This is a genomic window from Pseudomaricurvus alkylphenolicus, from assembly GCF_011683955.1.
GTDB lineage: Bacteria > Pseudomonadota > Gammaproteobacteria > Pseudomonadales > Cellvibrionaceae > Pseudomaricurvus > Pseudomaricurvus alkylphenolicus.
Genome location: NZ_JAAQPI010000004.1, coordinates 114,784 through 172,454 on the forward strand (window position 1 = coordinate 114,784; position 57,671 = coordinate 172,454).

At 54.5% G+C, this 57,671-nt stretch carries 44 protein-coding genes and 1 pseudogene (2 of these 45 only partly in view); 16 read left to right on the forward strand and 29 right to left on the reverse strand.

The annotated features are described in order from the left end of the window. The 3 genes in view from HBA55_RS12380 to HBA55_RS12390 are tightly spaced (at most 40 nt apart) and all read right to left on the reverse strand, a layout consistent with a single transcriptional unit that may run on beyond the window. Positions 1-302, reverse strand: partial view of a hydroxyquinol 1,2-dioxygenase gene (locus HBA55_RS12380; RefSeq protein ID WP_166991336.1) — the 5' end (the start) only. Its footprint begins 730 nt before the window's first position; only the first 302 of its 1,032 coding nucleotides appear in the window; the start codon lies at positions 300-302; its stop codon lies beyond the left edge, outside the window. A 40-nt stretch (positions 303-342) separates the two neighbouring features. Then, positions 343-843: a cupin domain-containing protein gene (locus HBA55_RS12385; RefSeq protein WP_166991339.1), complete on the reverse strand. Its 501-nt coding sequence runs from the start codon at positions 841-843 to the stop codon at positions 343-345. Positions 844-859: 16 nt separating this feature from the next. Next, positions 860-3,334, reverse strand: a complete 2,475-nt coding sequence (locus HBA55_RS12390) for a TonB-dependent receptor (protein ID WP_166991342.1) — start codon at positions 3,332-3,334, stop codon at positions 860-862. A 269-nt stretch (positions 3,335-3,603) separates the two neighbouring features. Between HBA55_RS12390 and HBA55_RS12395 the strand changes: the two genes are divergently transcribed. Beyond that, positions 3,604-6,330 carry a winged helix-turn-helix domain-containing protein gene (locus tag HBA55_RS12395; protein ID WP_166991346.1) on the forward strand — a complete coding sequence of 909 codons (2,727 nt, stop codon included), beginning with the start codon at positions 3,604-3,606 and terminating at the stop codon, positions 6,328-6,330. 17 nt (positions 6,331-6,347) lie between these two features. Here the strand turns inward: HBA55_RS12395 and HBA55_RS12400 are convergent, their stop codons facing one another. After that, positions 6,348-7,604 carry a styrene monooxygenase/indole monooxygenase family protein gene (locus HBA55_RS12400; RefSeq protein ID WP_240946052.1) on the reverse strand — a complete coding sequence of 419 codons (1,257 nt, stop codon included), beginning with the start codon at positions 7,602-7,604 and terminating at the stop codon, positions 6,348-6,350. A gap of 163 nt (positions 7,605-7,767) precedes the next feature. On the opposite strand from HBA55_RS12400, the gene HBA55_RS12405 reads away from it, so the two are divergent. Together HBA55_RS12405 and HBA55_RS12410 are read left to right on the forward strand one after the other, a co-directional pair. Beyond that, positions 7,768-9,345, forward strand: coding sequence for a phytoene desaturase family protein (locus HBA55_RS12405; protein WP_166991349.1), 1,578 nt, complete (start codon positions 7,768-7,770; stop codon positions 9,343-9,345). 256 nt (positions 9,346-9,601) lie between these two features. Beyond that, a complete protein-coding gene (locus HBA55_RS12410; protein WP_166991352.1) occupies positions 9,602-10,567 on the forward strand; it encodes an AraC family transcriptional regulator in 966 nt (321 codons plus the stop codon). A gap of 347 nt (positions 10,568-10,914) precedes the next feature. Here HBA55_RS12410 and HBA55_RS12415 read toward each other — a convergent pair whose 3' ends face one another. Both HBA55_RS12415 and HBA55_RS12420 read right to left on the reverse strand, forming a co-directional pair. Beyond that, positions 10,915-11,727: an SDR family oxidoreductase gene (locus tag HBA55_RS12415; protein WP_166991355.1), complete on the reverse strand. Its 813-nt coding sequence runs from the start codon at positions 11,725-11,727 to the stop codon at positions 10,915-10,917. Positions 11,728-11,752: 25 nt separating this feature from the next. After that, positions 11,753-12,715: a flavin reductase gene (locus tag HBA55_RS12420; protein WP_166991358.1), complete on the reverse strand. Its 963-nt coding sequence runs from the start codon at positions 12,713-12,715 to the stop codon at positions 11,753-11,755. Between the two features lie 335 nt (positions 12,716-13,050). Between HBA55_RS12420 and HBA55_RS12425 the strand changes: the two genes are divergently transcribed. Then, positions 13,051-15,396: a TonB-dependent receptor gene (locus HBA55_RS12425; protein WP_166991361.1), complete on the forward strand. Its 2,346-nt coding sequence runs from the start codon at positions 13,051-13,053 to the stop codon at positions 15,394-15,396. A 542-nt stretch (positions 15,397-15,938) separates the two neighbouring features. Here the strand turns inward: HBA55_RS12425 and HBA55_RS12430 are convergent. The 4 genes from HBA55_RS12430 to HBA55_RS12445 all read right to left on the reverse strand — a co-directional run bounded on the left by HBA55_RS12430 (position 15,939) and on the right by HBA55_RS12445 (position 21,129). After that, complete coding sequence (locus HBA55_RS12430) at positions 15,939-17,513, reverse strand: indolepyruvate oxidoreductase subunit beta family protein (RefSeq protein WP_206019771.1); 1,575 nt, start codon at positions 17,511-17,513, stop codon at positions 15,939-15,941. A 15-nt stretch (positions 17,514-17,528) separates the two neighbouring features. Further along, complete coding sequence (locus HBA55_RS12435) at positions 17,529-19,724, reverse strand: indolepyruvate ferredoxin oxidoreductase subunit alpha (RefSeq protein ID WP_166991364.1); 2,196 nt, start codon at positions 19,722-19,724, stop codon at positions 17,529-17,531. A gap of 166 nt (positions 19,725-19,890) precedes the next feature. Further along, positions 19,891-20,682, reverse strand: a complete 792-nt coding sequence (locus tag HBA55_RS12440) for a cyclase family protein (RefSeq protein ID WP_166991367.1) — start codon at positions 20,680-20,682, stop codon at positions 19,891-19,893. Positions 20,683-20,721: 39 nt separating this feature from the next. After that, positions 20,722-21,129 (reverse strand): acyl-CoA thioesterase, encoded by a 408-nt coding sequence (locus HBA55_RS12445; RefSeq protein WP_166991371.1) that lies wholly within the window; start codon positions 21,127-21,129, stop codon positions 20,722-20,724. A 200-nt stretch (positions 21,130-21,329) separates the two neighbouring features. Here HBA55_RS12445 and HBA55_RS12450 point away from each other — a divergent pair, with 200 nt between their 5' ends. Next, complete coding sequence (locus HBA55_RS12450) at positions 21,330-23,195, forward strand: sensor domain-containing phosphodiesterase (protein ID WP_166991374.1); 1,866 nt, start codon at positions 21,330-21,332, stop codon at positions 23,193-23,195. A gap of 180 nt (positions 23,196-23,375) precedes the next feature. Here the strand turns inward: HBA55_RS12450 and HBA55_RS12455 are convergent, their stop codons facing one another. From HBA55_RS12455 to HBA55_RS12470, 5 genes are all read right to left on the reverse strand, one after another. Next, positions 23,376-23,714, reverse strand: coding sequence for a hypothetical protein (locus HBA55_RS12455; RefSeq protein ID WP_166991377.1), 339 nt, complete (start codon positions 23,712-23,714; stop codon positions 23,376-23,378). Positions 23,715-23,828: 114 nt separating this feature from the next. Next, positions 23,829-24,836, reverse strand: a complete 1,008-nt coding sequence (locus HBA55_RS12460; RefSeq protein ID WP_166991380.1) for a CobW family GTP-binding protein — start codon at positions 24,834-24,836, stop codon at positions 23,829-23,831. Between the two features lie 80 nt (positions 24,837-24,916). Further along, positions 24,917-25,042 (reverse strand): hypothetical protein, encoded by a 126-nt coding sequence (locus HBA55_RS37815; RefSeq protein WP_277345584.1) that lies wholly within the window; start codon positions 25,040-25,042, stop codon positions 24,917-24,919. Between the two features lie 6 nt (positions 25,043-25,048). After that, positions 25,049-25,447, reverse strand: coding sequence for a MerC domain-containing protein (locus tag HBA55_RS12465; RefSeq protein WP_338109406.1), 399 nt, complete (start codon positions 25,445-25,447; stop codon positions 25,049-25,051). 2 nt (positions 25,448-25,449) lie between these two features. Continuing rightward, a complete protein-coding gene (locus tag HBA55_RS12470) occupies positions 25,450-27,948 on the reverse strand; it encodes a TonB-dependent receptor (protein WP_166991383.1) in 2,499 nt (832 codons plus the stop codon). Positions 27,949-28,181: 233 nt separating this feature from the next. Between HBA55_RS12470 and HBA55_RS12475 the strand changes: the two genes are divergently transcribed. Both HBA55_RS12475 and HBA55_RS12480 read left to right on the forward strand, forming a co-directional pair. Further along, positions 28,182-29,531 carry an MFS transporter gene (locus HBA55_RS12475; RefSeq protein WP_166991385.1) on the forward strand — a complete coding sequence of 450 codons (1,350 nt, stop codon included), beginning with the start codon at positions 28,182-28,184 and terminating at the stop codon, positions 29,529-29,531. Next, a complete protein-coding gene (locus tag HBA55_RS12480) occupies positions 29,524-32,346 on the forward strand; it encodes an AMP-binding protein (protein WP_166991388.1) in 2,823 nt (940 codons plus the stop codon). The genes HBA55_RS12475 and HBA55_RS12480 overlap by 8 nt, the downstream gene beginning before the upstream one ends. Positions 32,347-32,359: 13 nt before the next feature. On the opposite strand, the gene HBA55_RS12485 is transcribed toward HBA55_RS12480, so the two are convergent. Beyond that, positions 32,360-33,073: an esterase/lipase family protein gene (locus tag HBA55_RS12485; RefSeq protein ID WP_240946053.1), complete on the reverse strand. Its 714-nt coding sequence runs from the start codon at positions 33,071-33,073 to the stop codon at positions 32,360-32,362. A 195-nt stretch (positions 33,074-33,268) separates the two neighbouring features. On the opposite strand from HBA55_RS12485, the gene HBA55_RS12490 reads away from it, so the two are divergent. Together HBA55_RS12490 and HBA55_RS12495 are read left to right on the forward strand one after the other, a co-directional pair. Then, a complete protein-coding gene (locus HBA55_RS12490) occupies positions 33,269-34,048 on the forward strand; it encodes a GntR family transcriptional regulator (RefSeq protein ID WP_166991391.1) in 780 nt (259 codons plus the stop codon). A 16-nt stretch (positions 34,049-34,064) separates the two neighbouring features. Beyond that, positions 34,065-35,234, forward strand: coding sequence for a glutathione S-transferase family protein (locus HBA55_RS12495; RefSeq protein WP_166991394.1), 1,170 nt, complete (start codon positions 34,065-34,067; stop codon positions 35,232-35,234). A gap of 7 nt (positions 35,235-35,241) precedes the next feature. On the opposite strand, the gene HBA55_RS12500 is transcribed toward HBA55_RS12495, so the two are convergent. The 4 genes and pseudogenes from HBA55_RS12500 to HBA55_RS12515 form a co-directional block, all read right to left on the reverse strand. After that, positions 35,242-35,739 carry a metal-dependent hydrolase gene (locus HBA55_RS12500; protein WP_166991397.1) on the reverse strand — a complete coding sequence of 166 codons (498 nt, stop codon included), beginning with the start codon at positions 35,737-35,739 and terminating at the stop codon, positions 35,242-35,244. Between the two features lie 7 nt (positions 35,740-35,746). Beyond that, the gene (locus tag HBA55_RS12505) at positions 35,747-36,439 is read right to left on the reverse strand and encodes an aspartate/glutamate racemase family protein (RefSeq protein ID WP_166991400.1); all 693 of its coding nucleotides are present in this window, start codon (positions 36,437-36,439) and stop codon (positions 35,747-35,749) included. 135 nt (positions 36,440-36,574) lie between these two features. Then, positions 36,575-37,975 carry a tryptophanase gene (locus HBA55_RS12510; RefSeq protein WP_166991403.1) on the reverse strand — a complete coding sequence of 467 codons (1,401 nt, stop codon included), beginning with the start codon at positions 37,973-37,975 and terminating at the stop codon, positions 36,575-36,577. A gap of 908 nt (positions 37,976-38,883) precedes the next feature. Then, positions 38,884-41,025 (reverse strand): annotated as a pseudogene (locus HBA55_RS12515) (oxidoreductase); the annotation flags it as partial. Positions 41,026-41,283: 258 nt separating this feature from the next. Between HBA55_RS12515 and HBA55_RS12520 the strand changes: the two are divergent. Both HBA55_RS12520 and ggt read left to right on the forward strand, forming a co-directional pair. After that, positions 41,284-41,760: a MarR family winged helix-turn-helix transcriptional regulator gene (locus HBA55_RS12520; RefSeq protein WP_166991409.1), complete on the forward strand. Its 477-nt coding sequence runs from the start codon at positions 41,284-41,286 to the stop codon at positions 41,758-41,760. A 50-nt stretch (positions 41,761-41,810) separates the two neighbouring features. Further along, positions 41,811-43,379, forward strand: a complete 1,569-nt coding sequence (gene ggt, locus HBA55_RS12525) for a gamma-glutamyltransferase (RefSeq protein ID WP_206019773.1) — start codon at positions 41,811-41,813, stop codon at positions 43,377-43,379. Here the strand turns inward: ggt and HBA55_RS12530 are convergent, their stop codons facing one another. From HBA55_RS12530 to HBA55_RS12540, 3 genes are all read right to left on the reverse strand, one after another. After that, positions 43,380-43,778 carry a c-type cytochrome gene (locus HBA55_RS12530; RefSeq protein WP_166991412.1) on the reverse strand — a complete coding sequence of 133 codons (399 nt, stop codon included), beginning with the start codon at positions 43,776-43,778 and terminating at the stop codon, positions 43,380-43,382. It abuts the gene before it with no gap. Between the two features lie 10 nt (positions 43,779-43,788). After that, a complete protein-coding gene (locus tag HBA55_RS12535; protein WP_166991414.1) occupies positions 43,789-44,307 on the reverse strand; it encodes a hypothetical protein in 519 nt (172 codons plus the stop codon). A gap of 61 nt (positions 44,308-44,368) precedes the next feature. Then, positions 44,369-45,832 carry a flavin monoamine oxidase family protein gene (locus HBA55_RS12540; protein ID WP_166991417.1) on the reverse strand — a complete coding sequence of 488 codons (1,464 nt, stop codon included), beginning with the start codon at positions 45,830-45,832 and terminating at the stop codon, positions 44,369-44,371. A 184-nt stretch (positions 45,833-46,016) separates the two neighbouring features. On the opposite strand from HBA55_RS12540, the gene HBA55_RS12545 reads away from it, so the two are divergent. Continuing rightward, positions 46,017-46,637, forward strand: coding sequence for a TetR/AcrR family transcriptional regulator (locus tag HBA55_RS12545; RefSeq protein WP_166991420.1), 621 nt, complete (start codon positions 46,017-46,019; stop codon positions 46,635-46,637). Positions 46,638-46,660: 23 nt separating this feature from the next. Here the strand turns inward: HBA55_RS12545 and HBA55_RS12550 are convergent, their stop codons facing one another. Continuing rightward, positions 46,661-47,422 (reverse strand): SDR family NAD(P)-dependent oxidoreductase, encoded by a 762-nt coding sequence (locus tag HBA55_RS12550; RefSeq protein ID WP_166991423.1) that lies wholly within the window; start codon positions 47,420-47,422, stop codon positions 46,661-46,663. A gap of 173 nt (positions 47,423-47,595) precedes the next feature. Here HBA55_RS12550 and HBA55_RS12555 point away from each other — a divergent pair, with 173 nt between their 5' ends. From HBA55_RS12555 to HBA55_RS12570, 4 genes are all read left to right on the forward strand, one after another. Next, positions 47,596-48,423 carry an enoyl-CoA hydratase family protein gene (locus HBA55_RS12555; RefSeq protein WP_166991425.1) on the forward strand — a complete coding sequence of 276 codons (828 nt, stop codon included), beginning with the start codon at positions 47,596-47,598 and terminating at the stop codon, positions 48,421-48,423. A gap of 2 nt (positions 48,424-48,425) precedes the next feature. After that, positions 48,426-49,604 carry an acyl-CoA dehydrogenase family protein gene (locus HBA55_RS12560; protein ID WP_206019778.1) on the forward strand — a complete coding sequence of 393 codons (1,179 nt, stop codon included), beginning with the start codon at positions 48,426-48,428 and terminating at the stop codon, positions 49,602-49,604. A gap of 111 nt (positions 49,605-49,715) precedes the next feature. Next, positions 49,716-50,105: a RidA family protein gene (locus HBA55_RS12565; protein WP_166991428.1), complete on the forward strand. Its 390-nt coding sequence runs from the start codon at positions 49,716-49,718 to the stop codon at positions 50,103-50,105. Between the two features lie 4 nt (positions 50,106-50,109). Then, positions 50,110-51,030, forward strand: coding sequence for a LysR family transcriptional regulator (locus HBA55_RS12570; protein WP_166991431.1), 921 nt, complete (start codon positions 50,110-50,112; stop codon positions 51,028-51,030). Here HBA55_RS12570 and HBA55_RS12575 read toward each other — a convergent pair. The 5 genes from HBA55_RS12575 to HBA55_RS12595 all read right to left on the reverse strand — a co-directional run. Next, positions 51,011-52,144, reverse strand: a complete 1,134-nt coding sequence (locus HBA55_RS12575; protein ID WP_166991434.1) for a DUF819 family protein — start codon at positions 52,142-52,144, stop codon at positions 51,011-51,013. The genes HBA55_RS12570 and HBA55_RS12575 overlap by 20 nt on opposite strands. 78 nt (positions 52,145-52,222) lie before the next feature. Beyond that, a complete protein-coding gene (gene uxuA / locus HBA55_RS12580) occupies positions 52,223-53,413 on the reverse strand; it encodes a mannonate dehydratase (protein WP_166991437.1) in 1,191 nt (396 codons plus the stop codon). A gap of 60 nt (positions 53,414-53,473) precedes the next feature. Then, complete coding sequence (locus HBA55_RS12585; RefSeq protein ID WP_166991440.1) at positions 53,474-54,949, reverse strand: aldehyde dehydrogenase family protein; 1,476 nt, start codon at positions 54,947-54,949, stop codon at positions 53,474-53,476. An 86-nt stretch (positions 54,950-55,035) separates the two neighbouring features. Continuing rightward, positions 55,036-56,133 (reverse strand): pyridoxal phosphate-dependent aminotransferase, encoded by a 1,098-nt coding sequence (locus tag HBA55_RS12590; protein ID WP_166991443.1) that lies wholly within the window; start codon positions 56,131-56,133, stop codon positions 55,036-55,038. 16 nt (positions 56,134-56,149) lie between these two features. Further along, positions 56,150-57,671 carry the 3' portion of a thiamine pyrophosphate-dependent enzyme gene (locus HBA55_RS12595; protein WP_166991447.1) on the reverse strand. Its footprint extends 122 nt past the window's final position, so 1,522 of the gene's 1,644 nt are visible here — the last part of the coding sequence; the start codon falls outside the window, past its right edge; the stop codon is at positions 56,150-56,152.

Below are 57,671 nucleotides of genomic sequence, written 5' to 3' on the forward strand. Positions count from 1 at the left end.
TACATTTCCACCCGGCCGTAGAGATTGTTTGTGCCAAAAACATGATCAAAATTAACCTGGGAGTAGAAAAATCCCCAGGCCACATCGCGCATCAGCGCCCGCAAAAAAGCATCCGCGGACATCTTGTGACTCATGGGCTGGCTGTTCGGCGCCTGCCATTCGATGGTGGTGAAATACTCATCGCGGGTAAAACGAAAACTGCCGATGGAAAAACTGCGATAGCCTGTATCCGGATGAGGCTCGGATGCGTTCACGCTGATATCCAGAACCTGCTCGCTGTTGTTGTCTTCGATCATCGCCATTGTGTTATCTCCTGTTATTTGGTTTGCAAAAGGCCCGTGTTCAGCACTCGCAGATTTGCGCCCACTTTTCGACCGTGAGCGATCCCTGAATAGTCTGTTGCATCATCACCCCGACGCCGCTGGCGCTGAAGCGGTAGGCCGACCCCTTGGGCAGCAGTGCCTGATGCCCCTTGCCCAGTTTGATCCAGCCCATGGTCTTGCCTGTGGGTTCCCCTTCCAGTTTCACCGTCCCCTCAATATCGACGGGAGCAAAGTTTTCGGCGTCGTCCAGTTTGATCAGATCGATCTTGACCTCACCGTCCATCAACCACACGTATTCATCGTGGGAGCAGGTGTACCAGGGCGACTGACCCTCGCTGCGAATGGCCTCAATCACGTATTCCTGGTTTTTGGCCACCACCACCTTTTCATAGGGCGCGGACTGGTGAGCCACGTCGAAAATATTGGAAAAGGTGTAGTACTTGGGATTGTCGTTAATGATCTCCAGATCGCCCTTTTCATAGCTGTCCATGGAGCCAAAGACTGTTTTGTATTCACTCATCGTTAATTCCTCTTATTTACAGGGAGTATCTGAAAGACGCGTACCACTGACTGCCGCGGCTGTAGGTACCACTCAAGATGCCCGTGGCCGGTTGGGCGAATCCGGTTTGCAGATAGCGCTCATCCAGCAGGTTGGTGGCGCCGAGCGTGACCTGCCACTGCTCGCTGGCTGGCGCAAAGATCAGGCTCATATTCAGGTTTTCCACCGAATCGCGTTTGAGTAGATAGGTGCGCTCCGTGTCGTTCCAGAGTTCATCGGTCCAGGTGTAATCGGCAAGCAGTACCACACTGGCGCCGCTGTTCAGGGACCACTCATAGCGTGGACTCAGGTTGAACTGCCACTCGGGCGTCTTCGGCAACTCACTGCCTTTGTAGACACCGGCCTGCAACTCGCTGGGCGCCAGAAAGGCCTCGGGCAGAATTTCAGAAAAGGTGGCGTCGAGATAACTGACGTTGGCGTTGACACTGAACGACTCGCTCAACATGGCCAGCAGCTCGATTTCCACCCCTTTGATTTCCGCGTCGCCCTGGTTATCGATGGTGGGACTGACGCCGACCTGCTGGTTGAGCTGGATATTTTCATAGTCGGTGGCGAACACCGCCGCATTCAACTGCACGCTGTTATCCAGCAATTGGGACTTGATGCCCAGCTCTACCGTGGTCGCCTCTTCTTCATCGAACGGCTCCACCGATTCGGTGGGTACCGTAAAGCGGGTGGTCCAACCGCCGGTTTTGTAACCTTCGGACCAGGAGGCGTATACCATGATGTCTTCAGTGGGATAGAGTTGTACGCCCAGCTTGGCGGAGAAGTTTTTGAATTCCTCGGACTGCTCGTCGACAAAGCCGTACAGCAGAGGCTCTGACGCCACCAGGAAAGGCACCGTGTCGGCAATCGCCGCCAGTTCTTCCACCGGCGTCTGGGCGTTGGCCGCGTTCAGCGGCAGTTTGTAGACCAGGCCATTAAGTTCCTCCTGGCCAATGTCGATGTTTTTGTCTTCCACGGTATAGCGACCACCGATGGTGATGCCCACCAGGTCGTTGATACGCCAGTCCACCTGGCCGAACACCGCTGTGTTCTCTGTTTCGATATCGTTTGGACCGTAGATCTGCAACAGGCCCTGACCAAAAGAGGGGTGATCCACCAGTACGCCGTCTTCCTGGAAATAATAGGCACCCACCACAAAGTTCAGGGACTCGTCGAGCGCGCTGCCGGTCAACTGGAATTCCTGGGACAGCTGGTCCTGCACGGTGGAAAAGGAATTATCGGCGATCACCAGGGGCGAACCGTCCATATCCTGGGCGGCGGCCCAGTCGAGATCGCGATAGGAGGTGATGCTCTTGAGCGTCAGGTTGTCATTGATGTCCCAGTCGATAATGGCGCTGGCGCTGAAGGAGCGCAGCTTGGAAAAGTTGGCGCCGGTGGAATAGGTTTTGTCTTTGCTGCCAGTCAGAAACTGGTCGTTGTACAACAGCCGGTCATTGTTGGGATCCGCGTCCACATTGGCGCTGGCGAAACTGGGCAGGATCATGTCCGGATTTACCTGGGTACCGCGATCCCCACAGATGTTAGTCAGCCCGGCACCGGCCAGCTGCTCTGTGGTAAGACTGACACAGGTATTGTACAGACCACTGAGTCCACCCAGGGTGGCCAGCAGCGTACTGTTCTGACCCTGTTGATCCTGCTCCATATAATCACTGGACAAGGTCACATTGACACTGTCGGAGGCATCCCAGAACAACTTGGCTCGCAGGGTCCATTCATCCTGGTCGCCTTCCTCGGACGCTGCGTCATAGCCGGCGGAGCGGAAAACCGTAATGTCCTCGAATACATAGCCATCGGCGCCAGGGAAGGCGATACGCTCGCCGATACCATCGCGGTTCTTGCTGGCAAACGCCAGCGAGCCGCTGAGACCGTCGGCAATGGGCACCGCCACATAACCCCGAAAATCCTGTCGACCGTCCTCGCCGATGGTCAGACCGGCTTCAAACTCAAACATGTCGCCCGGGGTTCGGGTCACCACGCTGACCGCGCCACCGATGGTGTTGCGCCCAAACAGTGTCCCCTGGGGGCCCTTGAGAACTTCAATACGCTCAACATCCGGCAGATCCAGATTGGCTCCCACCGAACGGGCAAGATAAACGCCGTCCAGATAGACCCCGACGCCGGGGTCGATATTCATGGCAAAGTCATTGGAACCAATACCCCGAATAAATGCCCCGAGTACTGCGGTGGAGCCGGAGAAAGGCGTGCCCGCGTCCAGTGTTACGCTGGGTGCCACGTTGGACAGGTTGGAAATGTCGGTGACGCCGCGCTCTTTCAGGGCGTCGCCCTGAAAGGCGGAGATGGCAATGGGAACGTCCTGTACATTCTCGGCCCGCTTTTGCGCGGTCACCACCACCTCTTCGATCTGCATGGCAAGGGTTGTGTGATTAAACAGCAGAGCCGCACCAGCGGCCGCCAACAGGTTCTTGCAGAGATATTGCGTTTTCATTGTTCGCCTCTTTGTATCGTTATTGGTTGAGTAGGATCGACGAGGTAAAAGGTTAGGCCGGGGAGGGGTTGGTTCTCACCTACCTTTGGATAGGTCATCGATCGGGGATCCTGATGCGGCCACCAGGATACGGAATAAATGTTTAAATATCAGAGACTTACAGAAAAAAGAAGGCATCCTCACCCACACCTATCTAAAGATAGGTGCCGGACTATAATAGGTAGGCTAGGCTGGAACATGCACTGACCGCTGGAGGGAGCAACGCGTTGATGTCGGAACAGGGTTTTCTGTTTGTTAAAACAAGATTCACGCCGCCGGACATTCAATCCAGCAGCGTGCGGCGGGAATCCATCCTCGATACCATGGCAAACGCCAGACAGAAAAAACTGACTTTGGTGTGCGCCCCGGCCGGCTATGGCAAGTCCTCAGTCCTGGCCCAACACTTCCAGAGCCTGGACGCAGCCGGGCTGGACGTGACCTGGCTGAGCCTGGACAAGTATGACGCTGATCTGGGCAAGTTCCTTCGCAACACCATTCACGCCATCCGCCAGCGTCAACCGGAGTTCGCCGAATCACTGCTGTCACTGTTACAGGCGGGTTTCACCGATTCCACGGAACTGATCTCCCTGAATTTTATCGACGCCATCGCCACGCTGCCGCGGCCGATGACATTGTTTATCGATGACTACTACCTGGCCGAGACCCGGGAAATCAGTGCGGTATTGAAGGAGATATTGCTCGGTTCTGATCAGTTGCGCTGCGTGGTGGCCACTCGCAACACCCCCCGCTGGCTGCCCCTGTCGCGCCTGCGCATGCTGGATGAAGTGTGTGAAATTGAGCAGGAGGCACTGCGCTTTTCCCACTCTGAAAGCCAGCACTTTTTTGCCGACACGCTCAACCTGGCCATCAACACCCAGCAGATCGACCTGCTGTCGGACAAGGCGGAGGGCTGGGCGGCCGGCATGCAATTGGCGTCGATCAGCCTGCGTAACTGCGACAATCCCGAGCACTTTATCCGTGAGTTTACGGGCGAAAATCGCAGCATCAGCGAATTTCTCGGTGATGAGATATTGAGCCGGCTGAGCGAAGAACAACACCAGTTTCTGTTGCGATGCTCGCTGTTACCCAGATTTAATTTCCAGCTTTGTAACCAGGTTTTCAATATCAGCAACGCCGCCGATATCCTTGAGCAACTGCGGGAACACCACCTGTTTATTATTGCGTTGGATGATGTCGATTACTGGTTTCGATTTCACCACCTGTTTTCCCAGTACTTGCGCAAAAAAATGCACCAGTGCCATGGCGATCAAGTGGCCGGCATTCACACACGGGCCAGCCACTGGCATGAACAGCGGCGGGAATTTACCGACGCCATCGAGCACGCACTGGAATCCGGCAACCACAATCACGCCGCCGCCATTCTCGATAAAATCAGCGCGGAATTGTTCTACCAAGGCAAAATTTCTGTACTGGAAAGTTACGCAGAAGCCCTGTCTGACGAAGCCACCCGCAACCACCCCAGCCAGCAGATGGATCGCATTTGGCAGTGGATTGTTACCTGGCGCTTTGACAAGGCTCGTATCGCCCTGAGCCAGGTGCGACACGTGCTGGACGAATACCAGCAGAGAACCGATCTGCCCACTGAGGAGCTGGAGTTCCTGGAAAGCAAATACGCGCATCGGGAAATGTCCTACGCGTTTTTCTCCGACGCCACCCAAGACGCGCAAAAGCTGGCGGAACACTGGCTACTGCACCACATCAACGAAGACCTGTCCATGGTATCCTCGGCCAAGACCATGTTGATGGTATCGGAGCGGGATCAATTTGTGCTCCATGATGTGACCGCCAAAGTCGATGCGTTGCACGAACTGCACGTCGAGGCCAACTTTCCTTACGGCGTGGTCAAGGGAGATTGTCTGTGTGGGGCCACCCTGTTAATGCAGGGGCAACTCGACAAGGCGCGAGACTTTTTTGAACGGGCAGAGGTAACAGCCAGTCAACTGCACGGCCGCTTTGCCCCGCTGACGGCCATGCCCTGTCTGCATCTCGCCGCCATCGCCTACGAACGTAACGATCTCGCCCGGGCCGAAGAGCTGGTACGCAAGTACCTGCCCCTGTCGCAGGGTTTTGGCTTTGCGGAAAATATCATCTGCGGTTACCTGACCCGAGCCAGACTTGAATTTTCACAATGCCCCAACAGCCCGACGGAAAGTATTCTGGAGCAGGGCCGCAAGGCGGCCCTGAGCACCGGCTTTGAGCGCCTGCGCTGCGCCATGGCCACGGAGCATATCCGCCAGTTGCTGATTCTGGGCGACAAGAGTGCCGCCTTTTCCCTGGCCCGTGCCCTGGGTATCAGCGGCGGCGCCAGTCAGTACCAGCCCGGAGAAAACAGCGATCGGATCCACCTGCTACAGACCCTGGCATGGGTACGCATCAGCGTTGCCATGGGCAACCCCAGTAACGCCATCCGGGTATTGAGCCACTGGCATAACCACCTCAAGGAACATCACTGCTATTTCGAGGCCGTGCGCTGCGCGGTTGTGTTGGCCGACATCCACTATACCCACGAAGATCCCCTGTCGGGCAGACAGTACCTGTCTTTTGCCCTGGACGAGGCCGTTGCCCATGGCTATTGCCGCGTGTTTGCCGACGAGGGCCCCGCCCTTGCGCCTTATCTACAGCAGTACGCCCCCGGCGCGCAAGAAGCCGGAGTCAGGGAAACCATTGAGCGGATTCTGCCGACCTATGGCAAACCTGCAAAAACCACGGCCGCCGACGCTCACGCCAATATGGACATTGCCGACGTCAATCTGACGGAGCGGGAAAAGGAAATTCTCAACCTGTGCCGCAGCGACAAGAGTAACGCTGAAATTGCCCATGCCCTGTCCATTACCGAAGGTACCGTTAAATGGTACTGGCAGAGCATATTCAGTAAGCTGGGCGTGCGCCGCCGTCGTCAGGCGGCCATGATCGCCGCCGACCTTGGGCTGTTGTAAAGGAACGGCTGTAAGCGTCAGGCGGCCTGCCAGAGTTTTTCCACGTCGACGGCATTGGGTTGCACAAACCAGGGATAGTAATCCCGCGGATCGTCAAAGCCGTTCGCCATCCGCTGTGCCAGTGCCTCATCCTGGGCACACTGCGCCAGCATCTTCAGTGTGTGCTCTTCGGGCGGCAGTAACAGCATATTGGTCCAGGCCACCACCCACTGGGCGTAGCTCCAATATTTATCAAACGTCTTGTTCATCCACTTCTCGTCGAAGGGCTGGTCGCCATGACTGACGATGCTGTCCAGGTGCAGGGCAACGCATTTACTGGCGTTGTTGGAACCCTGGCCGGTAATCGGATCGTTCAGGCAAACCGAATCCGCAATGCCATAGGCAATACCACCCGAAGGCAAACGGCCAATCGGGTTGCGAATGGTGGGAGGGAAGCGACCGGCCAGTACCCCAAGATCATCGGTTAACTCAATGTCCGTAATACGGTCCGCCTCTTCCGGCACAAATTTGCGAATAATGTCTTTGCTTACCTCCAGGTGCTGGTCGGGCGAATCCACGCCGCCCCAACAATCCATCTCACCGCCGGGAATCCCCTCAAACACCAGAATGTCACAGGCACCGTTGGTGGTCAGCGCCGGAAAACTGAAATACTCACCGACACCCGGAATCAGATTAAACTGCACCGCGCTGTACTCATCGCGAGGTTTCATGTTTTTCACATAGGTCAAACCCAGCGCGCGCATAGGCTTATCGAACGCCGACTTAACGGCATCGCGCTCAAACATCTTACCGATTTCGCCCTTACCGGAAGCCACCAACAACAGATCACACTGCTTCTCCATGCGATCCAGGTCTGCCAACGAAACCTCCTGAATCTGGAGATCTCCACCGAGTTCCTCAAACGTATTCATCCATACAGGCATTTTTACCCGCTGGTCCACAGACTGCGCCGGCTTATCCAGACGATGCGACCAGGAGATATCCGTCCCCATAATGGAAAAACCAATACCGTCGACCCATGGGCAGTCATTGTCCCAGAAGTTAATCCCCAGGTCCCGCTCATGTTGCAGTGCCATATCAAACATACATTGACTGGAGGTGATGCGTCCCCGCTCCACTTCTTCTGCGGTTTTATTAGTGACAATAGTCACCTCGTAGCCCTTTTTGAGAAGTCCAATCCCCAGTTGCAGGCCACTTTGGCCGGCGCCGATAATCGTTATTTTTCGCATGTTCTGATCCTCACATTGAATATCTGCCACTGCATTGATGGTCATTTAAGCGGTCCCACCCATCGAAAACTATGCGCCTTACGCACAACCTGTTCAGAGACGGCAGGAATCGTTTTTGGACCCGCGTTTTCACTTGTCAGGAAAATTGAGACAGGTATTTTTGAGATCAGCCGAACCAGAAATCAATAACGATAGCGCGAGCATCACTATGAAAAATTGGGATTACATCATTGTAGGCAGTGGCATGAACTCACTCGTCTGCGCGGCACTGCTAGCCAAAAAAGGTCACAAAGTCTGCGTACTCGAACGCAACCCACTAGCTGGCGGCTGTATTCGCACCGAAGAAATCACCCTGCCGGGCTTCAAGCACGAAGTGTTTTCCGCCGTGCACCCGCTGGTGGTCTCCTCCCCTGCCTACGCCGAATTGGGAGACGACCTGCACCGCCACGGCATGGAATATTGCAATAACGACACCCCAACGGGCGTCGTCACCGAAGACAACCGCTCGCTGATACTCAGTCGCGACCGCCAGCGCAACATCGACGCCATGAACGCGCTCTCACCGGGCGACGGCGACAACTATCAACAGGCCATGCAAGACCTGGAACGCAAAGCCGAACTGGTGTTTGGCCTGCTGGGCAGCTCACTCTGGAGTTTTGCTACCGTCAAACTGCTGGCCCGCTATACCTGGAACCTCGGCATTCAGGGCATGCTGGACTTTGCCGCCCAGGCCATGTTCAACGCCCGCGACTGGCTCAACAACACCTTCAATTCAGATGTCAGCAAGGCCATGCTGGCACCCTGGGTACTGCACGCCGGCCTGGGCCCAGACTCCACCTTCTCCGGCCTTATGAATCAGGTTATGGCCTTCAGCATCGAACAAACCGGCAACCCGGTGGTTAAAGGCGGCAACCAGAAGATCGTCGAATGCTACCAGGCCATCATCGAAGAAAACGGCGGGCAGATTGTCTGCGGCCAACAGGTGGACCAAGTGCTGGTGGAAAATGGCATCGCCCACGGCGTCAAGACCGCCGACGGCGAAACCTGGTGGGCCAGTAAAGCCGTCATCTGCAACACCACCCCGACACAGCTCTACCACAAACTGCTGCCGAGCCGGTGGATACCGGACGACGTCGCCACCCAGGCCAAAGAATACCGCTATGGCCGCGGCATGATGATGATTCACATCGCCATGGATCAACCGCCCCAGTGGCAAGACCCGGCCATGCAAGACGTGGTCATGCTGCACGTCACCGGCGGCCTCAACAGCGTCTCCACCGCCGTCAACCAGGCCGACAACGGCCTGCTGCCCGACAAAGCCACCATCGTCGTCTGCCAACCCACCGCTCTTGACCCCAGCAGGGCACCGCACGGCAAATGGATTCTGTGGCTGCAACTGCAGGAAATTCCTCGCCAGATCCTTGGCGACGCACGTGCTGAAATCGACATCCCCACCGATGGCGAATGGAACCAACACATTCGCGAACACTACGCCGACCGCATTGTTGACCAACTCAGCAACAATATTCCCAATCTGAAAACCGATCTGCTCGCGCGCAAGGTCTACTCCCCCAAAGACCTGGAAGCCATGAACATCAATCTCGAACAGGGCGACGCCTACTCCGGCGTCTGCTCCCTCGACCAATTCCTGTTCTGGCGCCCCTTGAGAGCCCTTAAGAACCACACCACACCGGTCAAAGGCCTCTACCACATTGGCGCCTCCACCCATCCGGGGCCCGGCCTGGGCGGTGGCTCTGGCTATCTGGTGGCAAAGGCTATCGGATGACCCGAGCGGCACCATGAGTCACAACCGAAAATTGCATTACATGTAAAGTATTTCTATACTGGCTTCGTGATATAACCTCCGTCACTATATGGCTATACCGATTGCGCAGTCGCTATGCCGATTGCGCACATTGGTGCGGGCCCGGGCTTGTTTTAGTAGTCGACATACCCAATCGGGAGTATATTCGAAGTATCCAAAGCGTCACCCGTCTGCCGGACGGGACTAATAATAATGGGAAAGCCGAGGAGAAACCGAGATGGATTTGCTGACAAATCACGAACTGTTTCACTCCGATGACGTGGACTTTGTCCGCGCGGAAGTCGCCAAAGTCTACTGCGACCACAAACTGACACCGGTCAAGGGCAACAGCTTAAGAGCCCGCCACCACCGTGCCAAAATCGCCGACGTCTCACTCAACTACATGCAGTACGGCGCCGAAGTGGACATCACCCCGGGTGAACTCAACGATTTCTTCCTGATCCAGCTTCCTCTCGCCGGCTTTGCGGAAATCAACAGCGGCAACCAAACCGTAATCTCCGATGAATCCGCCGCCTCCATTCCCGCACCCGACGAACACCTGTCCATGCGCTGGAGCGAAGACTGTGAACAACTGCTCGTACAAATTTCCCGTAACGCCATAGAAAAACGCCTTAGCTCACTGATTGCCCAGCCGCTCAATGCCCCCCTGGCGTTTGATCTGTTGATGTTCAGTGAAGACCAGAAAATCAAAGCCTGGTGGCGACTAATCGACTACATGCTGACGGAGTTCCAGAACGACCAACCGGTAACCGCAGGTGGCGGTGCCGAACATATGGAACAGTTGATTATGACCAACCTGCTCTACGCACAACCACACAACTACACCGACACACTGCTGTCAAAGTCGCACTCTATTGCACCGGCGCACGTTAAAAAAGCCGAAGAATACATCCGCGCCAACATCGCCTCCCACATCTCCATCGACGACCTCGTCGCCGTCACCGGCGTCAGCCCCCGCTCACTGCACGAAGGATTTCGAAAATTCCGCGGCCAAAGCCCCCTCAACTACCTGAGATCACTGCGCTTTGAAAACGCCCGCAAAGACCTCATGGCATCCAACGGCGACAGCGTCACCGCCATTGCCAGCAAATGGGGATTTACCCAGCTGGGACGCTTCTCAGTCACCTACAAAGAAGTCTATGGCGAATCCCCGTCGGAAACGATGAAGCGTTCGAAGTTCTAACTGCTCCTGTTGCCTATTAACGATGAGGCACAAATCTACGAGAACTGCAGTGCAAAAGGTGGCTGGGGGTTTCGTTTTGGAGCATCAAAAGCCAGCGCTGAAGGAGCAAAAAAGACCAACGTTTTCTGTTGGGCTTTTTTGTAACTGAAGGCACCCTGGAAGGGCGCGGCTTAGCTCCAAAACGGAACCCCCAGCCGCCGCTTGAGGCACCCAACCAAAAGCCACTTTCCACAAAGCCTGCGAACTCCATGATAGTTTCGGTCGGAGCTCATCCTTCAAGAACAGCGTCTAATAAAAAAACCCGCACAAAGGCGGGCATAAACGAGTGCAGGAAAAACCTGCCAGGGTCAACTAACCTTCGATTCCTCAACAGCCCGCATCATCGCCACCATACAAGACTCCGTCGCCTCAGGCCCAAGCGCCGAATAGCCCCCATCCACAGGAATCTCCGCCCCGGTAATAAACCGGGCGTGATCCGAACACAAAAACAACACCGCATCAGCCACCTCCTCAGCCTCAACCACACGCCCCAAAGGCTGATAATTCGACACCACCTCATCGGCAATCTGACGATTATTCTCCGTCAAACCCGCCACAGGCACACTCCAGGTAATCCCCGCCAAAATCGTATTCACCGTCACCCGATCCTTAGCCAGATCCAACGCCATATTCCGCGTCAACTGATGAATCGCCGCCTTAGACACCGGATAGGTCCAACGCCCCGCCTGAGCAATGGCCGCAGAAATACTGCCAAAATTTACAACCGCCCCACCGGTACTCTTAGCCAGATACGGCTGCGCCTCATTCACCAACAACGCATGACCAAACACATTCGTATTGAACGTATCCACCCACTGCTGCCGACTCGACGCCATGCCATCATCGTCATACAACGCCGCCACATTCACCACAAAATCAATCTGCCCGAACTCCTCCAGCGCACGCCCCACCAGCGCCTTGATATCCTCATCCCGCTGCAAATCCGTGCGCTGAAAAACCGCGCCTGCGCCCAAATCCGACGCCAAGGCCTCACCCACATCCGTACTGCGGGCTGCAATCACCACCTTGGTACCCGCGCCATACAACGCCCGCGTCACCGCCTCACCAATACTCGCCGCACCACCCGTAACAATCGCTACCTTATCCTGCAAACCTTTCATCGTCTGTTCCTCGTTATTAATAAAATCATTCCGTCCAGGCAATAATGCGTCGCAAATAACGCTTAAACATCATTGCCTCATCGGCAGTAAACACCCCGAGCGCCTCGGCCTCATTTGTCTTGGCCACCTTCAACAGCGGCTCCAACTTCTGCCGGCCAGTGTCCGTCAACTTGATGCGGGTTGTATCCCCATGATGCTCCCGCGACAACAACCCCGCGGCACACAACCCACGCAACTTATCGTTAACCACCTCCTCGGAAAGAATCGAATTGTGCATCAACTCCTTCAGGCTGCAGCCATCCTTGCCACCCAGAGAGGCCATCACCCGATACTCGTTCTCATCCAACCCCTGCGAATGCAACACACTGGTGAGCTTCGTCATCAACTGATCAAAACTGCGTCCGACCAAATAATGCAGATAATCATCCACAAAACCCGCATCCGTTCCCAAGTCATCCGGCAACTGCTCATTGCAGGGATGAAAACTGGACACCACATACTTGCCCCGATGAAACATCAATCCCGAGCGACCCGTCGTGTGAAAACGCTTGACCTCACCCACAATAATAATGTGGTCACCGCCCTCATACTGATACTTGGTCTCACACTCGAACTGTGCCGCACAACCCTTCAATAGCGGCGCATCACCCAATCCCAATTCATAGTCAATACCGGAGAACTTATCCTCCTGGGGCCGTGCAAAGTGATTCGACAGAGAGACCTGGTCCGCGGCCAATACATTCACCGCGAAGAACTCCGCCTTTTCATAGGCCTCCAGACTGCGGGCACGCTTGTCAATACTCCATAGAACCAGAGGGGGTTCCAGGGAAACAGAATTAAAACTGCTGGCGGTTGTACCAACGTACTGATTACTGCCTTCTCCAGCGTCATCCCTGGCAGTAACAATAGTTACGCCTGTGGCAAAATTGCCCAATGCATTGCGAAATGCCATGGGATCGATTGTCGTTTCCGTCAGTGCTTGATTCATCGCCGTCACCTTTTGCCTCTCTTTGATGCCAACCATCGTTGCTCTTAGATGGTCGCTTATCGCTGTTATGGATTTCAGGATTTATGCTAGAGACTTAGTCCCAATGGGAATATTCAGAGAAGGTCGCGCCTATGCAACTTGCGCAGTTTCCGAGATCCAGTAACCGGAAACTTATGCACCTGGATCAATCAATCGCGACTCGGCAGCAGTTACTGAATAGGCCCTGCAATTCATGCATAGATCTCACCCGGAATCCGTTTCACACTGAACCTACAAAAAATCAATAATTCGAAAAATCTATAAATCCAAAAATCAGCCCACTGGAGGCATGAACAATGAAAGCCAAACTGCTTAGCCAGATGATAGCCGCTACCATCATTGGCGGTCTGCCCGCCGCTGCCACTCAGGCAGAAGCAAAAGACACCCAACATTGGGCGGTCGAGGAAATTGTGGTTACCGCCCGTAAACGCGAAGAAAACCTTCAGGACACCCCTATCGCCGTGACCGCCTTTTCCGGCGAGGGCATGGAAAAACGCGGCGTGACCAAATTGAACGGAGTAGCCGCCTACGCGCCCAATATGAGCTTCCAGAGCAACCCCAGCTTTGGCGGCGCCTCCAACGCGGCCTCCATCTATATTCGCGGTGTTGGCCAGAAAGAATTCCTGCCCACCACTGAACCCGGCGTGGGTCTCTATGTGGATGGCGTGTATATCGCCCGCTCAGTGGGCGCGATTCTGGATCTGGTGGATATCGCCCAGGTGGAAGTCCTGCGCGGTCCCCAGGGCACGCTGTTTGGTCGTAATACCATCGGCGGTGCCATCAGTATTACCAGCCAGAAACCGGACGCCGAATTCGGCGGCAAAGTTTCCGTCGGATTGGGCACGGATAACGCGTTGACCGTCAAAGGCACTGTCGATATTCCCCTCAGCGATACGCTCCACACCCGCATTTCATTGGCGGACATGTCCCAGGACGGTTATGTGGAGAGACTGGACGGCGTCGAACTGGGTGACGATGACACCCAGACCGGGCGCTTTAACGCGGTCTGGGCCCCCAGCAGCGACTTTGAAATGAACTTCTCGGCAGAGTTTTCCCGTGATCGAGAGAACGGACCGCCGATGACCTTGATGGACATCAACCTGGGCAACCCCATTGATCCCAACACACCACCGATGGCCGTTATCCACAACGTGGTCGCCAATGCCATGGCGGGAGCCACGGATGGCAGCCCCTGTGCCAACCCGATTAATAAAATCAACCTGGACGTACCCGGTTGTTATGACCTGCGTTACGACCTGGGCGACAGCAAAAACGCCGGCACCGCGCCAGCCAAATCCGAGTCAGATTTCAAGGCCACAAACCTGAATATGACTTGGGACATCAATGACAATCTGACCTTTAAATCCATCACTGCCTGGCGCGATCTGGATGCGGAATTCTCTCGCGATGGTGACCACTCCCCCCATCGCGTCAGCCAGTTTCACGACACTCTCGAGCAAACGCAATTTACCCAGGAATTCCAGCTGCTGGGCAGCCATCTTGACGCCAAGTTAAACTGGATTTTTGGCCTTTACTACTTTGATGAAGACGGCGATAACGTGAACACCCTGGACTTTACCGTCTCCAACTTTACCAGCGGTGGTGAATTTTCCAATACATCCAAGGCCGCCTTCGGACAGGCCACCATGGACTTTACCGACTGGTTCAGTCTGACTCTGGGATTGCGCTATACCAAGGAAGACAAGGAATTCACCCCCGACCAGGTCATCTTGCAGAACTACTTTGCCGGCAGCGGCCACCCGATGCTGGATGCACCCTTCATGCAGGCGGGCACACGGGTACTGCCGCTGGCGACTGACAAGCAGTCCATCTCCGAAGTCACCCCCATGGTGAACGCCTCCTTCCATCTGAATGACAACACCATGCTCTACGCCAGTTATTCCGAGGGCTTTAAGAGCGGCGGCTTTACCCAGCGGGTTTTTCCACCCCAGGTTGCAGGATTTACCGCCCCGGCGGACGCCAGCGATACCGACCTGATTCCCGACTTCGATCCGGAATTTGTTGAAGTTTACGAACTGGGTGTGAAGTACACAGGCCTGGATGGCCGGTTGAAATTAAACGCCGCAGCCTTCCACACCGTGTATGACGACCTGCAAATCCAAGTTTTCACCAGCGTAGCACCGGTCACCAAGAACGCAGCGTCTGCCAAAATCACCGGTTGGGAAACTGAACTGAGCTGGTTGCCGGCCGAAAACTGGCTGGTGGAGGCCAGCTACGGCTGGCTCAACGCCCGCTACGACGATATCGATTTTGAGGAAACCTTTATCGATCCCGGCAATGAGTTTGAACGCGTACCCGAGCGCACGGCGAGCCTTGCTGTCAGCCGCGATTTCTATACCGACATCGGTTCCTTTACCGCTCGGGTGGATTGGTCCTATCGCTCCAAGGAGTATATGGACTCATTCAACACCGAGCTGATTGCCCAGGACGCCTATGATCTGTTTAACGCCAACCTGAACTGGACCAGCAACGACGAAGTTTGGGATGCGCAATTGACGTTAAAAAACATCACCGATGAGAAGTACCTGACGACCGGGATTATCGGCGATGCCTTCCAGACCTATGAGGGTATTTACAATCGTGGGAGGGAATGGCGGTTTAATGTTAAGTACAACTTCTGATTAACGACACTTGAATAAAGAGCCTCGCAGTTGCGGGGCTTTTTCGTATCTCTGGGATCTTTCGTTATCAGAGGAGTGTTTGGGAATTAATCTTCAGCAAAGTGCCAGGAGCGGAAGTTCATAATCCTGGTTCAGGGCACCATGGGCGTTCGATGATGTCCGCAACGGCCGCACGACGTAGGGTGGATTAGAAGCGCTTTGCGCTTCGTAATCCACCGATCCGCCGAAGGTTTAAATTGGCGGCGGCCGTGTATAAATCACCTGTTGCAGGAACATTCAAGGGTGTTAAAAACCGGGCCGCAGCCAACGAACATCTCCGGCAGAACCGGCGGATTACGGCGCAAGCGCCTAATCCGCCCTACGCATAAACAACGCCATCAGAGTACCAATCCTGCGAATTTCTAAGACCGGTTATGGCACACAAGAGACATTGCCCAATAACTCCAGCAGCGGTATCATCATCCACCAGTGTTAAGTCGCAAAACGAAAAAACGCCCGATAACGGGCGTTTCCTGGAACTTCACTGATCAGCTTACAAGATATCAAGCCGAAACCGCAGACTGTCGCATCTCAACCACATTATCACTAGGCGTTGTGGCCACCGGCAAAGCAGCAAGCGCCTCATCGAACGCCTTGCCATCTTCGCCCGCCAGGGCGGCATCACACAACTCCTGCACCGTGACACCGGAAAGGCTGGAACCCTGTTGCTCCACGACTTTCATTACCGCATTAAAGCGCTTCATGCCGCGAGCGTGGGTGGGGCCATACCCCTTGATCAAACGAGGTGCCCGACTCACAGCAAGTGCCAGAGCATAATTGCGCCCCGCCAGATCCAACACATTTTGCAACCACGCCTCAATCGCCGTATTCTCATGGGCGTAACGCAAGGTCGAACGACGCATAAAGCGCAGACTGGCCAGCGTATACATCAAGAGATAACCGCTGAGCTTGCCGGTCTGAAGCTTGCGACCGTGGGTAAACAAGCCACCCAACAGCTTCTTTAAACCACCGGAGTTCAGCATAAACTCGCCAAGCCCCTTAGGCAAAGTATCGCAAATTTCTTCATAGCGGGGATGCAGAAATTCCACGGGATAAACAAACTGACCCGGTTGCGCCTTAACTTCGCTGCGAATGCGTTCACTGCGCTCGCGGCGGGTCTTTTGATCCGCCACGCGAATCGTATCCTGGAACGCCATCCACAGTGCCAGGTAGCGAGCCGTCTCGCGGCTGAGGGCGAAGTTGCTTTCTTTATCGCGCGCCAGAACCTGATCCATGCGATCCAAATAGAGCTCCGCGTAAGCAAAGTCCTGGTAATCCACCAATTGGCGAACACCTTCGCAAACAATACCCTGTACCTCCGCAGGAAATGAACCCTTGATCCGCTGTAGCAGGGCTTCGCCCTGAGGAGTTGCCGCACTTTGTGGAACCGGTAGGTCTTTTTCCTGGCGGCTATCTTCGGGGGTTTCCAGCATATGCTGTTCAGCCCGTTGATAAGCTGCTTCAAACGCCTTGAGGTTGGTTTCAACCGCAATACCACCTTTGCGAATTGCCTCTTCAAACTCCTCTTTCTTAAAGGGCAAGACACGAGTACCGGCAATCGCACCAAACAATACCGAACTGATCACCGATTGATTGTCCTTGGCCAACTGCTCCATATCGAAAGCAATACAATCTTTGGAGGCGGCCTGCAAGGCTGACATTATTTTGCCACTATCCGCCAGACCGTTACCCATCTGCTCCTTTTCCGCTACCGTATAAGAACGGTGAGTGGCAGCAATCAGAGTCGTACGGTCGGGAGTCACAAAACCTCTCTGCACCGCACGACCAGCTTCCACCAGTTCGGCGGCAATCAGCAAATCCACATCGCCGGGAACCGGATTCATGCTCAACACGGGTAGCTGATTGACCCGCTTTGCCTCTGCCTCTGGGAAAATCTCCAGATAGTAAATGGTGGCGCCGGTTCGTTGCGCCACACCCGGAACAGACGTGGACTGAGCCAGATAATCGTGGGCTTCCGCCACATCGCGGATCCAGTTGGACAACACGCCACCGCCCTGACCACCCATGGCGGAGATGGCGATCTTGATCGGTTGAATCTCAGATACCAAATTGCTCATCGTTATCTCCTCTCCTTAAAACGCGTACTTTTTCAAACGACGATCAATCCGGTTTTGCAGAAAACCGATAACCGAACGACGCAGGCCGCCGAGGAGGCGATCAACAATACTCGGGTTAAACACAATCTCTGTGCGTGAAAACGATGGACACAACACCGCAGTATGGGCATTGGCTCCACAGAGACCACAACCCAGACAATCGTTGTCGACATAGGCCACCGGATCACTTTTGAGAGGATTCGGATTGTCCTTCACCGTCAGCGACGGACAACCGGACAGTCGAATACAAGCGTGATCGCCGGTACAGGTATCGCTGTCGACAAAGAAGCGTTCGCGCACGACGCGCTTGCCTGCTTTCACTTTCTTTTTGAATGCCGGTTTTTCACGACGCTGCTTGTTCAGCATACATTCGTTTTGGGCGATAATGACCTTGGGGCCGTCAACGGGCGTATTCATGGCCTCCTTGAGAGTATCTTTCATGGACCCGACATCGTAGGTATCGATGGTCTGCACCCATTCAACACCCACGCCCTTAACAGCGTGTTCAATGGCGTGCTGGGTGGAGCGATTCTCCAGCTCGCCCTTGGACGAAAGGATATCCTGGCCACCCGTTGCAGCAGCATAGTTATTGTCCACAATCACAACGATATCGTTGCTCTTGTTGAACACTGCATTGCTGATGCCGGAGGTGAGGCCGTTATGCCAGAACCCCCCGTCCCCCATAACGCTGATACTGGGGCGGTCGGAATCGACGTTAAAGGCAGAACCACTGGCCGCGCCCAGGCCGTAGCCCATGGTAGTAGCGCCCAGATTAAATGGCGGCAGGATGGAGAAAAGGTGGCATCCGATGTCGCTGCTGACATGCACTTCACCGGTTTCCTGCTGCACCTGCTTCATGGCACTGAAGATGGGACGCTCGGGGCATCCCACACAGAAACCTGAAGGTCGCGGCGGAATTTCTCCCTCCAGCTGCTTGACCGGAATCAGTTGCGCTTTTTCAGCCTTGGTGTCTTCTTCCAGACTGACGGGCTTGGGCTCGAAAAAAGCCACACTGTCTTCGGCGTTTTCATCACCCAGCAGTTGCGGCAGCGCCGCGTGCAGAAACTTCTTCACGCCTTCCATGACCACGGCGCCCTGGTATTCGCCATAGGAAGGCAGAACATCCTTGCCGTAAAGCCGCGTTTGCAGGTCGGCCTTGCGCAGGATATGGGCCACCGCCTGCTCGATATATTCCGGCTGCCCTTCCTCGATCATCAGTACCGCTTTTTTGCCGGCACAAAACTCAATAATCTCCTCATCCACATAGGGGTAAGTGACATTCATCACGTACATGGGCAGGCGGCTGTTACCGAAGCTGTCGGCAAGCCCGAGGATATTCAGCGCTCGAATCACCGTATTATAGAGGCCACCCTGGAGAATCAGACCTACCTCATCAGTGTCGCCAGGCATAAACTCATTGAGCCTGGTGGACTTGATGTATTCGATGGCAGCCGGAAGACGACCTTCGATTTTCTCCTTTTCGTGCAGGAAGTTTGAAGGCGGTAAAACGATGCGGGAATAGTCGCGATTGGGGTTGGCCTTGGCTTCTCTAACCGTCATGCGCGGACGCTGGTTGTCTTTCGCGGTAAAAGTACCGTGTACATGACAGGCGCGGATACGCAGCTCCAGCATAACGGGTGTATTACTGGCTTCAGACAGCTCAAAGCCCTGCTCTACCATTTCGGTGATCATAGGCAGATTGGGGCGCGGATCCAGCAACCACATTTGCGATTTCATGGCAAATGCGTGAGAGCGCTCCTGCATAATGGAGGAACCCTCACCGTAGTCCTCACCCACCACAACCAGAGCACCGCCCTGCACACCTCCAGAAGCCAGATTGGCCAAGGCATCAGAGGCGACGTTGGTGCCAACGGTGGATTTCCAGGCAACGGCTCCCCGCAGTGGATAGTTCACAGACGCGGCCAGCATCGCCGCCGCAGTGGCCTCGCTGCCGTTGGATTCAAAGTGCACATCCAACTCTCCCAGGATATCCTGGGCATCGTTGAGCACATCCATCAGGTGGGAAATAGGCGAACCCTGATAGCCGCCAACATAGGCAACACCCGCCTGTAACAGGGCCTTGGTGACCCCCAAAATACCTTCGACATGCAACTCTTCGCCCGCGCCTTTGCGCAGCAACTGCACTTCTTTTTTAAACGACCTTTCCGCCATAGTGGCTAACTCTCAATTCGACCAATCAATGCTATCTGACGCTGCCAAATCTGAATTTTGACGACGCCTAACTCATACAGTCTGTGTTCTGAGATCTTATTATTGTTTTTGTCTGGCCCACCATTGCTTTTTGTTTTGTGTGGGCCAATCTTTTCTATCCGAACGCTTAGTTTGCAACCAATGCCAGCACCCGGGTCGGGCTGCCGGAACCGTTTTTGATCTTAAGCGGCGGAGCGATCAGCAGTGCCCCCGTGGGCGGCAGTTGATCCAGATTACACAAGCTGGCAAGGCCACACTTGTTGGCTCCATGCATCAAATTGTGGCAAGGGAACATGGGATCCTGGGTTGGTGCAATACCGGCATCGGTACCCACGGTTTCCACGCCCACACCAATCACATTACGTTCTTCCGCCAGGAAGCGTACGGTATCGGGGTCCCAACCGGGGGTGTGACCGCCATCTTCTTTGATATTGAGATATTCATCGTTATCGGTTTTCTTGGACCAATCGGTGCGATAAAGCACCCAGGAGCCCGGCGTGATCTGGCCATGTTTTTCTTCCCAGGCCTTGATAAAGTCGACAGTCATCAGAAAATCGGGGTTGGCAGCCGCTTCAGCCACCGCATCAATCACAAACGCCGGGGCCACAAAGTTGCCGGTAGGCAGGGTATCGGTGGCATGGTTCTCGTGATCCTGGCCCGTGACCCAGTGAATGGGCGCATCGAAGTGAGTACCGGTGTGCTCACCGCACTTAATGTTGTTCCAGTACCAGGCGGGACCGCGATCATCGTAGTGGGAAATCTCTTCCATACTGAACGGCCAGGACTCTCCCCACCCCATTTCCGGCGGCAGTTGCAAAATCGGGGTGTCCGGCTCCAGGGTGCGGGTCAGATCCACCACCTTGATTCCACCAGTGGCCAGCAATCCGGCCAGGTCTTGCAATACGCTCTGTGAAGTCATGTGTCGCCTCTTTTATTGTTAATGAGTGGAGAGAATGGCTCAGGATTCGTGCAGATAATCCGTCATCCGCTCGCGCAGGAGCTTGGGTATCACCTTGCTTTCGGTGCGGTACACCAACACATTGGTGGTGCCCAGGGCAAGGGTACCGTTATTCATGGCCTCGATTCGCACCGTGAGCGAACTCTGGCCCAGTTTTAGCACCTTCAGGGTAAAGTTTAGCTGGTCCCCAAGACGGCTGGGGGAGAGAAACTGACAGTCGATATTCACGGTAGGCAAACCGTCACCCAGCTCCTTGACGAGGTAGCCAAAGGACCAGTCCATAGAGGCCATCCACTCTTCGACCACGTTGTTGATCATTTCGAAGTAGCGGGGATAGAAGGCAATGCCATCGGGGTCACAGTCGGCGAATCTTACCGGAAATGTGACTTGAAATACCGATTTGGTCATACCATGGGCTCCCCTGGGACTGGCAGGTTATCATCGAGACCATGGTATCGCTATTTATCTTACACGTAAACTATTTATTAGAAAGATTTTATCGTAGTGAAGCCGCTCTCTCGCTCAGTTCGACGGTCATACAGGGGTTAAATCCTCAGATTCGATTCTCTATACTTTCACAATAATCCACATAGCATCGGGACAGATTTATGCGCGCAGCCTCCCCCAGTTCCTTAGCACGAGTTCCACTCGCCCCTTTTGAACTCGATCCCGATGACCAGAGAGCGATTCTTGAGATTCAACTGAATATTCTGGAGATGAGTGCCGGTAACAGCAGCGACGAAGAGATTTTCACAAAACTCTGTTCAATGGCGGAGGAGCTGCTGCCCAATTCCGTTGCCTCCATCATGCTCAAGCAGCCACCCTCGGGAGCGTTGGATGTGCTTTGCGCCCCCAGCGTCCCCCCCGAAGGTATCAGCAAACTCAACGGTCTGGTCCCCAGTCCCTCTGGCGGTTCCTGCGGCAATGCCGTGTATCAGAATAATCCCGTCTACGTCGTTGACGCCATTAACGACAGCCGCTGTGGCGATACCCGGGAGGTGTTTCGCGAATTTGGCCTCTGTGCCTGCTGGTCGCATCCGGTGCGCGACTCCGAGGGCAACTCGATTGGCAGTTTTGCGCTGTCATCATTTGAAATACGCGAACCCAGCGATTTTCATCGCCAATTACTCGCCATTGGCGCCTGTATCGTCGGTATCATATTGCAGCGCATACGCCAGCGCGATCAGCTTGAATTTATGGCCTACAATGACCCTCTCACCAGCCTGGCCAACAGAGCGAGCTTACTTAAACGTTTGAATGCGGCAATTAAGGAGCCTCAGCAGAACGAATCCAGTTTTGCCGTGCTGTTTCTTGATTTGAATCGCTTCAAGAACATCAACGACACCTTTGGTCACTCACTGGGGGATGAAGTGCTGGTACTGATCGCCCAGCGTTTAAGGCAGGCGCTGCAGGAGACAGACACGCTCGCTCGCATAGGCGGTGATGAATTTGTGCTGCTGGCAAGAACACCTGGAGAAGTGGAGGCATGGTGTCAGCGAGCAAGGGAATTACTGGAAACGCTGAAGAATCCTATAAACTGCCAGGGACACCACTTTCAAATCGACGGCAGTATCGGTATCGCCTGTTTCCCACAACACGGTGCCAGCGCCGAAGAATTGATCAAACATGCTGATATCGCCATGTACCAAGCCAAAGAGCAAGGCAACAACCAAATCAGCATGTACGAAAGCCGTCTCTCCGAAAAGGCCAAAAGAGCTTTTGAAATTGAGCGCGACCTTAAAACAGCGCTGCGCGAAGACGGCTTTCAGTTGCATTTTCAAACTCAGGTAAACGCACAGACCTCAGAGGTTGTTGGCTTGGAGGCACTGGTGCGATGGCTCGAACCAAACCACTCGACGATAAGTCCCGCTGAGTTTATTCCCATCGCCGAGGACACTGGATTGATTATTCCCCTGGGGGAATGGGTGTTGAAAAAAGCACTGCAGCAGACAGAAAAGCTGATCGCCAGCAGGAACCAACCTTTTGGTGTATCCATTAACATATCGGGCGTTCAGATTTTCGAAGAAGGCGTGGACAGGCTGCTGCAAATCATCAATAACAGCTCAGTGCCCAATTCCTGCATAGAATTGGAAATCACCGAGACCTTTTTGGTACAGGAGGCCGAATCGACGACGCACCATCTGAAAAAACTGCAGCAATCCGGAGTGCGCTTGGCCATAGATGATTTTGGTATTGGCTACTCATCGCTGGCGTACTTGAGACGATTTAACGTCGATACCTTAAAGATTGACCGGCTGTTGATTAATGATATTGCCGCCGACGAGGATGCGCTTGCCATAGTGAAAGCGGTAATTGCCATGGGACACAGCCTGGGATTAACCGTTGTTGCGGAAGGTGTGGAAACCAGAGAGCAACTGGCCCTGTTGCAAGAAATTGATTGCGACGTCATTCAGGGGTTTTATTTCTCCAGGCCGGCCCCTATACAGACACTGATTGAACAAGAACTGATTTAGCAACGATTTTCCTGTTTATCGTTACCATCTGGGCAGGCCAGCCGTAACCTGCCAGAGTAAAGCCCCCGCACCCCCCTGGACACTACTGATCGATACCAAAGGTGAGCTTGTCACGGCCCTCAGGGGCTATATTCCTCTCGACAAGCTCGAGCGCCTGTTTGAGCCTGTCTGCAGCGCGTCCTAATTGATAATTTCCACTGGCCCATGATCGTCGCAGTGGCCGTCGTGCACATGATGCAGCCGTCCGTCGACTATATAGTCGATGTGGTCGCCGTGGGGCACGGCTTCGTGGCCGCAGCCAGGACCATGCACGTGGTCCCCGCAGGTGTGTACCGCATGACAGCCATCGGGGTTGGTGGCACTGACTTCGATTGCGTGCTCGTCGTAGTGGTCTTCGTGGGGATAGTGCAGGTGTCCGTCGTGGAGATAATCCGTGTGGTCACCGTGGCGGATGGCCGTGTGGCCGCAGCCGGGGCCGTGGGTGTGCTCCGGATGAGTGGAGGTATGTGAACAGGGCATGGAGGCTTCCTCCCTATGGGGTTTGTGGTGAATGACCACATAAAGCCTAGACCAGAAATCGCGCAATTCGATGAAATACTTGCCCGATTGGCCTGATTATACCCAGAGTAGAGCTTATTGCCGGGTTCCGCAGTCAAGCAGTTTGGCCTCCAGTGACTCCAGCAATGCCCGGTCAGTGCCAATGCACTCGATGCGGCTATCGAGACTGTCGTCCAGCTGAGATTCCGTCAGAACCCCGTCAGCCTTATTGAAGGCGATAATCCCCTGCTCGGTGACAAACACACCCTTGATGCGCTCGGCCTCCACCCCCATCAACAGTGCCGACAGTTTAAGGCCATCAAACACCCATTCCGGACTGAAAATCCAGCCACGGCTGAAAAAGCCCTCGCCCTGATTATCAATGCAAAGGTAACCCTCTGCAGGCATTTGCGGTGACTCCAGCACCGAGGTGGCAGTTTCCGGGGATGCATGATGATGGTGGTGATCGCAACTGTACTGACTGGCGGGTGCCTGCAGCCACGACAGCTGCAGCTGCCCATGGGAAACCTGGTGGACACTCTTGTCGGCCACAGTCACTTCAGACTCAAGATAATCAACCAGTTTCTGGAAATCCCCAGGTTGGTACTGGTCTGACTTGTTGGCGACGATCACATCCGCCACCGCCAGCTGCTGGTTAAAAGTGGCGTGGCTGGTGTAGCGCTCATCGCTGATCTTGCGGGCATCCACCAGCGTGAGGGTGGCACGCAGATCCAATACCTCGCGATAATGCTCCGCCCCCAGCACTTCCAGTACCTCGCGGGGATGCCCAAGGCCCGTGGGCTCAATCAACAGACGATCGGGCTTGGAGCGGGCAAGCAGCATATTGAGGGCAATCTGCATGGGCAGACCTGCCGCGCAGCACATGCAGCCGCCCGGCACCTCGCGGACAAACACGCCCTGCTGTTCGCTTTCCTGTCCGCTGAACAGACTGCCATCGATACCCACCTCGCCAAACTCGTTGACCAGCACCGCCCAGCGTTCGCCCTCGGGCTTTCGCTTGAGCAGCTCCAGGATAGCAGTGGACTTGCCTACCCCCAGAAAGCCGGTGATAACGTTGGTGGGGATGGCTTTGAGTGTGGGCATTGTTTAACGAGCTCTAGGAGGATGAAGCGGGTTGACTGAATGATGGTCGCGAGCATTCTAACACCACCTGTTCGCTGGCGTTATCCACCCGCAAATAGAAACACGTTTCCCTGCTCGTTATAGCTCAGATTGTCGAGTACCCGGTGCAGAGGCTGTTGGTGCCCCTGCTGGCAATCTTCCAGGGATACAAAGTAATCGTTGATCATCCCAGATTAGTCACAGGAGCAGGGTTTCTGGTTGCACAAGCGGTAGTTGAAAACATGCCCCAGGGCTACCAGGGCCGTCCCGAATACGGTGCCGAGCTTTTCGCCCTGCTCCCCCAGGAGGTCATGACCAAACAGCGACACCAGCACCAGAACCGCAATACCGGGCAGACCAACCTTCAATACCGTGGTGTTGCGGTGTTGTCGGCACCCCATGGTCAGTGCAAACAGGCTCGCGGGTATCACGGCGATGAGCAGGTAAAAGTGAAAACGCTCCTCCCCAAATATGGTGCTCGCCAGCGCCGGCAGCATCACCATCGCGACGGGCAGCAACAGGCAATGGGCGGCACAAAGCAGGGACAGGCCAATAGCGGCCTTGTCGATGCTGGTCGTATATGAAGGTTTCACGATTAAAAGCTTCCGCGCAACCCGACACTGAAACCACGGCCAGGCAGAGGTGCGCGATCCTTCAGGAAGGAGGAATGCACACGGGCCTCTTCGTCGGTCAGATTGGTACCCTTCAGATAGAGCGTGATATCGGTGTCATCGCCATTACTAAAGGTGTAGGAAACCTGGGCGTCCACCAGGGTGTAGGAGTCCGTGCTGGTTTCCTCTTCAGCCACCTTGTCTTGCTCGAAGTAGTGGGTAAAGCCGATCTCGCTCTGCCAGCCGCCCTGCTCAAAACGCAGCTCACTGCCAACTCTGGCCGGCGGGATACGAGGCAGATCGCCGCCGTCGTCAAGCTCGCCTCGAATCGTGTCACCCCACACAGACAGTTTCAGCGGTGAGTTGATCTGCCAGGCCAACTGCGCTTCCAGACCATAGAGAGTCGCGTCGGCCTGCTCGAAGACGAACACTGGTGTTTCGCCTTCGCTGTGCTCTTCGCCATGATCTTCATCATGATCTTCATCATGATCTTCATCATGATCTTCATCATGATCTTCATCATGATCATGCTCGGTAAACACGTCACTGCTGAGGCCGGTATCGCGCTCGTAGTAGAAGTTATCCACCTGGTTGTAGAACAGATTCACCACCCAGCCCACATCGCCGGAGTGCTTGCGGAAAGTCAGGTCGACATTAGTGGAGGTTTCTTCATCCACATCGTTGCTGTAGTCGAAGTGAGGCTCGTCACCGCCATGTAACTCAAATACCGCACCCACCTCATAGGTACCCGTGCCTATGTGAGGACCGTAGGAAAACAGCTCCGCCGCACTGGGAGCGCGCTGGGCGTGGGTCAAAGACAGGCCCACGTTGTAGTCTTCGGCGTAGGACCAGACAACGCCGGCCGAGAGGCTGAAGGGGGTGAAATCGACGGAGTCAAAGTTCAGCAACTCCTCTTCAGAGTGATCGCCGTCTTCCTCGTGATCATGCTCATCGTGTTCCTCTTCGTGCAGGTCTTCCCAGGGAATGGGGTCGGCTTCAATAGAGACCCGTTCAGCCCGCGCCCCCAGCTGCCACAGGAAGTCGTCAATATGCTTTTCCTGCATAAATGCGATGGCGTAGCTGTCAGTTTTGCTCGGCGGTGTAAACGCCTCTTCACCAACAGCTTCAAAATCGGTGGTCTTGGCTTCCAGCGAGATCGCGCCGTGCCAACCGGCCCACTCCTTCAACATCAGGTCCATACGCACCTGCGCGGTCTCATTTTTGAACACAGTGCCGGTTTCGCCGTTCTCGATTTCAGCGTGTTCGTAATCGGTGTAACCCATGCGCAGGTTAATGCCGCTGAGCCAGTCGCCGTCCAGTGACAGTTCGCTGATCAGCTGCCAGCGGTCCTGCTCAAGATCCGACATAACGGCTTCCTCGCCGTGCTCTTCGCCTTCATGCTCATCTTCGTGATCTTCTTCATGTTCGTGCTCGTCTTCATGAGCATGGCTGTGACCGGGAATCCCATTGATCCTTTCGAGACGACCATAGGAAATGCCGACATAACCGTTGTCCAGCAACCAACTGCCGCCAATGTTAAAGCCCTTACTCTCTGAGGCACTATTCTCCAATACGCCGCTGCGCTGCTCTTCGCCGTGCTCTTCGTGATCGTCGTCGTGGTCTTCTTCGTGATGGTGCTCGCTTTCAAGCTCGGCGACACCGGGAATTTCGTAGTCACTGCCATCGCGCCAGAATCCATCGACGTGGAAAGCAAAATCTTCATTACCACCGGTAAAGGCAAAGGAGGCTTCATCCTCGTCGGCAACGGTATTGTGCCCCACCGTAAACGCACCTTTGGATTCACTGGAGGTGGGGACGCGATTGTCCACCACATTGACCACGCCGCCGATGGCGCCGGAGCCAAAGAACAAGGTGGCCGGGCCACGCAGAATTTCGATCTGCTCCGCCACGGCAGTTTCGGTGGCAACCACATGATCCGGACCGACCCGGGAAGCATCGCTGACATCCAGCGAATTCTGCGTGATCAACACCCTGGGACCATTGAGGCCACGGATAATGGGGGTACTGGCTACCGGTCCAAAATAGCTGGAGTGCACGCCCACTTCATTTTTCAGGGTCTCACCAAGCGTGGCCGCTTGCTTGCGACGCAGCTCTTCTCCGGCCACCACATTCACGGGTACTGCCGATTCCATGATAGAAGTGTGCAACGGCGTGGCCGTCACGTCGACCTGCTCGATAGCGGAGCGGCGCAGTACCACACGCACGGATTCCACGCCCTGTTTTTCCAGCTGCACGGTGGTGTGGTTGTAGCCCGGGGCGGTGATGTGAATTTCTTCGCCCGAGGCATCCGCATCCAGCTGAAAGTTGCCTTTGGCATCCGTACGGGTGCTGGACTGTGTTCCGACGATTTCGATTTTGGCGCCTTTAACAGGCTTGCCACGAACATCGGTAACCAGGCCTGACATGGCTTGCGCCAGGCCCGATGCGGCCATCAGGCCCAGAAAAAGTGCGGTTCTGTTCATGCTATGCGTATCCTCTTGCCCAAAGGGCCAGTGTCAGCTGAAGTATCAATTTCATGTTTTTTTGCTTCGCGCCTAGGGCCTGTTGACGCCTAGGGGAGATCGGTAGGGCTTTATATTCGTCAATGATAATTGCTGTAGATGTTATAACATAACATTTATGATGGCAAATATTAGACGATGTCTGCCGCTGTCTATACTCAACACAATAATCACCGTTTGAGACTAATCAACACATGACGGTCAAAACCACCTCAGCAGGCCCAAACTCCACTGCCCCTTATGCAGAACGTCGGGAGTTGTTTGCCTGGGCCATGTACGACTTTGCCAACTCGGGCTACACCACCGTGGTATTTACCACCATTTTTAACGTCTACTTTGTGGGCGTCGTGGCGGCCAGTCTACCCGACGAGGGGCGGGCCACCTTTCTATGGACTCTGGCCTTGGGTATTGCCAATGGAATTGTCTTGATCAGCGCACCGGTACTGGGTGCCATTGCCGACCACCGTGCGATCAAAAAGCGCTTGCTGCTGTTTACCACCGTCGGCTGTGTCGGCGGCACGGCATTGTTATCACTGGTGGGCCCCGGGGATATCGCACTGGCCATGACGCTGGTGGTGATCTCGTCGGTGATGTTTGCCAGCGGTGAAAATTTGATCTCGGCTTTTTTGCCGGAAATCAGCAGCAGTGAGCAGATGGGGCGAATCTCCGGGTTTGCCTGGGGGCTGGGTTATTTTGGCGGTATTGTCTCGCTTGGCGCCTGCCTGGCGTATATCGCCTGGGCCGAATCACAGGGTCACGGAGCCACAGACTTTGTGCCGGTTACCCTGTTAATCGTAGCGGTGATATTTGCCCTGTCTGCCGCACCGACATTTATATGGTTGCGTGAACGGGCCCTACCGAGCCCATCGCAATCGTCCTCGCTCTTGACTCTGGTGGTGGATGGTTGGCGAAGAGTCGATCGCACCCTGCGGGAAACTGTTCGATTTAAAGATCTGTTTCGCTTTTTAATCAGCCTGACCCTATTTCAATGCGGCATTATGACGGTGATTGTGCTGGCTGCCATCTATGCCACCGAAGTTATCGGCATGTCGCAGCAACAGGTAATCATTTTGGTGCTGGTAGTGAATGTTACGGCCGCCCTGGGAGCCGTATCCTTCGGTGTGCTGCAAGACAAGATTGGCTCCGTTCTCACGCTGGCTATCACTCTGTTGATCTGGATTATCGCAGTGGCCGTCGCCTACAACGCCAATACCGTTGAGCATATGTGGTTAACCGGCAACTTGATTGGCTTGGCCATGGGCGCCGCCCAGGCAGCTGGGCGCGCCCTGGTGGGCCAGTTTACCCCACCCGATAGAACCGCCGAATTTTTCGGGCTTTGGGGCTTAGCCATGAAGTTGGCCGCAATTATCGGCCCGCTCAGTTACGGCACTATTAACTATCTGGCCGCGGGCAATCACCGCCTGGCGCTGCTTTCCACCCTGGTATTTTTTATTGCCGGGCTCGGTGTGCTGCTCACGGTCAGGGAGCAGCGAGGCAAGCAAGCGGTTATCGAACCGAGGGCCGAGGTTCTGGAAAATGCCTGAGCCGTGTCTTGATGCTGAAACCGCTGCCAGCGAATTAATGGCGCTGATTCGGCAGCTCAGTGACGAGATTCGCTCCCAGTCTTCCGCAGTTTCCAACCGCAAAGCAGAGGCCGCAACGCTCGATAGCCTGCTGGATCGGGAACTGGGCTTCGACAGCCTTACGCTGGTTGAGTTACTGCAACGCATTGAGCAGACATTTAATATCCATCTGCCTGAACAAACCATTGGCAGGGCGGAAACGCCCCGCGACCTGCTGAGGGAGATGCTGCGCTCTAAGGAGCGTGGCGGCGCGACTGTCACCAAGGCGGTGGAAGAAATTGTGGCGGTGCATGTGGGCACACTCCCAGACAAGGCAAGCACCCTGCAAGAGGTACTGCATTGGCACCTGGAACATAATCCGCAAAGAACTCATCTCTACTTTTACGAAAACGCCGACCAGGTAACCCCTTTAAGCTATCAGCAACTCCATAACGGCAGTGCCGCCATCGCCGCCAACCTGATTCAGCGCGGCATAGAGCCGGGGCAATGTGTGGCCATTATGCTGCCCACCAGCCTGGAGTACTTTTACAGCTTTATGGGTATTCTGCTGGCGCGGGCGATTCCTGTGCCCATATATCCCCCGGCTCGGCCCAGTCAATTGGAAGATCACCTGACACGTCACGCGGGGATACTCAATAACTGTCAAGCCAGAGCCTTGATTACCCTTGAGCAGGGCAAGGTGGTATCCCGCCTGCTCCGGTCTCTGGTCGACAGCTTGCGGGTGGTCATAAATGTCGAAGAGCTGGAGTCACAGGACCAGAGCATCAACGTCGGCAACGCCCGAGCCCGGGACACTGCTTTTCTTCAGTACACTTCCGGCAGCACCGGCCAGCCGAAAGGCGTGATTCTTAATCACACTAACCTGCTCACCAATATTCGCGGCATCTGTGGCGCCCTACAGGCGAGCTCCGATGATGTATTTGTCAGCTGGTTGCCGCTCTACCATGACATGGGGTTGATTGGTGCCTGGATGTGCAGCTTTTATCACGCCATTCCGCTGGTGGTGATGTCACCACTGCACTTTTTAAGTAATCCGGCCCATTGGCTATGGGCTATTCACCGCTATCGGGGAACGGTCTCCGCCGCCCCGAACTTTGCTTACGAGCTTTGTTTGCGACTGAACGATGAAGCGCTGCAAGGTTTGGATCTAAGCAGTTGGCGCCTGACACTCAACGGTGCGGAACCCGTCAGTCCATCAACTCTGCAACGATTTGAAAAACGCTTTGCGCCCTATGGGTTTCGCCCCGAAGCCATGGCTCCGGTCTATGGTCTGGCGGAATGTTCTGTAGGGTTGGGGTTCCCGCCCCTCGGCCGCACACCGGTTATTGATCGTATTGATCGCAATCAGATTGAACAGAAGGGTTTGGCCGTTCCCGTCGATGATCCTGACGCGGAAGCAATGGAAGTCATCGCCCTGGGACGCCCTCTGCCAAACCATGAGATGCGCGTGGTGGATGGCAACGGACAGGAAGTCCCCGAACGAACCACGGGTACATTGGAATTTCGGGGACCATCGGCAACCAGCGGTTATTATCGCAACCCGACGGCAACAAAATCCCTGTTTCACGGCAACTGGTTAAACACCGGCGACCAGGCCTATATGGCCGGGGGCGAGCTTTATATCACCGGCCGTAATAAAGATATGATTATTCGTGGCGGCCGTAATATTTACCCCCACACATTGGAAGAAATCGTCGGCGCTATTCCCGGAGTGCGTAAGGGTTGTATCGCCGTGTTTGGCAGCCCTGACCCACATACCGGCACCGAGCGACTGGTGGTGATGGCGGAAACCCGTCGTCAGGATTCAGAAGCAACTCTTGAACTGCGACAGACTATCTCTGAGGCGACGTTTGACCTCCTGGGAATGCCACCGGATGAAGTGGTGCTGGCACCGCCGCACACCGTGCCCAAAACCTCCAGTGGCAAAATCCGCCGGGCCGCCTGCCGGGAAATCTATGAGCAGGGAAACAGAGGGACAACCTCACGCTCCGTTGTCTGGCAAAGCATTCGTCTGATGGGTCGCGGCGCGCTTCCCGCTTTGAGAAAAGCCGGCCGCCTGATCGGTGACTGGTGTTTTGCTTTTTATGGGTTACTGCTGGCGCTACTGACCGCCTTGTTGATCTGCCCGATTGTGCTGTTGCTACCCCGTCGATCAATGCGCTGGAGGTTATTGGCTCAAACCGGGAAGCTGCTCGCTCTAGTCACCGCAACGCCGCTTTCGGTCCAGGGCTTGAAAAACCTGCCTGATAAAAGTGAAAAAGCGGTATTGGTCGCTAACCACAGCAGCTACCTCGATGGTTTGGTGTTAATAGCCACCCTGCCTCTTCAATGTCGATTTGCCGCAAAAGCGGAACTCAACAAAGTACCGTTGATCGGGCACTTTCTCGCCCGTTTGGGCGTGGAGTTCGTGGAACGCTTTGACCGCGAAAAGAGTGTCTCGGACGCTGCGCACCTTGTTGATCTCTGCCGTAAAGGCGAACCGCTAATGGTGTTTCCCGAAGGGACTTTTCGCCGGGAAACCGGCCTGCTGAGCTTTCGCATGGGGGCTTTCCAGGCCGCCGCCGATGCCGGTGTGCCCGTGGTGCCCATCACTATTGTCGGTACCCGTGCAAAACTGCGCGCAGAAACCTGGATGGGGCGCCGAGGTCCTGTTCGCGTGGTCATTGCTCCGCCGATCGCTCCTGCCGGTGAAGGCTGGTCCGCGGCACTGGCTCTGCGCGACGCCGCCCGTCAGGCTATCCTGGAGCGCTGCGAAGAACCCGACTTGGCCACGTAACATAAGTCCGTCATCAGTTTTCAACGCGCTTAAAGCGGCCATTTTCCAGATAATAGATGACTTGCTCGATTACCGATTGGTTTCTCATCATAAACGTATGCGTGGTCGACATTTCGATATGATCATTCATGCCGTCGAGTTTGGTTCGTTCGATCGACACCTTGCCGTCATCATCGCCAGGGATCAATGTCGACAGAATCAGGTTCACGCTTTTATTGCCGGCAATAATTCCCACATCAAAGTTGGCTGGCCCCAGACGATTGGGAATACTTAACTCACCGGTACCCAACTGCAGTCCGGCATCTCCATTCATAAAATGAAATCCGGGAACAGAGCCCAACTTATCGACGACCTCACTGCCCCGATTGGGAGGGCCGAGCATGACCACACGATTAAGATTGGGAATGGTGTTGCTGGCCAGATACTGGCGAACCAGAATACCGCCCAGTGAGTGGGTAACGAAATTGACTTCCGCTTCTTCGCGACAGGCTTCCAGCGCGGGTGAAATCGCTTTTTCGGCGAGGACGTCAATCGCGTGCTCTCGAGAGGGGTAGCCCAGATTCACGGCGCGATAGCCACTCTCGCCAAGTCGGGTTTCCAATACCGCCATGGATTGATCCGATCTCGCCAGGCCATGCAGCAATATTACGCAGGATGCCTGAGCCGGCAGGGTCGCGAACAGCAGCCAAACCAGCATTGTGAAGGTGGGAATTTTCCTTATCAGCAATCTATCTCTCCTGATGATGGTTTGGTATTGCCCCATCGTGCCATACCCCGGGTTTGATTGAAAATATCCTTGCGCAGTAATTGAGATACTCATTTATACAATTGAGAATCTCAATTAATAATGCTATGTTGTACCCCAGTCATCCAGGAAAATACCGTCTCCAAACGAAGAAAAAGCTCACAAGATCAATAAGTTATGAAAACAAGTTCAGCACTGCCCGACCGAATTGCCGATTTCTTTGTGGCCAATATTGCCTGTGAAAGGATTCGTCCTGGCAGCAAGTTACCTCCCTATCGGGTTCTGGCCGAACAACTTAATGTGGACCAGACCTCTCTGCGCTCTGCGCTAAGAATCCTGGTTCGAATGGGTTTGATCAGCCCCGTTCAGGGATCGGGCATGACGGTAAATAACTATCATCAGGTAGCGGGTCTCGATCTACTCGACAATCTCTTCCAGATTGAGGAATTGGAGTTGGGCCAGGAGCTGCTGAACAGCACCTTTGATTTGTTTGTCAGCATCACGCCGCGAATTTTGCAACAGGTGTTGCCATCATTGTCCGACGATGCGCGCCTGCGGGTCAGTACACTGCTCAGCCAACTGCAAAAAGCTGCCAGCGACGATGCCGGCAGCGCTGAATTGGCAGAGCTGGATGTCGCCATTTTTGAGGTGGTCAGCCTGGAGTTGCAGGGACTGCTTTACCAGCTGGCCGCAAACAGCTCTCGAACGGTCCGCTTCAAATTGACACGCCAGCTCTATGAAAGTGTCGATGCCAATTCCCATGTCGCTCAACTGAAAGGCCTGTTTATTGGTGCTCTCTTGGGCGAGATCAGCCAAGCGGACATTGAACATCGGTTTCGAGATCTGTTTGTCAGCGCAACCAACCTGTTGCGTCAGAACATAAAGGATCTGCCTCTGAAGCCGTCCATCGCGGCAGCTATTCTGCCCGGCGTCGATGCCTACTTCGAACTGAATTAATCGCAGGAGTCATATCATGTCGAATCCACAAGCCGTTAAGTTATACGGCGTAAAACAGTCTTATTTTACTGGCAAACTGGAAGCCTACCTGCGATTTAAAGGTATCCCCTTTGAATTTGTAACGATGGACTACAAAATGTTTGGGGATTTGATTCCGCGCAAAACCGGAGCCTCGCAGATGCCGGCATTGGAACTGCCCGATGGTCGATGGATGACCGATACCACTCCGATTATTCAGTGGTATGAAAAAGAACTGCCTTCGACCCCTGTTATTCCGAATGACCCGACCCAAGCTTTCCTGTGCTTTCTGATCGAAGACTATGCGGACGAATGGCTGTGGCGCGCCGCCATGCACTATCGCTGGAGCTACAAACAGGGCCGGGATCTGGTCAGCACTCAATTGTGTGAGGATATGTGCGGAGACCTGCCCGTCCCCCTTTGGTTAATGCGAAAAGCGATGGCTCGGCGGCAGCACAAGAACTTTGTCGTCAATGATGGGGTGACCAAAGCGACCTGGGAACACGTGGAGTCTGGCTACCTGCGCTTGTTGGATATACTGGAAACAATCTTCAGTAACCGTCCTTTCCTCCTGGGTGAGCGCCCCAGCCTGGCGGATATCGGCCTGTTTGGCCCCTTCTTCCGGCACTTTGGTATTGACCCAAATCCTGCGGCCATTATGCGTGAGCAGGCGCCATCTGTTTACCAATGGCTGGCGCGTATGTGGAACGCCAAGTCCGGGAAATTGGATGCGGGATTTGTGCAGGAGGTACCGGAGGACCTGACGCCACTGCTGCGTGAAATCGCGGAGACGCATCTGGAATTACTTTGTGCCAATGCAGAAGCCTTTCAGCGGGACGAGCGACGTTATGGTGTGACGATTCAGGGGGTCACTTACAACAACCTGATCACCTCCCGCTACAGAGTGTGGTGTCTGGAAAAGTTACGGCAAAAGTTTCAACAATTGCCCCAAGCTGCGCAAAAAACGCTACAAACAAAGCTGGAGTTTTGTGGCGCCTGGGAACCGCTATGGCGTATCATCCAGTTGGAATCGGGCTTCGACACCCAAAACCAGCTGCCGTTTGCCAGCGGCATTGAAGTATTCTCCGGTGACGAATGGGACCGTAGTGAAAAGTTCGTGGAACGCATTGTGAATTGGGTGATACAGCCCAAGGCATCGCAGCACTAATCACTGCCTAACTTGCCCGAGAACTTCGCCACTGAATAAAATAATAGACTGCCGCTCCGACCAAACCGGAATACAAACACAATTTGTGTAACATCGATATGGAGACCAGACCAAGAAAATCATTGTTCAGTGTAATTGGATAAAAAGGCTGCACATCTGAGTGCATGATGCTATCGAGGAAGACGTGGCTAAAACTGCCTATAAACGCACTGAGAAATACTACCGGCCAGGCGATAGGAACATGAATGGAAGGCGTGATTTCCAATATCCAAAGCCCCAGCTGCGACAGGTATTTGCCCGTAAGCGCTGCCACAACTGCCAGTAACGTGGCACCTACATAGGTATGTGAGAAGCCGTGCAAATGCCCTTCGCCTGTAATCATCACCAGCAACGGCTGAATATCCATGACGATTTGGGTCCAGCCGAATACCATCAAGCTAAAACTGCCCTGCAACAGGCCCTTGATCAGGATTCCGGGCCCCATATGAATTGGCGTAAAAGGCATAGGATACCTATCGCAACGCCCATTCAACGGCTTTTTGGGCGTGAATCGCGGTCGTGTCCAGCAACCGGATATCCGTATCAGCCTGGGAAACCAGCATGCCGATTTCGGTACAGCCCAGAATCACAGCTTCTGCCCCATCATCGGATAATGCATCGATAATTCGCAGGTATTCTCCCTTCGATGCCGATTCAATTTTGCCCAGACAAAGCTCTTGGTAAATAACCTTGTGAACAACTTCCCGGTCTGCCCTGTTGGGAACCAGGACATCAAGACCAAAATTCCCTGTCAGCCTGCCTTTGTAGAAATCCTGCTCCATGGTAAAGGCGGTTCCCAGAAGACCGACCGACTTAACACCCTCATTAACGAGCACCTCGGCGGTGGCGTCGGCAATATGAAGCAGCGGAATTTGAATAGCCGACTCCACATGCTCAGCCACCTTGTGCATGGTATTGGTACAAATCAGGAGAAAGTCCGCACCGGCCGCCTCAATACGCTTGGCCGCATCGGCGAGTATTTCGGCGGCACCCTCCCAGTCGCCCTGGTGTTGCAGCTGTTCAATAGGGTCAAAGTCCACACTGTACATCGCGATCTTAGCCGAGTGCAGACCACCCAGACGGGTCTTGACCCCTTCATTGATCGCGCGATAGTAACCCAGGGAGCTTTCCCAGCTCATACCACCCATGAGGCCGATGGTTTTCATACGTCAATCCTGCAACCCTGCAATTGGAAACTGGGTTATATCACGACCTGCTCACTACTATCCAGAGCAAAACCCCGAAAGTGGGTGCGGGCAGAAGAATGCCCTAAACCTGTCTGATCCAGGACGAATAGCAAATCACACCGGTTTCAAACGGGCGGTAAAGTGCCTGAGAACCGGGGGCTCATAGGTAAACGCCAGACCACGAATCGACTCTGCTCGCTTCTTAACCTCAATCAGACAGTCGGCAATGTAATCCATGTGGTCGTTGGTGTATACGCGTCGTGGAATGGTCAAGCGCAGCAGCTCCATGTTTGATGGCTTTTGCGCCCCTGTCGCTGGCTCGCGGCCGAGTAGTAGCGAGCCAATTTCCACGCCGCGTACGCCTCCCTCCAGATATAGCTCGTTGGCCAGGGCATGGGCTGGAAATTGTTCCGCGGGAATATGAGGCAGCAGAATCTTGGCATCGACAAATACTGCGTGGCCACCCGTTGGCGTTTGAATCGGGATGCCACCTTTTTCAAGGCGCTCACCCAGGTAGGCCACCTGTGCGGTGCGATAGTGCAGGTAATCTTCATTCATGCCTTCATACAGCCCCACAGCCAGTGCCTCCATATCTCGACCGGCCATACCGCCGTAAGTAACAAAACCCTCCATGGGCACACAGCGGGTTTGCACTTCCTGGAACAGCTCCTCATCGTCGCGGATGCAACAGAGCCCGCCAATATTGACAAGAGGATCTTTTTTCGCGGACATCGTGAGCATATCGCCGTACTGGTACATTTCCTTTACGATTTCGGCGATGGTCTTATCCGCGTAACCGTCTTCCCTCCGCTTGATAAAAAACGCATTTTCGCAGAAGCGGGCGGAGTCGATCACCACTGGAATGCCGTATCGCTTGGCGAGCCGATAAACCGCCCGCATATTGGCCATGGAAACCGGTTGGCCACCGGCGCTGTTACAGGTGACGGTGGTAATAATAGCTGCGACCTTGTCAGCACCATATTCGGTAATGGTTTGTTGCAACAGGTCCAAATCAAAATCACCCTTCCAGTCATAGTGGCTGGTGGTATCAAAAGCCCGTTGCGTGACAACGTTGATTGCCTTGGCTCCATTGAGCTCGACGTGCGCTGCAGTAGTGTCGAAATGGTAGTTGGAGATAAAGACAGGCTGCGGATTGTCGTTTCTCCCTTCGGTCACTTTCCTCACCAGGCTGGGGAACAAAATCTGTTCCGCCCCGCGACCCTGATGTACCGGTAGTGTATGAGCATAATCAAAAATATCTTTAACGGCATTGTCCAGCTTATAAAAGCTGTCACTGCCGGCATAGGCTTCGTCGCCAACCATCATGGCGGCCCACTGGCGGTCGCTCATGGCGCCTGTACCGCTGTCGGTCAGCAGATCGATATAGACGTCTTCGCTTTTCAGCAGGAAAGGATTGTAACCGGCTTGCTCCAGGGCCAGTTTGCGGTCTTCGCCGCTGGTCATACGGATAGGCTCTACCATCTTGATACGGAAGGGTTCAGGAATACGACGCATGGGTTTTTCCTCGCGCGCAGGGGTTCATTGGCGCAGTTTTTAAGGCGCTGAACGGCTGCGTTTAAAAATGTTTTGGGTTTGATTACAGGGCGTAATCAGGCGCGAGGGAAATCGTAGGTGAGCAGGATGTCCTGGGTATACCAGGAGATTGCTGAGTCGGGGTGATTGTTGATGGAGGCGTTCATGGGGGCAATTTAACGAGGAACTGGTAGGAGTTCAAGGTTTGAAAGGAAGGGAATCAACCTCATTTGATCTCGATCACTTACTATTAAAAATTAGTGCGAAAAAGTCGGCCTACCTAGGTCTAAAGGGTGGCTGGGTGTTCGTTGGAGGGGCATTTCAAGCGAACGCCGAAGGAGTCAAGGAGACAAGCGTTTTTTGCTTGGCTCATTGGGGACGGAGGGAAGCCTGGAGGGCCGGTAGCGTGCCCCTCCAACGGATACCCAGCCGCCCGTTGTGGCACAGAATCATCAGCCCCTTGCGTCCTGTCAGCAAAGAAAAGACCTGGGAAAAACACCTATATCTAATGGCACTCAGTGGACTGTCAGATCCTATCAGTTTCCTCCAGCCTGGAACGACACCACGTCAATATTTTCGTAGGGTAGGTGCGTTCTGCATAAAAAAATCCCGACACAAGGCCGGGAGGGTGCAAAGGGCGGCAGGAGCCGCCAACAGACTGTTTCTGAAATTTGTACTTACGCCTGATCTTTATAGTGGCGTTTGGGCTTGGCCTTTTTCTGGGTTTCCAGCAGCTGGTCACGCGCTTTGCCAAGCACACTGTAAGCCTGCTGCTGGCCGGAGATATACTGTTTCTCCCACCCCTGGTCCACTTCAATACCGTAGCTGGCCGCTGCCTGACGGGTAAAGTACGGATTCCACAGATGCGGACGGGCAATGGCAACCAAGTCGGCACGGCGAGTGTGGAGGATGGTATTCACCTGACCGGCATCAGTGATGTTACCCACGGTCATGGTGGCAATCTTGGGCACATTGCGAATCGCTTCGGAAAACTGTACCTGGAACATACGGCCATAAACGGGTTTCTGGTCGGCAACGGTCTGGCCGGCGGATACATCGATCAGGTCGCAACCGGCGTCGCGGAAAGCTTCGGAAATTGCAAAAGTATCTTCTTCACTGATACCCCCCTCTTTCCAGTCGCAGGCAGAAATACGTACAGACATGGGCTTTTGCTCAGGCCAGACGTCACGCATCGCATTGAATACCATCAACGGAAAACGCAGTCGGTTTTCCACGCTGCCGCCATATTCGTCAGTGCGCACGTTGGTCAATGGCGACAGGAACGAGGCCAACAGGTAACCGTGGGCACAGTGCAGTTCGAGCATATCAAAGCCCGCACGGTCAGCCCGCTGGGCAGCGCTGCGGAAGTCATTGATGATGCGGTCCATACCTGCCTGGTCCAGTTCCGCCGGCACCTGAGAAATGCCATCGAAGTAGGGAATAGGCGATGCCGAGGTGATCGGCCAGTTTTTGCTGTCATCCTCGATGGGCATATCCATTTTTTCCCAACCCAACTGGGTAGAGCCCTTGCGGCCGGAGTGACCCAACTGCATACAGATCTTGGTGTCGGTGCTGGAGTGAACAAAGTCCACAATACGCTTCCATTGTGCCTCCTGCTCATCCGTCCACATACCTGGGCAGCCGAGGGTAATGCGTGCATCGGGAGATGGACAGGTCATTTCCGTGTAAACCAGGCCCATACCGCCTTTAGCATGGCCGGCGTAGTGCACCAGGTGCCAATCCGTCAGATCACCATTTTCGTCCGCGCTGTACTGAGCCATTGGCGACATCACCACGCGGTTGCGCAGCTCCATATCGCGCAGCTTAAATTTGGTAAACATCGGCGTGGGGCGAGACTCGCGGTAGTCATAGCCTGTCTCTTCAAAGTAGCGCTGGTACCATTCGGTATCGGCTTTCTCCACAAATTTGGGATCACGCAAGATCAAATTATCGTAGGTCACGGACTTGGCGCGACACATTACCACCATGGCGAACTGCATGGGATCCATATCCCAGGATCGGTCGAAATGTTCGAACCAGGCCAGGGAAACGTCGGCGTTGTGCTGTACGATTTGAGCAGGAACGCGACGCAATTCATCGTAACGCTGGAACGCTTTTTCCACACTTTCTTCGGCGCATTCAATCACGGCATCGTGTAAACCAATGGCACATTCCATCGCCAACTTGGTACCGGAGCCAATAGAATAATGTGCAGAGGCTTTGGCATCGCCCAAAATCACAATATTCTTGTGGTACCAGTTTTCGCAGAAGATGCGCGGGAACTGCCGCCAGTGGGAACGGTTCAAAATCAGTGGGTAACCTTCCAGTTCTTCGGCGAAAATCGCTTCCAGCTTCGCGCGCGAATCCTCTTCGTTGGTCACCTCAAAGCCGTGGCCCTGCCAGCACTCGTCGGACATCTCAAAGATCCAGGTAGAGCGGCCGGGCTCATACTGATAGGTGTGGGCACAGATCAGACCATGCTCGGTTTCTTTAAAGAAGTAGGTAAAGTCTTTCAGCGGACGCTCAGAACCCATCCACACAAAACGGTTGGACTTCATCACCGTGGTCGGCGCAAAGTGCTCTTTGTAGTGCTCGCGGATGGAGGAGTTGATACCATCAGAGGCCAGAATAATATCGGAATCCGCGAATTGGGTTTCCAGATTATTCACATCAATGATGGTCTCGAAATTCAGCTTGATATCCAGCTCACGGCAACGTTCATGCATCAGGTTCAGCAGACTGACGCGCGAGGTACCGCAAAAGCCGTTACCCTCACAGCGTATTTCCTCGCCCTTGCGGCGAATCACAATGTCATCCCAGTAGGCAAAGTCATCACGGATGCGCTCGTAAGAAGGCTGGTCGCGGGACAGGAATTCTTCCAGGGTTTCGTCGGAGAACACCACACCAAAACCAAAGGTGTCATCCGGGCGATTTTGCTCATACACCTCGATATCCCAGTCTGGACGAGCCTTCTTGGTCAGGATAGAGAAATACAGGCCGCCTGGGCCACCACCAATAACGGTAATTTTCATGTCGCACGTCCTCTACTGTCTTTTATCTGTATTTCCGGGCTGCTGGTAACCACCCCGGATTGATTAACTTGATGGGATTATCTTACACATTTTTATATTACGTGTAATATATTTATATGGAATATAGATGCCCGGTTAAATAACTTAAGACTCTAAGAAAATTCGTCTTTATTACTTTTTGTCTATTGGTGCCAAGATTGCGCTACAATGCTGGCCATTGACCCTTATTTCAATTGAATCACCGGACCCAACCTCCTGATGCAAAGCCTGAAAAGTCTGCATAAAGACGACTCCGATACCCTGTACTTGAAGCTCTGGCTGCAACTGGCACGCAGCTCCAAGGTGATGGAGCAGGAGATGGAGACCCGCTTTCAGAAGAACTTCAAGCAGAGCTTATCTCGCTTCGATGTACTGTCTCAGCTCGATCGTTGCGATCCGGATTGGTTGCCCATGGGCAAACTGGCCGGACAATTGATTGCTTCCAAAGGCAACATCACCCGTCTGGTGGACCGTATGATCTCAGAAGGCTTGATCGATCGACGCCCCAGCCCGGAAGACCGACGCATCATCCAGGTGGGTTTGACGGACAAAGGTCGCTCTTTATTTGCTGAAATGGCCGTGGCCCACGCGGATTGGGCCAAATCATTGCTGGGTAGCCTGGATATTGGCCACGGGCAGGAACTTCTTGATCTGCTGGTAAACCTTAATCGCGCCGTAAAAGCTAATATGGAGTAAAGCGGCTACACTTAAAGCAGCTTTTTAATGACTGCTTTAGGTGGATTGGCGTGTCTTCAACATCTTGTCAGGGAATGATCGCCTGTGGTCACCCCGCCACCGCCTCCGCTGCGGAGGAAATTCTGCTCGACGGCGGCAACGCCTTTGACGCTATCGTTGCCGCCCATTTTGCCGCTTGCGTCGCGGAGCCCGTGCTTGCCTCGCTCGGTGGTGGCGGCTACCTGTTGGCACATCCACTGGATCGCGATCCCATCGCCTACGATTTTTTTAACCAGACGCCGCGCCACAAGAAACCTGAATCCGATATCGAGTTCTATGCCATGTTGGCGGACTTTGGCACCGCCCAGCAGGAATTTCATATCGGCCTGGGCTCCATGGCAACACCAGGAGCCATACGGGGCATGTTTGCCATCCATGGGGACTTGTGCAAACTGCCCATGCGACGTCTGGTGCAACCGGCAGCTCGGCTGGCTCGCGAAGGCGTTGTCTTTAATCATTTTCAATCGTACATATTTGATATTATCGCTCCCATTTTCACCGCCACTGAAGAAGCGAGAAGTATCTATACATCTGATGGCAAGACGCTGATTCGGGAAGGTGAAACACTGATCCAGACGGCCATGGCCGACACATTAGTGGCTCTCGGCGAAGAGAAAGAAGATCTGTTTTACGAAGGTGACATTGCTCAACGGCTGGCTGAACATTGCCAGCACCAGGGCGGCCACTTAACGCTGGAAGATCTCAAACATTATGAGGTCATCCGCCGCCAACCGCTCACTCGTCAATATCGTAAAGCTCGGTTGTACACCAATCCCCCGCCCTCTTCCGGCGGTACTCTGATCGCCTTTGCCTTATCGTTGTTGGAGACTGAAAACCTGGCCTCATTGGGTTGGCATAGCCCTGAACACTTGGGGCTGCTCGCCGATATTATGGCACTGACCAATAAAGCCAGAATCGATGCCCATCTGGATGACGACGACAGCCCCATCTCCCATGACCATCATTTGAAGCAACTTCTCGATCCTGTTCTGCTCGAGCAGTATCGACAGCAGATCCACCAACGCAGCCAGTGTCTGCGAGGGACGACCCACCTCACCGTTATGGATCAATACGGTAATAGTGCAGCGATGACTGTCAGCAACGGAGAGGGTTGCGGGCATATCCTGCCGGGCACCGGCATTATGCTCAATAACGTGTTGGGCGAAGAGGATTTAAACCCGGGAGGTTTTCACCGTTGGCAACCCAATCAGAGAATGACATCCATGATGGCCCCAAGCCTGATTGAAACCGATAACCAGCGGATCGCACTCGGCTCCGGAGGTTCCAATCGGTTGCGTACGGCTATTTTACAAGTCATCAGCAACCTGGTGGATTTTGGTATGTCACCTGAGCAGGCTGTCGATAGCGCTCGCATTCACGTCGAGAACGAATTGCTGAATATCGAACAGGTCAACGGTGAAGTTCCCGCCAGCTTGCTGCAAGCCTACCCACAACACCGGTTATGGCCCGAACGGAGTTTGTTTTTTGGCGGCGTGCATACAGTGGTGCAGATGGCAGAGAGATTTAATGGTGCCGGCGATCCGCGGCGCGGTGGCGTCGCGGTGAGGGTGGGAATATAGCTATCGGGATGTTCCTTTCAGGTAACAAATCACCGCCTGCCGCTGGTGCTCCTTGCGAATCCCCGCAAACGCCATGGTGGTGCCAGGAAAGTTCTTCATGGGATTGGCAAGGAATTTGTCCAGCGCCGCTTCTGACCAATGAGTGCCCTGCTCACTTAGCGCCGGAGAGAATGGAAAACCTTCAATCTTGCCAATGCCACGGCCAACCACACCCAGTAAGTTGGGCCCCGCAGCGTGTGAGCCGCTGTTGTCAAAGGTATGGCAAGCCGCACATTTGCCAAATATCTTTTTACCCAGTTTCTGATCGCATTCGCCTGAAGATTTCGCGCCGGCTAGGGCGCACACAGGAATCAACACAAAAATGAGTGCTTGTATGACGGTTCGAACCCATATTCTCATGGCACCAACCTCAACGCATACTCACGGAAGACGGCAAGTTCAGGAACCCCTTGCCTTCGTCCGTCCCCAGGAAAACATCTTCCGACGGTGCTGGCAGGTACTCAAAGTTACTTTTAAATGAACCGGAAACACCCTGCCATTTTCCGGTACCACCTGTTACGCGATAGCGATTTGACTCGCCCTCGGTCACCAATTCGATCATCAATCTGTCGTTATCAGAGTCGGCCCAACTGCATCGCCCGACCCCGCTGGTACCAGCGTGGCCACCCACCTCATCGAAGCCAAGACAATCTATGGAGAACTTCCATTGTTTGCCGCTATTTGTCGTTAGCGTTGTTGCCCCTTTGACGCTGTAAACAAATGCACTTTGACGTTCACCGGTACTGATCAGACTTTCCGTAACGGCGTGAAAGGCGCCGGATAACTTCACGTTCAGGCGTTCAGCGGATATGGCGGTTGTGGAGATTGCCAGAGCTGCAACGGCGATGACAGACTTGATTGTGGTCGCAGGTTTGGTAGACAGTTTCATAATGACATTCCTCTCTGGTGTCGTTTTCAGAATCTTTCGGAGTTAAAGATCAGTGATCGGTTTATGCCGACTTTGCGCTAGGCGAGGAGACTCCGGCCAGTTCTTCCGGGATCAACCTTTCACCGACCAGGCGGGCTGCCCTGGCTCCGGTTTCGATGGCGCCGTCAATAAAACCACGCCAACCATTGGCGATATCCGCGCCGGCGAAGTAGAGGTTACCCTCTGGGCGCTGAAGCTCCTGCAGTGCCCCGGTCAACATCCCGGGCGGATACATACACCAGGTGCCTTTGGAGAAGGGATCAAGATTCCAGTCATAGCTAAAGGACTCCAGCAGTTCCACTCCAGGCTGGAAAAGATGCACCGCTTTCTGGATTTCCTCGTCATCGTTAACGTCCAGATAATCGGGCGATGCGTTAAAACCAACAGTGATCTGGCTATCGCCATCGTCGTACTCCGTCCAGTAAAAGTTAAACGCCATATCCTCACGACCCTGTGCAAAAATCACCGGATGCTTACCTTTAATACGCATGTAAACTTTACTGCCAGAACCTGTGTGACCTTGCTGGCTGGCGTCGAGCTTGACGTGTGAAATGGTCGGTTCGAATTGAATCTGGGAAAGGACATTGAGAGGCAGTGCAAAAATCACCGTTCGAGCGCGAATGTGTTCACCGCGCCCCGTTACAATGCTGACGCCACCAGCCTGCTGGGACACACTTCGAACCACCGTACCCAAACGTAACTCCGCCCTGCTGTCGCCTTGCATTTTTTCCAACAATGCTCGGGTACCGCCTTTTAAGCGGTAATAACCCAAGTTGGACCACATAAATGCCTGATCAAAACCGCCGAGGGCAATCCAGCGCAAGTGGTCGAGGTAGCTGCTCTCAGTGGCGGGGGCATGTCCGTTAATAGCGGCAAGACTGCGAGCCAGGGTTTTCTGAACGTCGCTCAGGTCCAATTTTTCGATCGCCTCCGCCGCGGACATTTGATCCAGTTGCTGGAATTGGCGACTTTGCGACTGCAACAGGGGCTCATAGGGGTGAGGAAACATCTCCCTGGCCGGTGCAAAAAACTTTTCGAACGCTTCAGTGGAAAGCCTGCCGTACTCTGCACCATTACCTTCCATCCGCTCGCGGCCGTGGTACCAAACGAATTGCTCGGCACCGGTGGAAGCGCTCATGTCGATCTCCATACCGTAACGCATGCACTCCGACCACACATGAGGCTGGCCCCAACCCAACCAAGTGCCACCGGCATCAATATCATGCCCACCAAAGCGGGTGGTAAAGGTGCGGCCACCAAGACGCGGGCGAGCTTCCAACAGCAGTGTGCGCAGGCCCATCTGGCTGGCATCGCGAGCGGCGGTGACTCCGGCGAAACCCCCGCCAATCACCACAGTGTCGTAAAGGTCTGTGCCGTTACTGTCAGCGTGTTTTCTCTCGCCTGCCGACCCACCGGCCAGGGATGATCCGGCGGCGGCAACAGAGAGGCCCCCCAAGGTGTGTTTGATAAATTGACGACGTTGCATGGCAGCTTGCCTCCCGCTCCGAATCTTTTTTGAGGGTCTCCCGGCCTGTTTCCAGGACAGCCTCTGGGATCTTGAAACTTCTTAAATTTGTCATACGACTGACCAAACTATACTCGGCAGGAATATTGCCGGTCAAGACTTTTGTCATCTAACCAAACTAGCTCTTATTCGCTATAATCACCGAATGACAAAATCCAACACCCCCAAGCGCACCCGCGCAGGCACCGCCCAACGTACCGATGGCAAGGCTACCGCCGTCAAAATTGTCGAAGCCGCCTACCAATTGCTTAAAACCGATGGCGCCGATGATTTCTCCTTGCGTAATGTCGCCCAAAAGGCAGAGGTCCGGCTGGCCAACCTGCAATACTACTATCCTCGCAAGGAAGCCCTGATCCGGGCGCTAATGGAATATGTGGGGGACGAATACGACCGACGCTATGAACGGCATCTGCTCAGCGTCGAGGATTCTCCTTTGGGGCGCTTTAAGGCGGTGATTGAATTTAACCTGGCGGATGTCAGTGCTCCGGAAACCCGGCACTTTTTTATTCAATTCTGGCCGTTATTGGGTGTCGCAGACAATTACACGGGTGAGTTGTTGGCGCAGTTCTATACTCCACAGAAGCGCCAGCTATGTAGCAGAATCAAAGAGCTGAATCCTGCGCTGACGCCCCAGGAGATCACCTTGCGAAGCGAACTGATCACCGCCATGTTTGAGGGTTTGATGGTTACGTCGAGCCTGGAGCACTCGGATCTGGAGGCCATGAAGACTCTGATACTCGACCAGGCGTTGGCTCTGGTAAGCTGAGTTCTGCAGAGTCATTCGAGACCTTACATTACTTCTCCACCCGCAACCGCAATCGCCTGCCCGGTCACCGATTCCGAGCCGGGCTGGCACAACCACAACACCGCATTGGCCACTTCTTCAGGTTGTACCAGTCGCCCTTGAGGGTTGCTGGCCGTCAGCTCGGCTCTCGCCTCCTCTTCCGTACGACCGGTTTTCTCCATGATGGTGGCAATGGAATCCTTGACGATATCAGTCTCGGTATACCCGGGGCAGACGGCATTAATGGTAATGCCCTTAGCCGCATTCTCCAGGGCCATGGAACGGGTCAAACCCAAAGTGCCGTGTTTGGCCGCCACATAGGCGGAGACATAGCCGTAACCCTTGAGCGCCGCAGTACTGGCAATATTAATTATCTTGCCGCTGTTGCGGGGCTGCATGTCCTTTAAAGCCTCGCGGCTGCAGTAAAAGACACTGTCGAGATTCACCGCCATCATCCGGCGCCAGAGATCATCATCCATTTTGTGGGCCGGCGCCGTGTGCGCCTGACCGGCGTTGTTGACCAGTATGTCGATGGGGCCGAAGCCCTCCCGGGCTTGTTCGAAGGCATGGGCAATAGCACCGCTGTCGGTCACATCCACTGAAATCGCTTGTGCCTCTGCCAACTCAGCCGCTTTGGCTTGCAGGGATTCCAGGGATCGCCCCATCAAACTGATCTTGGCGCCTTCTGCCGACAAGGCATCCACAATCGCCGCTCCGATGCCACGTCCTGCTCCGGTAACCACAATATGCTTATTTTTCAATGACATAGTTCTATTATCCCAATTTCTCGGCGGCAATTGACAATCAATTTTATATTACACGTAAAATATTTGCCAGTAATGGATTTACTCTCTACAATGTCAGCATCTCTAACCATACTCATAGACAGCAATTGCGCAGATAGCCAACGACTAACGATTAAACGAGAGGAGCCCGTCACATGCGAGACAGGAACCGTTTTGACCCCACCACCTACAGCCCGGAACATTTTCTCTGGAGCTTTGATCAGGGCGTAGCCACCATCACCCTGAACATCCCCGACCGCAAGAACCCTCTGACCTTTGAGTCCTATGCGGAGCTGCGCGATACCTTCCGCGACCTGGTGTATGTGGACGATGTGAAAGCGGTGGTGATGACCGGTGCGGCGGGCAACTTCTGCTCCGGCGGCGATGTACACGACATTATTGGCCCCCTCACCCGCATGGATATGCGCGGCCTGCTGGACTTTACCCGCATGACCGGTGATCTGGTTAAAGCCATGCGCAACTGCCCGCAGCCAATTTTGTCCGCCATCGATGGTATTTGCGTTGGCGCAGGCGCGATCATCGCCATGGCCAGTGACCTGCGTTACGGCACCGAGAAGGCCAAAGCCGCGTTTCTGTTTACGCGCGTGGGCCTTGCCGGTTGCGATATGGGCGCCTGCGCCATGCTGCCGCGTATTATCGGCCAGGGCCGCGCCTCGGATCTGCTCTATACCGGTCGCACCATGAGCGCGGAAGAAGGCGAGCGCTGGGGTTTTTATAACCGCCTCTGCTCATCGGAGACCGTGCTGGAAGAAACCCAGGCCATGGCTCATAAACTGTTGCAGGGCCCTACCTTTGCCCACGGTATTACCAAGACCATGTTGCACCAGGAGTGGAACATGAGCATCGACCAGGCCATCGAGGCGGAAGCCCAGGCACAGGCCATTTGCATGCAGACCGCCGATTTCGAACGCGCCTACAACGCTTTCGTCAACAAAGAGAAACCCACGTTCGAGGGTAACTGATTATGGAACTGTCTCTGGTCGACAAGACTTATCTCAATTGGCCATTCCTGGAAGACAAACATCGCCAGCTGGCCAACGATATTGATACCTGGGCACAGGCCAATATCGATGGCGAAGCCCATGGCGATATTGACGTGGATGCCGAGTGCAGCAAGATCGTGCGGCAGTTGGCCGAGGCCGGTTTTCTGAAGCACTGCGTTGCCCTTCGCGATGAAAACGGCAAGCTGGATGTTCGCAGCATGTGTCTGATGCGTGAGCACCTGGCCCGCCAATCCGGCCTGGCTGATTTTGCCTTTGCCATGCAGTGTCTGGGCAGTGTGGCCATCAGCCTGTTCGGCAACGATGAACAGCAACAGCAATACCTGGCTGCAGTTCGCGCCGGTGAAAAAATTGCCGCATTTGCCCTGACCGAGCCAGACGCCGGCTCCGACGTCGCTGCCATGAGCACCAGTGCGGAGCTGGATGGTGACGAATATGTCATCAACGGAGAAAAAACGTTCATTTCCAACGGTGGCATCGCGGATTTTTACACTCTGTTCGCCCGCACCGGTGGCGAGGGGGCTCGGGGCATCACGGCATTTATCGTTGATGCCAATACTCCGGGTCTGGAAATCGCCGAGCGCATTAATGTGATTGCGCCGCATCCATTGGCACGGCTGAAATTCACCAACTGTCGTGTTCCCAAGAGCGCCATGCTGGGTGAAAAAGGTAAGGGATTTAAAGTCTCCATGGCGACCTTGGATGTGTGTCGTTCCACCGTGGGCGCCGCGTCCCTGGGCTTTGCCCGTCGGGCGCTTGCTGAAGCCCTGCAGCGTACTGCAAGCCGCGAGCTGTTCGGCGCGCCCATGAACCAGATCCCCGGCGTGCAAACCCAACTGGCGGAGATGGCGACCAACATTGATACCAGCGCGCTGTTGATCTACCGCGCCGCTTGGACCAAGGATTGCGTTGCTGACCGTATCACCCGCGAAGCGGCCATGGCCAAGATGTATGCCACCGATTCTGCCCAACAGACGATCGATGCTGCAGTACAGCTGTTCGGGGGACTGGGTGTTACCAGCGGCATCAAGGTTGAAGAGTTGTACCGTGAGGTGCGTGCCCTGCGAATTTACGAAGGTGCGTCCGAGGTACAGAAACTGATTATCGCCCGCCAGACGTTGCAAAACGCGGGTGTGATATGACAAACCCTCAGAGCAACGCCAGTTGCTAACCAACATAGCAAACCGTAGGGTGGGTTAGCGAAGCGTAACCCACCAAGCGCCAACTAAAAAATTCCGGGAGAAAACCAAACCATGCAGATTATTCAACCCGAAGGCTGGGCGCAGCCAAAAGGCTATTCCAACGGCATCCTGGCCCAGGGCCAGACTCTATACGTGGGCGGCCAGATCGGCTGGGACGAGAACGAACAATTCCAAAGCGACGACTTCGTAGATCAGGTTCGTCAGACTCTGCTTAACACCGTTGCCATTCTGGAAGCCGGTGGCGCCAGGCCTGAGCATATTACCCGCATGACCTGGTATATCACTGACAAACAGGAATACCTGAGCCGCCTGAAAGAAGTGGGCGCCGTTTATCGTGAAGTGATCGGCCGCAATTTTCCTGTCATGGCGATGGTTCAGGTAGTGGCACTGATGGAGGATCGTGCTAAGGTGGAGATTGAAACCACCGCCGTTATACCCTGAGTTTATGAATCTACGCAGCGTCGACTTAAACCTCCTTACCATCTTCGATGCCATTATGACCGAGCGGAAACTCTCCGCTGCCGCCGACAAGATCGGCATGAGTCAACCTGCCATGAGCGCCGCCCTCGGGCGGCTGCGCATAACCCTGAAAGACGAGCTGTTTCTCCGCACCGGCAGCGGTGTACGCCCCACCCCCAGAGCCCTGGAACTGGAACGCCCGATTCGAGAGATTCTGGACAAAATCTCAGATACCATCGCCCAGACGCAAGAGTTCGACCCCACCAAAAGCGACCGCATCTTTACCCTGGCCTCCATCGATTATGGCGGCATTGCCGTGGTACCTTCGCTGCTGCAAAAGTTGGCCGATCTCCAGACCAGTGTACGCGTCAATATCTGGCCTCAGTACGAAGAAGACCTTAAAGATCTGATGCACTTTGGCAGCGTGGATTTTGCGCTGGACAATATTCCCATTCTGGAAGATGACTATCATGTGGAAACGGTGCGTCAGGAGCCCGGCTATTGCCTGGTACGCAAGGATCACCCCGACATTCGTGATGAGTTAACGCTGGACCAATTTCTGGCTGCTGAGCACGTTGTGCTCTACCCCAAGACCAATCGCATCTCGTTGCTCGACCAACACCTGCTCTCTACCGGGCTGCGTCGTCGCCATGGTATGAAGGTGCCAAGCTTTTTCAATATGCCCTATATCGTGCAAAAGACGAATATGATCTGCGCACTGCCCGAACCGGTGGCGCGGCACTTTGCGGAGTTGTTTGATTTGGCACTCTACCCCGCCCCGGTGGAGGATTGGAAGGCACCGCTGTACCTGATGTGGCATAACAGCCTGCACGGCGAGCCCGGACACCGCTGGCTGCGTGAGATGATTATCGAGTTGTGTCGCGGTTTTAACCCAGCATCCCGCTGATAGACACCCCGATAAAGGTAGCAATGGCGTAGCCAAATATACCGCACATGATGCCCGGCGTCACAAGCTCCCGCCAGTTTCTGGACGTGGCGATGGCGGCGGTAACCGCTGGCCCCACCAAGGCGGCACCGGAGGCAACCACTGTTTCCTCCAGGCCGAACTTAAAGGTACGGGCAAGGGCAAAAGTAACAACAAGGTGAATGACAATAATAAAACTGCCATAAAAGAACAGAACAATCGCGGCACCAAGAAAGGCTGACATATCCGTGCCGGCACCCACCACCGCAAAGAACAGATACATGAGTAGCAGGCCCGTGTCGAATTCGCCTTCAATTCTGTTCATCAATTTTGGGAACAAGTTGGCTATCAGCAGCGTCAAAGCGGTAATAATCAAGAATGTATACTGCTCAAAGCCCGTTTTAGCGGCGACAAACTTCGACACCGTACAAATCAAAAAGCTCAAGGTCAAGGCGCCGGACAAATGAGTCAAGCGAAAGCTTGTGACTTTGCTTTTCAGCGCTACTTTGTTCTCAACACCATCTTCAGTGATAGCGTAGGCAGACTGGAACTGCCGGGTAATCCATTTAATGGAAGGAATCGCCAACAGAATCATCAAGGCGAGAATACTGACAATGCTGCTGGCGCTGATAGCCGTGCTAAACTCGTCCGTACTCATCTCCACCACCTGCGAAACCGCCAGGAAATTTACCGCACCGCCAATGTAACCGCCACTGTAAACGCCAGCCACCTTGGGACCTATTTCACCAAGATCGAATAGATAAAACCCCAGAACTGCGCCTGTTACCGTAGCTGCACTCGCCAGGCAAAAAATAAGCATGACCTTGCCGCTCTCTTTAAAAATCCGGCGCATATCGCTCTTGAATAACAGCAGCGGAATTGCCAGAGGCACCAAAACACCGCCGACAAAATCATAAACCTGGCTTTTGAAGGGAATCACTTGGAAATTGGACAACAACATCGCGCCACAGAGCACCCAAACCACACCGGAGATCTTTCGCCCAATAGACAGTGTATCTATCCAGAAGCCAAGCCAGGCAAGGCCGAATACAACTGTACAAACGGCCAGGACATTATCGGCGGGGACTAACGACATGAACAAATTCTCCAGAGCGTTCAGTTATTATTCGCTGTAACTACAATAGCACCGTGATGCCGAACAACCAATGCTGCCTTATCCTGCACGCAGATTTCCGACGTTTTCCAGCGCATGAATCACGCCTCTGAGTTCTGCTAGACCTTTTAGCCGACCGATCATGGAATAGCCTGGATTGGAATCTTTGCCAATATCGTCAGCCATCAGATGCCCGTGATCGGGTCGCATGGGAATCGCCTGATCTGAGCGACCGCAATCACGTCGGCGTTGCTCTTCCTGCAGGAGAGCCTGAACGATACCCAGCATATCGTTGTCGCCATCCAGATGTTCCGACTCGTAAAAAGAACCATCGGTTTGGCGACGAACGTTTCTCAGGTGCACGAAATGTATGCGACTGGCAAATTCCCTGACCATGGCCACGAGGTCGTTATCGCCTCTGGCGCCGTATGATCCGGCACACAGGGTCAAGCCATTGGCGACACTATCGCTGGCCTTGAGCAGAGCCCGGGCATCGTCTGCAGTGGAAACCACGCGGGGCAAACCAAACAGCGAGAAGGGAGGATCATCCGGGTGAATACACATTCTTACTCCCGCTTTTTCTGCCACCGGAATCACTTCGCGGAGAAACGCAAACAGGTTCTGTCGAAACTCATCATCAGAGACGTTTCTGTACTCATCGATAGCCGTACGAATACCATCCCGGTCAAAGCCGTCCGCACCACCCGGTAAGCCGGCGATGATATTGCTCTCCAGCTGTCGGATTTGTTCCTGGCTCATGGACTCAAAATAGCGGCGGGCACTCTCGATCTGCTCTGCCGTATAGCTGTCGGCGGCGCAGTGGCGCTCCAGAATATACAGATCGTAGGCCACGAAGGCTTCCATGGAGAAACGCAAGGCGTAGCTCTCATTGGGCAGCTTGTACATCAGGTTGGTTCGGGTCCAGTCCACTACCGGCATAAAGTTGTAGCAGACGGCCTTGACTCCCGCCTCACCGAGGTTTTTGAGGGTTTCCTTATAGGCTTCAATGTAATCTTGACAGTGGCTTTTTCGCAGTTTGATATCGTTGTGAACAGGAACGCTTTCCACCACACTCCACACCAGTCCGCGCTCCTCGATCAACTGCTTTCGCTTCAGTATCTCACCCAGCGACCAGGCTGCTCCCACCTCGATATGGTGCAGTGACGTGACCACGCCACTCGCGCCGGACTGAATAATGTTCTCCAGAGAAACGGGGTCCGAAGGACCAAACCAACGCCAGGTTTCCTGCATGAGGATCTCCTTAGGGAAAATAGGTTGTGAGAAAGTCAGGAAGACCTTTTCAAAAACTTGTTAAAGCTTTGCCACCACAGATTTCAACTCGGTATATTGCAGCAGTGAATCGTAGCCATTCTCGCGGCCCCAGCCAGACTGCTTGTAGCCTCCAAAGGGGATTGCCATATCGGGAATACCGTGACAGTTGATCCACAGCAGGCCCGCCTTGATCGCCGCAGCGGTTTTATGGGCTTTGCTGACGTCGCGTGTCCAGACACTGGCGGCCAGACCGTATTCGCTGTCGTTGGCCAATGGGACTATGTCGTCATCGGCACTGAATTTGATCACCGTCAGAACCGGACCGAAGATCTCTTCTTTAACCACACTGTGCGAATGATCGCATTCGGTGAGGATGGTAGGCTCCAGAAAATATCCACCGTCCAGCTCCAAACGACGGCCGCCTGCGGCCAGTACAGCCCCCTCTGTAAGCCCCCGCTCGACCCGATCACAGACCCGGTTGAGATGTCGCTGGGAAATCAGCGGCCCCATATCCAGACCTGCGGTGGTGGCAGGACCTACCTTCATGTCCTGAGCTATCCTGACCAGACCGGACAGCACCTGGTCGTAGACCGACTCCTGGACATACAGCCGGGAACCCGCCACGCACACCTGCCCGGCATTGGAGAAAATCCCCTGTGCCGCGCCGGCAATGGCTTCGTCGAGGTCAGCATCATTAAAAATGATCACCGGGGACTTGCCGCCCAGTTCGAGGGACACCTTTTTCAGATTGCCCTTGGCCGCATCGATAATTTTTCTGCCGACTTCAGTAGAGCCGGTAAAGGACACCTTGTCGACGTCCGCGTGTTCAGCCAATTGCTGACCGACGGTTGACCCCTCGCCCAACAACAGATTAAACACCCCGGCAGGCACACCTGCCTCCATCAGAATCTCACCCATCCGGACGGCCGACAGCGGCGTTTCTTCAGCCGGTTTTAGAATACAACTGCAGCCTGCGGCCAGTGCCGGAGCCACCTTCCAGGCGGCCTGCACCAGCGGGCCGTTCCAGGGCACAATTAAGGCGGCAACACCGATTGGCTCCCGCCGCGTATAAGCGTGAAATTCCTGCCCCGGGATGATCGACAGCTGCTTGGTACTGCCCTCTATTTTGGTACACCAACCCGCGTAGTAGCGAAAACACTCAGCGGCGAAGGGAATCTCCCCTCCCCGCGCGCCGGCAAGTGACTTGCCGGCGTCGAGCATTTCCAGCTCGGCAAGCTCATCAGCATGCTCTTCCAGCAGATCCGCCGCCCGCCACAGAATTTTTGCCCGTTGCGCCGGCGTCATGCCAGTCCATAAGCCAGTGTCGAATGAACGTCTGGCTGCGGCTACCGCCCGCTCGACGTCCTGGTATTGTGCCATGGCCGCCCGACTGATGGTCAGACCGCTGGAGGGATTGATAACATCCGACACCTGCCCTTCATCCGATTCTTGCCAGCGGCCGTCGATCAATAAACGCTGAACTCCTGACAGTCGGTGCTTAACTTCTGGAGACATTGAATAGACTTCGTTCACTTTTACCGCCGATTAAGATATTTTTTGTGGATGCAACCCGCCCCGCGTTTGGTGGATTACGGCTTCGCCTATTCCACCCTACCGGTGGCCATATAATCGGCCAGAGACGCCAGAACTGCTTCATTTTCGTAGTCCAACCCAACCGTAATTCGCAGGAATTTGTCCGAGCCGCCCGTTGGCCGGGGAATGATACCCCTGGATTTCAGGAAGGCATCCGCATCGGAGCCGTTCTTGTCCCCCTCGTCCGGAAACTTCAACAAATAAAAGTTGGCGACGCTCGGGATCATTTCGATTCCAAGCTCTGCTACTGCATTGGAAATTTTTTGTAGCCAGCGATGATTGTGACTGCGAATCATCTCAACGTAGTTGACATCCATGACAGCGGCAGCCGCTGCGGCCAATGCGGGTCCATTGGTATTGAAGGGCGTGCGAATGCGGCCGGCTTCGCCGACGATTTTTTCGGGGCAGTAACACCAGCCGATACGCAGCGAAGGCAATCCGTAAATTTTGGAAAAGGTCCGGGTCATCACCACATTGTCGAATTGATTCACCAGTGCCGATCCATCTTCATAATCCGGCTCGGCGACATATTCCGCGTAGGCGTTGTCAATCAGCAGCAGACAGTTTTGCGGCAATCCGGCATGCAGGCGACGCAGTTCATCACCGCAAATATAGGTCCCCGTGGGGTTGTTGGGGTTGGCGATGGTACAAAAACGGGTCTTGTCAGTGACGCGCTCCAACAGGGCATCCACATCCACCTTGTAGTCACGTTCCGGTGCAACCACCAGCTCCGCCCCTTGCGCAACACTATGGATATTGCTCATGATAAAGCCGTTCTCACTGACCAGAACTTCATCGCCGGGGCTGACATAGGTACGAACCATCAGCTGGATCAACTCATCGGAGCCATTGCCGCAAATGATCTGATCCGGGTTGAGGTCGAAAACAGAACCTATGGCATGACGCAGTTCATACTGACTGCCGTCCGGGTAGCGATTCAGTGATTCGGCCGCCTTACGGTAGGCTTCCAGCGCCGCCGGCGAAGGTCCGTGCGAAGACTCATTGGAAGACAGCTTAATAGGCTCTGCCACACCCTCAAGGGTGCTTTGCCCTTGCACGTACGGAGACAGTTTTAGTACGCCAGGTACGGCTTCTAACTTTGACATAATCAATTCCTGCCTGTTACTTGCACACTTGTTTGCGGTTTTGCGGCATCATCAGGAATGGCCAGGGCGCCGGGAAGAACTCCTGCACATCCACTTCAATGATAGACGGCCCCTTCTGTTCGAATGCGCTGCGAATGGCCTGTCTCAAACTCTCCGGATCACTTGCGGAGAATCCTGCCGCCCCAAAACTCTCCGCCATTTTTACAAAGTCGGGATTGTGCAGGTCCGAACAAATCACGCGGCCATCGAACCATTCTTTTTGCTGGCGCTGAACATTGGTGAAACGGTGGTCGTTAAAGATAATAGTAACCAGTGGCAATTGATATTGAACTGCTGTGGCTAACTCCTGGCAGGTGAACATAAAGCCACCGTCACCACTGACCTGAATCACCTTCTTGTCCATATTGCCGGCCATCACCCCCAGTGCGGTGGCATAACCATAACCCAGGGTGCCCTGGTAACCGGCACTAATGTGCTGGCGCGGTTTGTAAACTGGAAATCCGTACCAGGACACAAAACCCACCTGGGTGACTTCGTCGACAAAAATGCCATCGTCCGGCAGTTCCTTGCGAATCACATCCAGGTAAGCCATCTGCGGACCCACTTTCTCGCGCATCTCGCCATCGATTTGGGCTTTGAGTTCCGACAGTTCCACCTCGCGGCTCGCGGCTGAGAAACCGTCTGTTATCAGTTGCTGATGTAAGGCGTTGAGTACCTTGGCGGAATCTCCCAGGATACCCACCTCGGGCTCGCAGATGCGATTGATCTGTTTCGCATCAATATCCACGCGAATCAGCTTGAGGTCATCGTCTTTGCCCCACATGGTCAGTGGCCAATTCAGGCGCGTGCCTACTGCCACCACAGCGTCGGTCTCACCCCACAACCGATGTCCCATTGGGAAGTTGGCACTGAGGTAGTGATCTGAAGAGACAATACCCTTACCACTGCGGCAAGCCATCACTGGCGCCTGTAGCAGTTCGGCCAGAGCCATCACCTCAGCACTCGCTTCCAGCGCTCCCGAGCCGACAACAATCATTGGCTTTTTGGCCTGTTTCAGAATTTCCGCGGATTCATTCACCAGACTCTGGTCCACCGGCAGACTGGGGTACTCACTCACCGCCGGCAGAATGTCGACTTCAGCCTCCATCGCCATAATATCCATGGGCATTTCCACTTCCACAGGACGAGGGTAGCCAGTGCCCAGCTGTTTGAACGCTTCGCCGATATGGGTCGGCGCATAAGCGGGGTGATCGATGGACTGCGACCACTTGGTGACATGGCTGATCATACCGATCTGATCTTCGATCTCGTGCAGATCGCCATAGCCTTTACCGATGGCCGTGGAGGGAATTTGCCCGGAAATACACAACACGGGCGCATAGTTGGACCAGGCCGTGCACAGTGCGCCGGCGGCGTTCAACAATCCGGGGCCCGGCACCACCGCACAGGTGCCCACTTTACCGGTGGATTTGGCGTAACCGTAGGCCATGTAGGCCGTAGCCTGTTCGTGGCGGGTATGAATCAGACGCAGATCGTCG

Coding starts and splice junctions, on each gene's coding strand:
- HBA55_RS12545 (WP_166991420.1), top strand. CDS start 46,017: ATGACAAAATCCAACACCCCCAAGCGCACCCGCGCAGGCACCGCCCAA.
- HBA55_RS12590 (WP_166991443.1), bottom strand. CDS start 56,133: ATGTCAAAGTTAGAAGCCGTACCTGGCGTACTAAAACTGTCTCCGTAC.
- HBA55_RS12420 (WP_166991358.1), bottom strand. CDS start 12,715: ATGAATCAAGCACTGACGGAAACGACAATCGATCCCATGGCATTTCGC.
- HBA55_RS12475 (WP_166991385.1), top strand. CDS start 28,182: ATGACGGTCAAAACCACCTCAGCAGGCCCAAACTCCACTGCCCCTTAT.
- HBA55_RS12470 (WP_166991383.1), bottom strand. CDS start 27,948: ATGAACAGAACCGCACTTTTTCTGGGCCTGATGGCCGCATCGGGCCTG.
- HBA55_RS12550 (WP_166991423.1), bottom strand. CDS start 47,422: ATGTCATTGAAAAATAAGCATATTGTGGTTACCGGAGCAGGACGTGGC.
- HBA55_RS12535 (WP_166991414.1), bottom strand. CDS start 44,307: ATGAAACTGTCTACCAAACCTGCGACCACAATCAAGTCTGTCATCGCC.
- HBA55_RS12510 (WP_166991403.1), bottom strand. CDS start 37,975: ATGCGTCGTATTCCTGAACCCTTCCGTATCAAGATGGTAGAGCCTATC.
- HBA55_RS12430 (WP_206019771.1), bottom strand. CDS start 17,513: ATGAGCAATTTGGTATCTGAGATTCAACCGATCAAGATCGCCATCTCC.
- HBA55_RS12575 (WP_166991434.1), bottom strand. CDS start 52,144: ATGTCGTTAGTCCCCGCCGATAATGTCCTGGCCGTTTGTACAGTTGTA.
- HBA55_RS12415 (WP_166991355.1), bottom strand. CDS start 11,727: ATGAAAGGTTTGCAGGATAAGGTAGCGATTGTTACGGGTGGTGCGGCG.
- HBA55_RS12455 (WP_166991377.1), bottom strand. CDS start 23,714: ATGCCCTGTTCACATACCTCCACTCATCCGGAGCACACCCACGGCCCC.
- HBA55_RS12400 (WP_240946052.1), bottom strand. CDS start 7,604: ATGACCATCAATGCAGTGGCAGATATTCAATGTGAGGATCAGAACATG.
- HBA55_RS12555 (WP_166991425.1), top strand. CDS start 47,596: ATGCGAGACAGGAACCGTTTTGACCCCACCACCTACAGCCCGGAACAT.
- HBA55_RS12570 (WP_166991431.1), top strand. CDS start 50,110: ATGAATCTACGCAGCGTCGACTTAAACCTCCTTACCATCTTCGATGCC.
- HBA55_RS12495 (WP_166991394.1), top strand. CDS start 34,065: ATGTCGAATCCACAAGCCGTTAAGTTATACGGCGTAAAACAGTCTTAT.
- HBA55_RS12565 (WP_166991428.1), top strand. CDS start 49,716: ATGCAGATTATTCAACCCGAAGGCTGGGCGCAGCCAAAAGGCTATTCC.
- HBA55_RS12520 (WP_166991409.1), top strand. CDS start 41,284: ATGCAAAGCCTGAAAAGTCTGCATAAAGACGACTCCGATACCCTGTAC.
- HBA55_RS12585 (WP_166991440.1), bottom strand. CDS start 54,949: ATGTCTCCAGAAGTTAAGCACCGACTGTCAGGAGTTCAGCGTTTATTG.
- uxuA (WP_166991437.1), bottom strand. CDS start 53,413: ATGCAGGAAACCTGGCGTTGGTTTGGTCCTTCGGACCCCGTTTCTCTG.
- HBA55_RS12505 (WP_166991400.1), bottom strand. CDS start 36,439: ATGAAAACCATCGGCCTCATGGGTGGTATGAGCTGGGAAAGCTCCCTG.
- HBA55_RS12560 (WP_206019778.1), top strand. CDS start 48,426: ATGGAACTGTCTCTGGTCGACAAGACTTATCTCAATTGGCCATTCCTG.
- HBA55_RS12385 (WP_166991339.1), bottom strand. CDS start 843: ATGAGTGAATACAAAACAGTCTTTGGCTCCATGGACAGCTATGAAAAG.
- HBA55_RS12500 (WP_166991397.1), bottom strand. CDS start 35,739: ATGCCTTTTACGCCAATTCATATGGGGCCCGGAATCCTGATCAAGGGC.
- HBA55_RS12425 (WP_166991361.1), top strand. CDS start 13,051: ATGAAAGCCAAACTGCTTAGCCAGATGATAGCCGCTACCATCATTGGC.
- HBA55_RS37815 (WP_277345584.1), bottom strand. CDS start 25,042: ATGATCAACGATTACTTTGTATCCCTGGAAGATTGCCAGCAGGGGCAC.
- HBA55_RS12440 (WP_166991367.1), bottom strand. CDS start 20,682: ATGACTTCACAGAGCGTATTGCAAGACCTGGCCGGATTGCTGGCCACT.
- HBA55_RS12405 (WP_166991349.1), top strand. CDS start 7,768: ATGAAAAATTGGGATTACATCATTGTAGGCAGTGGCATGAACTCACTC.
- HBA55_RS12445 (WP_166991371.1), bottom strand. CDS start 21,129: ATGACCAAATCGGTATTTCAAGTCACATTTCCGGTAAGATTCGCCGAC.
- HBA55_RS12435 (WP_166991364.1), bottom strand. CDS start 19,724: ATGGCGGAAAGGTCGTTTAAAAAAGAAGTGCAGTTGCTGCGCAAAGGC.
- HBA55_RS12530 (WP_166991412.1), bottom strand. CDS start 43,778: ATGAGAATATGGGTTCGAACCGTCATACAAGCACTCATTTTTGTGTTG.
- HBA55_RS12540 (WP_166991417.1), bottom strand. CDS start 45,832: ATGCAACGTCGTCAATTTATCAAACACACCTTGGGGGGCCTCTCTGTT.
- HBA55_RS12450 (WP_166991374.1), top strand. CDS start 21,330: ATGCGCGCAGCCTCCCCCAGTTCCTTAGCACGAGTTCCACTCGCCCCT.
- HBA55_RS12395 (WP_166991346.1), top strand. CDS start 3,604: ATGTCGGAACAGGGTTTTCTGTTTGTTAAAACAAGATTCACGCCGCCG.
- HBA55_RS12490 (WP_166991391.1), top strand. CDS start 33,269: ATGAAAACAAGTTCAGCACTGCCCGACCGAATTGCCGATTTCTTTGTG.
- HBA55_RS12410 (WP_166991352.1), top strand. CDS start 9,602: ATGGATTTGCTGACAAATCACGAACTGTTTCACTCCGATGACGTGGAC.
- HBA55_RS12390 (WP_166991342.1), bottom strand. CDS start 3,334: ATGAAAACGCAATATCTCTGCAAGAACCTGTTGGCGGCCGCTGGTGCG.
- HBA55_RS12480 (WP_166991388.1), top strand. CDS start 29,524: ATGCCTGAGCCGTGTCTTGATGCTGAAACCGCTGCCAGCGAATTAATG.
- HBA55_RS12460 (WP_166991380.1), bottom strand. CDS start 24,836: ATGCCCACACTCAAAGCCATCCCCACCAACGTTATCACCGGCTTTCTG.